The 53817-nt window shown below is 50.9% G+C and carries 57 protein-coding genes; 40 read left to right on the top strand and 17 right to left on the bottom strand.

All coding sequences use genetic code 11. The features are described from left to right. Together MVG27_RS08610 and MVG27_RS08605 are read left to right on the top strand one after the other, a co-directional pair. Nucleotides 1-189: hypothetical protein (locus MVG27_RS08610; protein ID WP_297556505.1), on the top strand; the 189-nt coding region annotated here is incomplete at its 5' end. Continuing rightward, a complete protein-coding gene (locus MVG27_RS08605; protein WP_297548846.1) occupies nt 174-755 on the top strand; it encodes an adenosylcobinamide amidohydrolase in 582 nt (193 codons plus the stop codon). The genes MVG27_RS08610 and MVG27_RS08605, both read left to right, overlap by 16 nt. A gap of 1 nt (nt 756) precedes the next feature. Here MVG27_RS08605 and MVG27_RS08600 read toward each other — a convergent pair whose 3' ends face one another. Then, the gene (locus MVG27_RS08600; protein WP_297548856.1) at nt 757-1992 is read right to left on the bottom strand and encodes a 2,3-bisphosphoglycerate-independent phosphoglycerate mutase; all 1236 of its coding nucleotides are present in this window, start codon (nt 1990-1992) and stop codon (nt 757-759) included. Between the two features lie 91 nt (nt 1993-2083). Here MVG27_RS08600 and MVG27_RS08595 point away from each other — a divergent pair, with 91 nt between their 5' ends. Together MVG27_RS08595 and MVG27_RS08590 are read left to right on the top strand one after the other, a co-directional pair. Continuing rightward, entirely contained in the window at nt 2084-3016 is a 933-nt protein-coding gene (locus MVG27_RS08595) for a sodium:calcium antiporter (RefSeq protein ID WP_297548848.1), read from the top strand. Between the two features lie 40 nt (nt 3017-3056). Then, nucleotides 3057-3548, top strand: coding sequence for an HIT domain-containing protein (locus MVG27_RS08590; protein ID WP_297548858.1), 492 nt, complete (start codon nt 3057-3059; stop codon nt 3546-3548). Here MVG27_RS08590 and MVG27_RS08585 read toward each other — a convergent pair. Continuing rightward, nucleotides 3545-4231 (bottom strand): STK_08120 family protein, encoded by a 687-nt coding sequence (locus tag MVG27_RS08585; RefSeq protein ID WP_297548850.1) that lies wholly within the window; start codon nt 4229-4231, stop codon nt 3545-3547. The genes MVG27_RS08590 and MVG27_RS08585 overlap by 4 nt on opposite strands. Before the next feature lie 63 nt (nt 4232-4294). After that, nucleotides 4295-5032, bottom strand: a complete 738-nt coding sequence (gene thyX / locus MVG27_RS08580; RefSeq protein ID WP_297548860.1) for an FAD-dependent thymidylate synthase — start codon at nt 5030-5032, stop codon at nt 4295-4297. Between the two features lie 210 nt (nt 5033-5242). Between thyX and argF the strand changes: the two genes are divergently transcribed. Further along, nucleotides 5243-6190, top strand: a complete 948-nt coding sequence (gene argF, locus MVG27_RS08575) for an ornithine carbamoyltransferase (protein ID WP_297548862.1) — start codon at nt 5243-5245, stop codon at nt 6188-6190. A gap of 74 nt (nt 6191-6264) precedes the next feature. Here the strand turns inward: argF and MVG27_RS08570 are convergent, their stop codons facing one another. Beyond that, nucleotides 6265-8016 carry a DUF4932 domain-containing protein gene (locus MVG27_RS08570; RefSeq protein WP_297556502.1) on the bottom strand — a complete coding sequence of 584 codons (1752 nt, stop codon included), beginning with the start codon at nt 8014-8016 and terminating at the stop codon, nt 6265-6267. 97 nt (nt 8017-8113) lie between these two features. On the opposite strand from MVG27_RS08570, the gene MVG27_RS08565 reads away from it, so the two are divergent. After that, nucleotides 8114-9043, top strand: a complete 930-nt coding sequence (locus MVG27_RS08565; protein ID WP_297548413.1) for an RsmB/NOP family class I SAM-dependent RNA methyltransferase — start codon at nt 8114-8116, stop codon at nt 9041-9043. 1 nt (nt 9044) lies between these two features. Here the strand turns inward: MVG27_RS08565 and MVG27_RS08560 are convergent, their stop codons facing one another. From MVG27_RS08560 to MVG27_RS08550, 3 genes are read right to left on the bottom strand one after another with little or no spacing between them, the layout of a single operon-like run. Continuing rightward, entirely contained in the window at nt 9045-10016 is a 972-nt protein-coding gene (locus tag MVG27_RS08560; RefSeq protein WP_297548415.1) for a hypothetical protein, read from the bottom strand. Continuing rightward, nucleotides 10016-10588 carry a metallophosphoesterase gene (locus MVG27_RS08555; RefSeq protein ID WP_297548439.1) on the bottom strand — a complete coding sequence of 191 codons (573 nt, stop codon included), beginning with the start codon at nt 10586-10588 and terminating at the stop codon, nt 10016-10018. The genes MVG27_RS08560 and MVG27_RS08555 overlap by 1 nt, the downstream gene beginning before the upstream one ends. Nucleotides 10589-10596: 8 nt before the next feature. Next, nucleotides 10597-11760: a hypothetical protein gene (locus MVG27_RS08550; protein ID WP_297548417.1), complete on the bottom strand. Its 1164-nt coding sequence runs from the start codon at nt 11758-11760 to the stop codon at nt 10597-10599. 68 nt (nt 11761-11828) lie between these two features. Here MVG27_RS08550 and MVG27_RS08545 point away from each other — a divergent pair, with 68 nt between their 5' ends. The 8 genes from MVG27_RS08545 (at nt 11829) to speB (ending at nt 18793) form a co-directional block, all read left to right on the top strand. Next, nucleotides 11829-12938, top strand: a complete 1110-nt coding sequence (locus MVG27_RS08545; protein ID WP_297548441.1) for a saccharopine dehydrogenase family protein — start codon at nt 11829-11831, stop codon at nt 12936-12938. Next, a complete protein-coding gene (locus MVG27_RS08540; protein ID WP_297548419.1) occupies nt 12916-13578 on the top strand; it encodes a 16S rRNA methyltransferase in 663 nt (220 codons plus the stop codon). The genes MVG27_RS08545 and MVG27_RS08540 overlap by 23 nt, the downstream gene beginning before the upstream one ends. Before the next feature lie 97 nt (nt 13579-13675). Continuing rightward, a complete protein-coding gene (locus tag MVG27_RS08535; protein ID WP_297548421.1) occupies nt 13676-15055 on the top strand; it encodes a sodium-dependent transporter in 1380 nt (459 codons plus the stop codon). Between the two features lie 68 nt (nt 15056-15123). Next, nucleotides 15124-15534 carry a translation initiation factor IF-5A gene (locus MVG27_RS08530; protein WP_297548423.1) on the top strand — a complete coding sequence of 137 codons (411 nt, stop codon included), beginning with the start codon at nt 15124-15126 and terminating at the stop codon, nt 15532-15534. 58 nt (nt 15535-15592) lie between these two features. Beyond that, on the top strand, nt 15593-16138 hold the full coding sequence (locus MVG27_RS08525) for a universal stress protein (protein ID WP_297548425.1): 546 nt from the start codon (nt 15593-15595) through the stop codon (nt 16136-16138). Between the two features lie 9 nt (nt 16139-16147). After that, nucleotides 16148-17425 (top strand): ArsB/NhaD family transporter, encoded by a 1278-nt coding sequence (locus tag MVG27_RS08520; RefSeq protein WP_297548427.1) that lies wholly within the window; start codon nt 16148-16150, stop codon nt 17423-17425. 9 nt (nt 17426-17434) lie between these two features. After that, nucleotides 17435-17884 carry a universal stress protein gene (locus MVG27_RS08515; RefSeq protein ID WP_297066476.1) on the top strand — a complete coding sequence of 150 codons (450 nt, stop codon included), beginning with the start codon at nt 17435-17437 and terminating at the stop codon, nt 17882-17884. A 39-nt stretch (nt 17885-17923) separates the two neighbouring features. Next, entirely contained in the window at nt 17924-18793 is an 870-nt protein-coding gene (gene speB / locus MVG27_RS08510; RefSeq protein WP_297548429.1) for an agmatinase, read from the top strand. Here speB and MVG27_RS08505 read toward each other — a convergent pair. After that, nucleotides 18788-20122, bottom strand: a complete 1335-nt coding sequence (locus MVG27_RS08505; RefSeq protein ID WP_297548431.1) for a sodium:proton antiporter — start codon at nt 20120-20122, stop codon at nt 18788-18790. The genes speB and MVG27_RS08505 overlap by 6 nt on opposite strands. 380 nt (nt 20123-20502) lie before the next feature. Between MVG27_RS08505 and MVG27_RS08500 the strand changes: the two genes are divergently transcribed. Beyond that, entirely contained in the window at nt 20503-20997 is a 495-nt protein-coding gene (locus MVG27_RS08500) for a CBS domain-containing protein (RefSeq protein WP_297548433.1), read from the top strand. Further along, the gene (locus MVG27_RS08495; protein ID WP_297548435.1) at nt 20985-22301 is read left to right on the top strand and encodes a cation:proton antiporter; all 1317 of its coding nucleotides are present in this window, start codon (nt 20985-20987) and stop codon (nt 22299-22301) included. Before MVG27_RS08500 ends, MVG27_RS08495 begins: the two co-directional genes overlap by 13 nt. 14 nt (nt 22302-22315) lie before the next feature. Here the strand turns inward: MVG27_RS08495 and MVG27_RS08490 are convergent, their stop codons facing one another. Further along, the gene (locus MVG27_RS08490; RefSeq protein ID WP_297556507.1) at nt 22316-22786 is read right to left on the bottom strand and encodes a hypothetical protein; all 471 of its coding nucleotides are present in this window, start codon (nt 22784-22786) and stop codon (nt 22316-22318) included. A 74-nt stretch (nt 22787-22860) separates the two neighbouring features. Here MVG27_RS08490 and MVG27_RS08485 point away from each other — a divergent pair, with 74 nt between their 5' ends. The 10 genes from MVG27_RS08485 to MVG27_RS08440 all read left to right on the top strand — a co-directional run bounded on the left by MVG27_RS08485 (nt 22861) and on the right by MVG27_RS08440 (nt 34842). Then, nucleotides 22861-24582, top strand: a complete 1722-nt coding sequence (locus MVG27_RS08485) for a chloride channel protein (protein WP_297548881.1) — start codon at nt 22861-22863, stop codon at nt 24580-24582. A gap of 9 nt (nt 24583-24591) precedes the next feature. Beyond that, nucleotides 24592-25848, top strand: coding sequence for a TIGR00375 family protein (locus MVG27_RS08480; protein ID WP_297556499.1), 1257 nt, complete (start codon nt 24592-24594; stop codon nt 25846-25848). Between the two features lie 101 nt (nt 25849-25949). Continuing rightward, the gene (locus MVG27_RS08475; RefSeq protein WP_297556498.1) at nt 25950-27191 is read left to right on the top strand and encodes an ATP-binding protein; all 1242 of its coding nucleotides are present in this window, start codon (nt 25950-25952) and stop codon (nt 27189-27191) included. Then, entirely contained in the window at nt 27188-28147 is a 960-nt protein-coding gene (locus MVG27_RS08470) for a thiamine-phosphate kinase (RefSeq protein WP_297548400.1), read from the top strand. The genes MVG27_RS08475 and MVG27_RS08470 overlap by 4 nt, the downstream gene beginning before the upstream one ends. Before the next feature lie 86 nt (nt 28148-28233). Further along, on the top strand, nt 28234-29379 hold the full coding sequence (locus tag MVG27_RS08465; RefSeq protein WP_297548398.1) for a glycosyltransferase family 4 protein: 1146 nt from the start codon (nt 28234-28236) through the stop codon (nt 29377-29379). After that, entirely contained in the window at nt 29372-30100 is a 729-nt protein-coding gene (locus tag MVG27_RS08460; RefSeq protein ID WP_297548396.1) for a polysaccharide deacetylase family protein, read from the top strand. The genes MVG27_RS08465 and MVG27_RS08460 overlap by 8 nt, the downstream gene beginning before the upstream one ends. Nucleotides 30101-30118: 18 nt before the next feature. Beyond that, the gene (gene amrS, locus MVG27_RS08455; RefSeq protein ID WP_297548408.1) at nt 30119-31168 is read left to right on the top strand and encodes an AmmeMemoRadiSam system radical SAM enzyme; all 1050 of its coding nucleotides are present in this window, start codon (nt 30119-30121) and stop codon (nt 31166-31168) included. A gap of 2 nt (nt 31169-31170) precedes the next feature. Continuing rightward, nucleotides 31171-31968 (top strand): hypothetical protein, encoded by a 798-nt coding sequence (locus MVG27_RS08450; RefSeq protein ID WP_297548394.1) that lies wholly within the window; start codon nt 31171-31173, stop codon nt 31966-31968. Between the two features lie 193 nt (nt 31969-32161). Further along, nucleotides 32162-34015 carry an S-layer protein gene (locus tag MVG27_RS08445; RefSeq protein ID WP_297548392.1) on the top strand — a complete coding sequence of 618 codons (1854 nt, stop codon included), beginning with the start codon at nt 32162-32164 and terminating at the stop codon, nt 34013-34015. Nucleotides 34016-34062: 47 nt separating this feature from the next. After that, nucleotides 34063-34842 carry a hypothetical protein gene (locus MVG27_RS08440; protein WP_297548390.1) on the top strand — a complete coding sequence of 260 codons (780 nt, stop codon included), beginning with the start codon at nt 34063-34065 and terminating at the stop codon, nt 34840-34842. Here MVG27_RS08440 and MVG27_RS08435 read toward each other — a convergent pair. Further along, complete coding sequence (locus MVG27_RS08435) at nt 34832-36577, bottom strand: radical SAM protein (RefSeq protein ID WP_297556497.1); 1746 nt, start codon at nt 36575-36577, stop codon at nt 34832-34834. The genes MVG27_RS08440 and MVG27_RS08435 overlap by 11 nt on opposite strands. A 59-nt stretch (nt 36578-36636) precedes the next feature. Here MVG27_RS08435 and MVG27_RS08430 point away from each other — a divergent pair, with 59 nt between their 5' ends. Next, complete coding sequence (locus MVG27_RS08430; protein WP_297548386.1) at nt 36637-37158, top strand: rubrerythrin; 522 nt, start codon at nt 36637-36639, stop codon at nt 37156-37158. Here the strand turns inward: MVG27_RS08430 and rsmA are convergent. From rsmA to MVG27_RS08405, 5 genes are all read right to left on the bottom strand, one after another. Continuing rightward, nucleotides 37136-37969, bottom strand: a complete 834-nt coding sequence (gene rsmA, locus MVG27_RS08425; RefSeq protein ID WP_297548384.1) for a 16S rRNA (adenine(1518)-N(6)/adenine(1519)-N(6))-dimethyltransferase RsmA — start codon at nt 37967-37969, stop codon at nt 37136-37138. The two genes, MVG27_RS08430 and rsmA, sit on opposite strands and share 23 nt — an antisense overlap. Then, nucleotides 37966-38586: a DUF655 domain-containing protein gene (locus MVG27_RS08420; protein WP_297468160.1), complete on the bottom strand. Its 621-nt coding sequence runs from the start codon at nt 38584-38586 to the stop codon at nt 37966-37968. Before MVG27_RS08420 ends, rsmA begins: the two co-directional genes overlap by 4 nt. Before the next feature lie 70 nt (nt 38587-38656). Further along, a complete protein-coding gene (locus MVG27_RS08415) occupies nt 38657-39025 on the bottom strand; it encodes an RNA polymerase Rpb4 family protein (RefSeq protein ID WP_297548406.1) in 369 nt (122 codons plus the stop codon). Between the two features lie 2 nt (nt 39026-39027). Further along, nucleotides 39028-39324 carry a 50S ribosomal protein L21e gene (locus MVG27_RS08410; RefSeq protein WP_297066524.1) on the bottom strand — a complete coding sequence of 99 codons (297 nt, stop codon included), beginning with the start codon at nt 39322-39324 and terminating at the stop codon, nt 39028-39030. Between the two features lie 155 nt (nt 39325-39479). Continuing rightward, complete coding sequence (locus MVG27_RS08405; RefSeq protein WP_297548382.1) at nt 39480-40637, bottom strand: tRNA pseudouridine(54/55) synthase Pus10; 1158 nt, start codon at nt 40635-40637, stop codon at nt 39480-39482. A gap of 44 nt (nt 40638-40681) precedes the next feature. On the opposite strand from MVG27_RS08405, the gene MVG27_RS08400 reads away from it, so the two are divergent. The 7 genes from MVG27_RS08400 to MVG27_RS08370 all read left to right on the top strand — a co-directional run bounded on the left by MVG27_RS08400 (nt 40682) and on the right by MVG27_RS08370 (nt 46125). Beyond that, nucleotides 40682-40975: a transcriptional regulator gene (locus MVG27_RS08400; protein ID WP_297468168.1), complete on the top strand. Its 294-nt coding sequence runs from the start codon at nt 40682-40684 to the stop codon at nt 40973-40975. A 63-nt stretch (nt 40976-41038) separates the two neighbouring features. Further along, a complete protein-coding gene (gene gatD, locus MVG27_RS08395; RefSeq protein WP_297548379.1) occupies nt 41039-42358 on the top strand; it encodes a Glu-tRNA(Gln) amidotransferase subunit GatD in 1320 nt (439 codons plus the stop codon). Nucleotides 42359-42363: 5 nt separating this feature from the next. Continuing rightward, entirely contained in the window at nt 42364-42576 is a 213-nt protein-coding gene (locus MVG27_RS08390) for an antitoxin family protein (protein WP_297549501.1), read from the top strand. Continuing rightward, nucleotides 42542-43015, top strand: coding sequence for a type II toxin-antitoxin system VapC family toxin (locus MVG27_RS08385; protein WP_297549503.1), 474 nt, complete (start codon nt 42542-42544; stop codon nt 43013-43015). The genes MVG27_RS08390 and MVG27_RS08385 overlap by 35 nt, the downstream gene beginning before the upstream one ends. Beyond that, on the top strand, nt 43012-44904 hold the full coding sequence (gene gatE / locus MVG27_RS08380; RefSeq protein ID WP_297549505.1) for a Glu-tRNA(Gln) amidotransferase subunit GatE: 1893 nt from the start codon (nt 43012-43014) through the stop codon (nt 44902-44904). Before MVG27_RS08385 ends, gatE begins: the two co-directional genes overlap by 4 nt. A 30-nt stretch (nt 44905-44934) precedes the next feature. Further along, nucleotides 44935-45435: a hypothetical protein gene (locus tag MVG27_RS08375; RefSeq protein ID WP_297556495.1), complete on the top strand. Its 501-nt coding sequence runs from the start codon at nt 44935-44937 to the stop codon at nt 45433-45435. A gap of 108 nt (nt 45436-45543) precedes the next feature. Next, nucleotides 45544-46125, top strand: a complete 582-nt coding sequence (locus MVG27_RS08370; RefSeq protein ID WP_297551379.1) for a hypothetical protein — start codon at nt 45544-45546, stop codon at nt 46123-46125. Here the strand turns inward: MVG27_RS08370 and hmgA are convergent. Together hmgA and MVG27_RS08360 are read right to left on the bottom strand one after the other, a co-directional pair. Next, the gene (gene hmgA / locus MVG27_RS08365; protein ID WP_297551381.1) at nt 46122-47342 is read right to left on the bottom strand and encodes a hydroxymethylglutaryl-CoA reductase (NADPH); all 1221 of its coding nucleotides are present in this window, start codon (nt 47340-47342) and stop codon (nt 46122-46124) included. The genes MVG27_RS08370 and hmgA overlap by 4 nt on opposite strands. Before the next feature lie 16 nt (nt 47343-47358). Then, nucleotides 47359-48102, bottom strand: a complete 744-nt coding sequence (locus MVG27_RS08360; protein WP_297551382.1) for a MinD/ParA family protein — start codon at nt 48100-48102, stop codon at nt 47359-47361. Nucleotides 48103-48294: 192 nt separating this feature from the next. On the opposite strand from MVG27_RS08360, the gene tdh reads away from it, so the two are divergent. The 6 genes from tdh to MVG27_RS08330 form a co-directional block, all read left to right on the top strand. After that, entirely contained in the window at nt 48295-49347 is a 1053-nt protein-coding gene (gene tdh, locus MVG27_RS08355; protein ID WP_297551388.1) for an L-threonine 3-dehydrogenase, read from the top strand. Between the two features lie 65 nt (nt 49348-49412). Next, nucleotides 49413-49634 (top strand): HalX domain-containing protein, encoded by a 222-nt coding sequence (locus MVG27_RS08350; RefSeq protein ID WP_297466861.1) that lies wholly within the window; start codon nt 49413-49415, stop codon nt 49632-49634. A 9-nt stretch (nt 49635-49643) separates the two neighbouring features. Next, a complete protein-coding gene (locus MVG27_RS08345) occupies nt 49644-49925 on the top strand; it encodes a type II toxin-antitoxin system RelE/ParE family toxin (RefSeq protein ID WP_297551384.1) in 282 nt (93 codons plus the stop codon). A 77-nt stretch (nt 49926-50002) separates the two neighbouring features. Next, a complete protein-coding gene (locus tag MVG27_RS08340; protein ID WP_297556493.1) occupies nt 50003-51505 on the top strand; it encodes a phenylalanine--tRNA ligase subunit alpha in 1503 nt (500 codons plus the stop codon). A gap of 6 nt (nt 51506-51511) precedes the next feature. Then, complete coding sequence (gene pheT, locus MVG27_RS08335) at nt 51512-53218, top strand: phenylalanine--tRNA ligase subunit beta (RefSeq protein WP_297549592.1); 1707 nt, start codon at nt 51512-51514, stop codon at nt 53216-53218. A gap of 239 nt (nt 53219-53457) precedes the next feature. Next, nucleotides 53458-53817 (top strand): tRNA pseudouridine synthase A (locus tag MVG27_RS08330; protein WP_297556490.1); only part of this gene is annotated, 360 nt, incomplete at its 3' end.

Here is a 53817-nt window from a genome sequence, read left to right as displayed (position 1 = left end):
CCCCCGAGGGTCATTCCTATTAACAGGGCAATCAGCCCCAATCCAAACCACATCTTTCTCATGTTCTCAACCCCCTGCATGTGTAAGTTTAATATTACATATACGCAAGTGGTTTATAAAGTTTACGGTTCTGACAAGGCAAACGTTATTAACTGCAGGGCCAAATCCCAATCATGGGCAACTTCATAATGGCATTCAAAGAGCCCATGCTCGCTTTGAGCAACGCCCCTCATCGCGGAGGCTTAACTGAGGCCAGAGGATTCTTCTTCCTGAAGGTTCCCAAGAACTACTCCGGAGATTACAAGAAGGACTGTCTGGTCTTTGAGCAGGAACACGGCCTTGAAAACTTTGTCGGCTTCATGACGGCCGCGGAGATAAGTAAAGTCCTCTCCATAGCAAAAAGCGGGGAAGTTACGGCCTATGTCACCGCTGGAATAACAAATCCAGCAATAGCCGGCGAGGTTCCGCCCCCCTGGAAGCCGGGAACGATAAACATAGCCCTTCTTATCAACGACGGATTGACAGTCGGTGCGATGGTCAACGCGATAATGACCGCAACCGAGGCAAAGACCTACACACTTTTGAAACTCGGTTACAACGCTACCGGAACGACGAGCGATGGAATCGGCATCTTTGCTTTTGAGGGGAACAAAGAGTGGGCGGGAACCGCCACAAAGCTCGGAATAAACATCGGAAAGGCAGTAAGGCAAGCTTTAGAAGAAAGCCTTAGAAAATGGGAGAGAACGAGGGCGTAATTCAGGCCCCGAACTTCTCAGAGCGGTTCATGAGGTCCATCATTATGGGGACTATGTCGTGGCCCTTTATCCTGCCGAGACCACCGCGCATGCACTCGCGCTCGCCGAAGGCCTCGGTTGAATCGGTTCTGACGCCACCGCCCGCTATGAGGAGCGGAACCGGGTCGCCACTGTGGTTCATAACCTCGCATGGCGTTGAGTGGTCGCCGGTTATCGCTATCACAGTTTCCTCAAGGTCGATGTGGTCAATGATGTAGCCTATCATCCTGTCGGCTTTCTCAATCATCTCGGCCTTCAGCTTTGGATTGTTGTCGTGGCCAGCTGCATCAGTCGGCTTGAAGTGTAGAAACACGAAGTCATACTCCTTGAGAAGCTCGACTGCCTTTTTGGCTTTAGCCATCTCGTCCGTGTCGTATTCGCCGGTCGCTCCTTCTGGAGTGTAAACGTCGAAGCCTATTGCCCTTGCAACGCCCTTAACGAGGGAAACAGCTATAACCGCTCCAGCCTTAACCTTCCACTGCTCGGTGAACTTCATGGGAATGTTCGGATAAGTGCCCGCCCCCCTTATGAGGAGGTAGTTTGCAACCGGTTTTCCTTCCTTTCTGCGCTTCTCGTTGATTGGGTGCCTCTCGAGTACCTCATGGGCCTGTCTAACGAACTCTTCGAGGATTTCAGCTACTTTTCTGCTTTCCTCGTCCTTCCAGGTGAACTTCTTTGGAGGTTTACCTGCCTCATGCGGGTCGTTTTCCCCCACTTTATAGCCCTTAGCCATGCCCTTGAGAACCAGAACGGCTCTGTGACCTGTAGCCCCTACAAAGATGAAGTCAACAGGCAGTTTAACGTTCTCCTGTATTGCCTTCGCAAGTTCATGAGCTTCCTCCGTGCTTATCCTGCCAGCTCTCCTATCTACTATTATCCCATTCTCAATTGTGGCGAAGTTAACCCTGAAGGCCAAATCGTCCTCATCCAAGTCGAGCCCAACGCCGAGGGCCTCGAGGAAGCCCCTTCCGCGGTAGACCTTGTAGGGGTCGTAGCCGAAGATACTGAGGTGAGCCGTGTCACTGCCAGCTGGTTGGCCGGGCTTTATGGGGTCCTGCTGGCCGAGGATTCCCATCTTGGCTAGCTTGTCCATGTTGGGCGTTTTTGCATACTCAAGCGGTGTTTTTCCTCCAAACTCTTTGATCGGTCTGTCTCCGAGGCCGTCGAGAATTATGAGAAGTCCCTTTCTCTGCTTCATACCTATCACCGTGAGTGATTAGCAGGTCCGGTTAATAAGTTTGTTGGGCAACCTTTTAAACTGTCCCAAGAAGGCAATTGAGGGGAGAGAAATGCTTGAGTTCGCAGTATGGTCACTTTCAATCCTCATTGGAATAGCCGTCCTTGTGGTTGCCGGTGACAAGCTTTCCGACAAGATAATTGAGGTTGCAAGAAAGGCCGGAATCTCTCCGCTGGTAATAAGCATCGTCCTTGTTAGTCTCTCAACGACGTTGCCCGAAATAACGACGAGTGCCCTGGCGAGCTATCAGGGGGTCAACGGGATAGCCCTCGGAAACGCCCTCGGGAGTATATTCGCCAACATCGCCCTCATTCTCGGTCTCGCCTCCATGATTAGGCCCCTAAAAGCCGGCCGTTCCGCATATGAGAACTCTCTCGTTATGCTCGCCTCACTCGTCTTTCTCATAGCCCTCTCAATTGACGGGACGTTGAGTAGACTCGACGGGCTTCTGCTACTCCTTGCATACGCGGTCTACCTACGGTGGCTTCTCAAGAAGCATGCGAGGAGTGAAGTGGATTGGGAGCCAAGCGGAGACGTTAAGGCCTTTGATTACGTCCTCCTGATAGTTCTTGGACTCTTCCTCGTCGGCGGTGCCGAGATGGTCGTCTTTGGGGGTAAGAACATAGCGCAGGCCCTCGGCATATCTGATTTCGTCATCGGAGCCACCGTTGTCGCTATTGGAACCTCCCTGCCCGAGATGACCAACGCCCTCTACGGTGCCCTGAGGGAACGGGGAAGCATAAGCGTGGGCAACATAATTGGGGCCAACATAATGAACGCACTCGTTGTCCTCGGTATTGCCTCGCTCATAAGACCAATCCAGACCGGCGCTTCGGTGCTGACGGTAGTCTTGGTTCTCTTCGCGATGATTCCCATGATAGCCTCGCTGAAAAAGACAGGGGGGATAGACAGGCCCGTGGGAGCGTACTTCCTGGTTCTCTACGCGGTCTACCTCGTCCTGATTTTCTCAGGAGTTGAGCTGTAAGGTTTTTAAACTCCCCCTCTTTCCCCCTCTGGTGGTGAGAATGAAGGTCCTGTGGGCGCCGTGGAGAATAGAGTACATACGCTCCCCAAAGCACGAGGGCTGTATCTTCTGCGACTTTCCAAAGGAGAACCGCGACAGGGAGAGGCTCATCCTTTACCGTGGAAAGCACGCCTTTGTCATCATGAACAACTACCCCTACAATCCGGGCCACGTAATGGTCGCTCCCTACAGGCACGTCGCCAACTGGGAGGAACTGACGGACGAAGAATTGCTTGAGATAATGAAGCTCACCCAGCTGATGATTAAGGCCATAAAGAAGGCCATGAACCCAGACGGCTTCAACCTCGGTGTTAACCTCGGTAGGGTTGCTGGAGCTGGAATAGACAGCCACGTTCACCTCCACATAGTCCCGAGGTGGAACGGCGACACGAACTTCATGCCCGTCATAGCGGACACAAAGGTTATCCCAGAATCATTGCAAGAAGCTTACGACGAACTCAAAAGGGCCATAGAAGAAGTTGAAAAAGATTAAAGTTTCTTTGCTCTTATTTTAAACTTCTTATCAAGAGGAAGGCCTTCAAAAAGTTCTTTTCCGAGCTCTATGACCGGTATGTCCGCCTCAATAACGCTCTCTTTCATGCCCTGTCTAACCCTTAGCTCCTTGAGATTGCCGTCCTTAACCGTTATGGCCAGATACGTCCCGTCTTCTGCCTCCCCTTCAAGTATAAAGTCCTTTCCAAATTCCATTGCCACCCTCTTGACCAGCGCCGGGGCCGTTTCGGGTGTTATGTGCTCCACCTCGCCCTCGCTCCCGTGGAATCTCACAACGGGGCATGCCATGGAAGAGCAGAACTCCCGGATTGCCTCCGCTATTCCCTTCGCGAAGTTCTCAAGGGGCTTGCCCATGAAAGTTTCCCCGAAACCCGCCCAGCTGGCCGTAACGCGGAGCTTTCTCCCAATCATTTTGAAAGTGACCGTTAGAATACCCTTGTCCCCTCTGAAAGTATATATAACCTCGTTTCGTCCTATCCCCACGTCAAGCTCGAATTCATAGCCGAAGTTGAATATAAACCGGGGAACCTTGAATTTTACCCTGCCCCTCTCGAATTTTTCGAAATACGGGAAAAACGGCAGTGTCTTTTCGGGCTCACTCAGGATTAATATAAGAGTTTCCCAGTCGTATGGAAGTTCAACCTCCCAGCTCTTGGACTTCATATTATTACCCCCTTTGAATTTCGATGAAAAGAATGCACGTTAGTTTTTAAATCCTCCGCAAAATTACTCAACCTCGGTTAGTTTTATCCAGCGTTCTTTCGTCCGTTTCAAACAGCCCTTTGGCATTAGTTCTCTCTCCGGACAGTATCCGAGTTGTATACAGCGTGGCCCGAGCTTTGCCCACCTTATAATTGGCCTCAGCTCATCGTTCTTCGCTATCTCCTCAAGCATCTTCCAAGCAACTTCTCGAATCTCCCACTGGGCCCTCTCGCAGAGCCTCAGCCCAAAAAAGTGCTTAAGCTCGCGGAGGTTCATCGTAACGACTATCTTCGTTCTGACTGCCTGGGGTAGGATGAAACGGGCATCCTCTTGGTGAACGCCGGCCCTGTGAGTTTCCTCATATAGCTCGATGGCGCTCCTCATGAGCTCTTTCCACTTCTCGTAGAGCTCCGGATTTTCTTTCACGCTCTTCGGAATTACAAAGGTTTCCTCAACATCATTTGGGTTCAATTTTACGTAACGCTGGGACTGCTGGGTATAGCTTGCTATCCTATGTCTCACTAATTGGTGAGAACATACGCGAGAACATCCCTCAATTGCAAAGGTAAGAACCGCATGCTCAAGGATTGACTCGTGGCCGTAGCCGAGAACCCTCGGCAGGTGCATCTCGACGTCCTTCTCGCTCATTCTCTCAAAGGCTTCAGTTTCCCAGTCCTCCCAGTAGCTTATGAGTGCTGACCATGTGACAGTTTCAAGTGGTTTTTTTGTATAATTGACGAGCTTGACCTTGATTTCGCCCATAGTGAGAATCACCAGTGGGCAAAGGTGTTACAACTTATTAGGTTTGCTTTGACGTGGAGAAGTCAACGACTCTTTGCTAATTTCTCAGTCTTTTTGGCCTTACGTTTGGAAAGGAATCTACGGGATTGTTTCAAACAATTTCAGAAACTCCGATGATTTTCCGACGAAAGGATTATTAAATTCAGTAGACAGCTTTAAACGGTGATGCACATGGTGGTTAGTTTGGCCGGAAGGGACGTTCTCTGCCTTCAGGACTTCACAAGGGAGGAGATTGAGACTATTCTCAAGACGGCGGAAATGATGAAGATTTGGAACAAGATTGGGAAGCCCCATCGCGTTCTTGAGGGCAAAACGCTAGCCATGATATTCCAGAAGCCATCAACGAGGACGAGGATTTCCTTCGAGGTCGGAATCTACCAGCTCGGGGGTTATGGCCTCTACCTCAACGCCAATGACCTCCAGCTGAGGAGGGGCGAGACGATAGCCGACACAGCGAGAGTTCTCAGCAGGTACGTTGACGGAATAATGGCTCGCGTCTACGCCCACAAAGATGTGGAAGACCTCGCCAAGTACGCGAGCGTCCCGGTCATAAACGGCCTTAGCGATTTCTCCCACCCGTGCCAGGCTCTGGCCGACTACCAGACCATACTTGAGAAGAAGGGTCGTATAGCCGGTCTTAAGATAGTATACGTTGGAGATGGAAACAACGTGGCCCACTCACTAATGATAGCGGGCACAAAGCTCGGTGCCCACGTTGTGGTTGCAACGCCCGAAGGCTACGAGCCCGACGAGAGGGTTATCAAGTGGGCGGAGCAGAACGCGGCTGAGAGCGGTGGAAGCTTTGAGCTCCTCCATGACCCGGTCAAGGCCGTTAAGGACGCGGACGTCATATACACCGATGTCTGGGCGAGCATGGGACAGGAAGCGGAAGCAGAGCAGAGGAGGAAGATATTCCAGCCGTTCCAGGTCAACAAAGAGCTTGTCAAGCACGCCAAGCCGGATTACATCTTCATGCACTGTCTCCCCGCTCACAGAGGCGAGGAAGTTACTGATGATGTCATAGACAGCCCGAACAGCGTCGTCTTTGACCAGGCCGAGAACAGGCTCCACGCCCAGAAAGCGGTTATGGCCCTCGTCATGGGCGGGATTAAGGTTTGATGTTTTTTCTTTAATCATTCTCCATAAGGCTAGCTCCATAAGGCTAGAAAAAAGGAAAAATGTCAAAACTGCATTCATGCCCACTCGAAGGCATCACCACCCCAATCAGGGATAATTACGTACGTTAGATAGTAAATGCGCGGGAAGTATCCGTTGTAGAAGGGCCACCTACCACTTCCAACTGCTAAATAAACCACTGCACTCTCATTCCACGGGTTTCTGAAAACTTCAAAGACTTTCAGCCCACCTGTGTAGGTTTCTCCGCTTGGTCTGCTGTAAAACTTGTTGCCGTTTACCGTGACGAGGGCGTTCCTGTTGAGTTCTTTGAGCAGGGAGCTGTTGGAGTAAAGAACCAGCATCAGATTACCCTTTAGTTCTTTCTCCGTGAGGTTTGATACAGGTTTCAGGGTTGCGTTGATGCCAAGACTTAACAGCCAGTGGTACTCGTTCTCAGCGACTCTCCGAGAGTAGCCTCCTGAACTGTATGCAACGATTGCACCAGTTGAGTTAGCCCGTTTGAGGAAGTCGTAAACCGTCATCGGAGGTTTAACTTTCTTTCCTCCGTCGGTCTCGTTGTAAACTTTCCCAACAACTTTTGCAAGTTCTGGCATGAAATCGGTGTAGTTCTTATAAACGTCTCTGTGCTTCATGTAGTCGTTGACGTAGGCATTGTAGACGTCCTTTATGAAATAGAAGGGCACGCTGTACATACCGAGTTTTCTTTTGGCATCGTCTTTATTGCCTGTAATGTTGAGATAGTAAACCTCGACGGCCCTGACAAAGGTTTCGTAGAGCATTATCTTGAAGTTGGTGTATGCCATCATGGAGAGCTTTTCCCTTACTGGGTCGTAGAGCGACTCGTAGGGCTGAAAGAGGCTGTAATACTCGTTCACCGCTGGATTCACAAAGCTGTGGGCGAACTCGTGAACAAGGAAAGTTATTCCATATTCCGAGAGATAAACTATTGGAATGCCGTCTTTGACATTACTAAACCCGAGAAACGCGTAGACGTATTTGTCCCCCTTTCTGTTTATGTAAAAACCAAATCCATGTCTGGATATTAATGTGAGAGGAACTATCGTCCATGAAGAAGCTTTTTCGCCAAAGAAGCTCTCCTCGAACCGGGTCACGTTGAGAATTGTTTTACCGTTTCCTTCCTCGAATCTGCGGAGAGTTTCGTTGTAGAACGCTCTGTGCTCGTTGTAGAACTTCCAGAAGTCTGTCTCATTGGCGAACTGGGCAACCGCCCGGGCGAACTTGTCGAGTAAGGTGGTGTTCAGCCACGGCCTGTACTGGAGCATATCGCTCCAGTTCATGGCCTTTGAAAAGTTGACCGGATTCAAATGAAGGGCGAACTCGGGGATTGCATCGTATGCAATGCCCTCCTTTACCATTATTGGGATCATTTTGACCGCGGTGGCGTTTGTATAGTTCTCGAAGTATTCAGCGACGTCTTTCATGTAAGGGTAATTATATGGAGTTGCTCCCGCAAGGTAAGGGCTGACCCTTTCCTGATACCATTTGGGATTGGCTATGAAGTAGATTATCTGAATGAGTTCAACGCGCGGGTCTATCTCAAGGTGAACCCTAGGAGAGAGGTTTACCTCGACTGGAGTGAAGTTTATGCCCTGTGAAGATTGGGAAACGTTTTTTGAAGAGTTTTCAGGAAAGCCTTGGGAATGAGTAACGTTGGGAAGACTCTGGGACTGAGAATACGTCGTTGAGGTTGAGGGTTGGTGTGTAGATGATGTTGTTGGTGCTGATCCAAGGCATCCGCTCACGAGAATAACGAGTCCCATTAACATCAAGGCGAGGAGTTTCCTCATTCTAATCTACCCATATTTTTCTCAACATTGAAGTTAAAAGAGTTTCCACAAAACTTCAAAGCGCAGACGTTTTAAACCCCCCTCCCAACCTCCAACCATGCTCGAAAAGTTGTTTTCCCTCGGCTACTCCAAAACGTTCGCGGAACGCTATTACCAGCTCTGGGGCGAAAGGGCGTTAAAAATAGCCGAGGCCATGGAAAGGCCTCTTCCAAGGTGTTTCCGTGTAAATACGCTCCGCGTTGAGATTCCAAAGCTTACAAAGCTCCTCAACAAGAAGGGCTTCCAGTTTAGAAGAGTGCCATGGGCGAGGGAAGGTTTCTGCCTGACAAAAGAACCCTTCTCGATAACTTCAACGCCCGAATATCTCAGTGGCCTCCTCTACATTCAGGAGGCAAGCTCGATGTATCCCCCCGTTGCCCTTGAGCCGAAGCCGGGAGAGGCGGTTGCTGACATGGCCGCCGCCCCCGGTGGGAAGACAAGCTACCTCGCCCAGCTGATGGAGAACGGGGGAATAATCTACGCCTTCGACGTCGGCGAGGAACGCTTAAAGGAGACGAGACTTAACCTTTCCCGTCTCGGCGTTACAAACACGGTTCTCTTCCATAAATCATCTCTCTACATAGACGAGCTTGGCGTTGAGTTCGATAAAATTCTCCTCGATGCCCCCTGCACAGGTTCCGGGACGATACACAAGAACCCGGAGAGAAAAACCAGCAGAACTATGGAGGACGTTAAGTTCTGCCAGAATCTCCAGATGAGGCTCATCGAGAAAGGTCTAAGCGTCCTTAAAAAAGGCGGAATCCTCGTTTACTCCACATGTTCCCTTGAACCGGAGGAGAACGAGTTCGTAATCCAATGGGTTCTGGATAACTTCGACGTTGAGCTCCTCCCCCTGAGATACGGCGAGCCGGCTTTAACCAATCCCTTTGGAATCGAGCTGAGCGAAGAGATGAAAAAGGCGAGGCGCTTCTATCCGGACAGGCACGACACGAGCGGGTTTTTTGTGGCAAAGATAAGAAAGCGATGAGTCACTCCTTGGATTCAGCGATAAGTCTTTCCTCTATCTCGTGGAGTTTTTTCTTCACGTCATCACTCAGAAGTTTTTCGAGCTCTTCTCTGGCTTTTTGGGCCAGCTCGAACTTCGAGCCGAACTTTCCGAGGCTTATCCACTCTATCTTCTTGTTTCCAACAAAAACATCGATGTCGCAAAGCCTTTTGTAACCCCTATACTCAAGTCCCTTGAGTAGGAACTTAACCTTTTCCGGTTTCTCCCACGTGAGAAGCTTGAGCTTATAAACGGGAACGCGCATGAATGGCCGTGGATAGTCCCAGTCCCAGCCCTCTCCCACTATAAAGCCCAAATCCAGGTCCTCTATAACGAGCAAGAGCCGTTCAATGTTTTCTTCGTAGCGCCTCTCAGTATCATAGAGCTTTATTGTCAGCTCGTTCCATTCAGGCAGGAGCTTGAGGAGAAGCATCGGCGTATCTATGAGAAGCTCCCTGTAAACACTTAGGAAGTCCCTCCTAACCAGAACGGCCCCATCAATGTCCTCGGGCCCTATCGGCGAGCTCAGCTTCTTCCTGGTGACTGAAATTACTGTGTCGCAGGCCTCTCCGAGGTTGAGGGCGTCTATCTGGCTCATTATCTCACCATTGAACTTCTCGGCAAGCAGTTTTAGTGCCTCCTCCACCTTCTCGGGGACACGGAGGATTATTATCGTGCTCTCAATTTCCACCCTCTCAACGGGTAGCTTGCTGTTCACTATCTCCGAGAGGACGACCTTTGCACCCTGCTTTATGTGAAAGCCCGTCTCTGGTGGCACTGTCCCGGTCTCCTCTGGTGGTGTAACAAGGAGTATCGTCTCAAACTCGCTACTTTCCCTTATTGCCTCCTCTGTGGGTATCTCCTCCACATTAAAGAGCTCCTTTACAGCGTCCTTCAACTTTTCCACGTCACCCCTCAGGAAAACAATCGAGGGTCCAAAGCGCATGAGCCTCATCATAACCCCCTCCTGAGTTTGTAACCCCTTGCAGTGTCGGTTCCAACCGGGTAGTCTATCCTTACGACCCTCCCGCTCGGGAGGAAAATGAAGTTAACCCCCAGGACTGCGTTTAATCCCTTTGGGATTACCCTGAAGTTGTGGCCGTAGAGTTTGAAGTCGGCGTTTTTATTGACAACGTCCTCCCAAGTGTGTCCAAGGGCGAGGGTCTTCCCATTTATCTCAATAACACTTCCCGGCTCAACAACGCTCTCTCCAAAGAACCTCTTTACGAGCTCCACGTCATCTTCATTGCCGGGAACGATGTAAAGCTTTGCCTTCGAGCCCTTGAGTATGCGGGCAAGCTTCCTCAGCCCGGCTTCATAGGCCGGCTTTAGCTCAGGTTTTCTCTCAAGCTTAACGTTGTCAACCAAATCGCCCGTGTGAATTATTATCTCCGGACGGTAATCGTCTATTAGCCGTTCAATGAAGCGGTAAACGCTTTCCGGAGTGTCACCTACGTGCATCACAAGGGTCTCTTCCGTGTTTTTCCTTAAGTTCCGGAGCTTTCTTCTCCTGAGAAAGCCGAGCATTGGGAACACTAATAGACGCTGGTCGGTTCGTGTATATTACCCTTTTTCCGATAGTATCTTATTGTTACTAATCCAGCGAGCAGACTGATTCCAAAGAATGCAGTGGCAAAAAGTGTAAACTGTACTGACTTCATGATCCCACCCAGGAACAAGAGGGAAAGGAAGTAACCCACAAACGGTAGTACTCCCAGGGAGTAAGGGTCTATCTCTTCCCCTTTGACCTTGAGTTCGTCTAATCCTCTCTGTATTCCCCTCGTTAGCAGAACCTCAAAAATCACAAGGAGGATTAGTGTCCCAAGAATAAATGCGCTATTTCTCGTCAAGATACTCCAGACAAAGGAGAACACAACTGCTGTAAGATAAAGGGCCATCGCAATGTTCTTGGGAGTTTTCACCGGTTTGGGCAGGACGAGGTACAGTGCGTAGTTTATCGACGAGAACCACACTGCCGTAAAAAGGAGTTGAATGACTACGAGGCCTCCTACCTGGGTTTTCAGACCCGTAGAGGCAACCACTGAAACAACCAGCCAGCCGAACAGAAAGCCCGAGGTCCAGAGCGTATTTTTGAGCCTTTTGCCCTTAACTGCTAGGGAGCCCATAAACCCGAGTATAATCCCTAGGAGAATCGATACCACAATGAGGGTCCCGCTTATAATGCTCACCCAGTCAGCCTTAACAGGGACGAGTCCTTTCCAGTACAGGCCGACTGGTATAATGGAATTCTTTTTTTCTCCCACGGGATGAACCCAGAGGGTTCCTTGAAGGCTCACGTTTGTGGAGTCGTGCCTCAGAATCCAGGGTATTAAATTCACGGGTTGATAAAGGGCTCTAACGTGAAGCTCAATTGGGATCATATCTCCCGGCTTGTATTGACCATTTTTGACAAAGAGAGTGCTTTTGTATTCTCCATAAAACGGACCTGTGGCATTGATGATATAGTATGTTTCATCTATGGGGACTACCGTTGTGTTTTTCGGGTTGAGTACATGCCCCTTGCAAGTTCCTTCGGCTACGAATTCTAAACCGTATTTGGAGTCAACGGCCTTAACAATCAGCGGGCTACATGACAAGGTTACGTTTGTCTTCCCCATGCTATTTGCACTAACTTGGGAAATGGTGGAAATAGTAAAGGCCAGCAATATCAACGCAATCAACGAAGCTTTTATCTTCATTCTGACCGCAGGTGATACTCTTAGTCCCTTTAAAAACTTTAGCACTTAGGGAAGTATTGGGAGACCTTATTAAGGCTCAATCCAAAACTCCATCGGTGTCAGCTATGAAGGTTCTCGTTCTCGGCGCTGGAAACGTTGGTAAAGCTATAGCGTGGGACCTGAAGGACGAGTTCGAGGTTTACGTGGCAGATTTAAGCGAGGAAAGACTGGGAGCCGTTTCCGAGTTTGCTACACCGCTGAAGGTTGACGCATCGCGCTTCGATAAGCTCGTGGAGGTTATGAGGGGATTTGAGCTCGTGGTCGGTGCTTTACCTGGTCGCTTTGGCTATTCATCAATCAAAGCCGCCATAAAGGCCGGAGTGGACATGGTTGATGTCTCATTCATGCCCGAGAACCCTCTCGAACTCCGTGAGGAAGCGGAAAATGCCCAGGTAACTGTTATCTTCGATGCCGGTTTCGCCCCCGGGCTGAGCCACATTCTCATGGGGAGAATCTGGAACGAGCTAGACGACATGAGTGAGGGCTACATCTACGTCGGTGGCCTTCCGAAGGAGCCGAGGCCACCACTTTATTACAGAATTACATGGTCCCCGAAGGATTTAATTGAAGAGTACACGAGACCCGCGAGGCTTATCAGGGACGGGGAGCTCAGTTCTATAGACCCGCTCTCGGAAGTTAAAACGGTGAAAATCGAGGGATTCACTTTCGAGGCCTTTCCGAGCGACGGCCTGAGGAGTCTGCTCGAAAGCGTAAGGGTCGAGAGGCTTGAGGAGTGGACGCTCCGGTGGCCGGGCCACCTTGAGAAGATGAGGGTTTTGAAAGAGCTCGGCTTCTTCAAACCGGAGCACGTTGATAAAACCCTTGAAGTTATAACCCCGCTCATGACCTACGAGAGCCCGGACTTCTCCGTTTTGAAGGTGGTTGGCCGGGAACCGGAGAGGGAGATAAGCTACACCCTCCTAGATGAGGAGAGGGAATTCACGTCAATGGCGAGGGTTACTGGTTACACAGCCTCAGCCATAGCCAGACTGGTTTCAGAGGGTAGCTGTATCTTCGGAGTAATTCCACCGGAGATACTTGGCATGAGGATTGACACCTTTAAGAGAATCCTTGACGAACTCGAGGAGAAGGGAATAAAGCCGAGGAGGGAGGAGTGTGCTCCACCTGGTGATAGCTGATTCCGAGCTGGAACTCGTTCCAAAGTCAATAGTAGAGCATCCGGCCGTTGTGAACTACGCTAGGAGAAGGGGTAAGAAGCCGGAGGAAGTAATCCTTGATAGTAGTTACCACCATTCGGCTCTCAAGAAGCTTGAAGACGGTGATAGGCGCGGCAGGCCGGACATAGTGCACATCTGCCTTCTCAACGCCCTTGAGAGCATAGCCAACAAGGAGGGGAAGCTCAGGGTTTACGTTCACACGAGGAACGACGAGGTAATCTACATAAAGCCCGAGACGAGGCTTCCGAGGAACTACAACCGCTTCCTCGGTTTGATGGAGAGCCTCTTCAAGAATAGGGTTGTTCCGAAGGACCTTGAGCTGTTAAGACTGGAGGAGAAAACGCTGGGTGAGCTCATCGAGGAAATTGGCCCGGATGAAGTCTTCGTTATGCACGAGGAAGGTGAACTGGTAAAGCCAAGGGACTTCGGAAAGAGCCTCGCTGAGCTCGAAAACCCGGTCGTAATCGTCGGTGGCTTTCCCCACGGCGACTTCAGGAGTCCCGTTAAGGGTAGAAAGGTCAGCCTCTACCGTGAGCCTCTTATGGCGTGGACAGTCGTGAACGAAATAATCGTCAATTTTGAAACTTATTTGAACCTTTAAAATCACTTCTTTTGTAATTCCAAATCCTTATGCCATAATGTTTTTATACAGCTTGTTACATACTGCATTGAATGTTCTAGAATACGGGGGGTTCGCAATGAAAAAGGTAAACATACTGATGGCTCTGCTCATTACTGGTTACATCCTTGGAATCTGGAGCTTTCTTGTGGTTCCTAAGTATTACATTGTATTTGGCCTAAAAGGTTTCTTGATTTCCCTCGTTCCGTCAATTGTTGCCCTGTTCTTGGCCTATAACGAGGCTCAGAGCACAAAGAAGACTAGATATCTCATTTATGAGTTTTTCACCAGAGTAGCTAGGACTCCCTCTGTTGTTTTCACACTACTCATGTTTCTTCTCATAATCTTGGGCGTTACGGCATATGCTTCAGGATGGGGACTTGTTTATCTGTTTGGGGGGACAAGTGAATACGTAATACCATTGGCGATTCTGACAATTCTTTTGGCTTCCCTCCTGTTAATGTTGGCGAAAGGTAAAGCTCTGGAGTTTATATCTGGAATATCTGTATTGATGATTCTGTTTACTGTGATCTCAACGATTCTCATCAGAGATAGAGCACTTAAAGTAGTGACGTCGGAACAGGCCAAGTATTATATGGGCAATGCAGTTTCAAGCATAACCTCATTTAACCATCCCCTGACAGTTGAGGGAATTATTATGCTTCTTGTTTCTATTGTAATAGCGTTTGGACTGGGTGCTGGTGTATACTACGTTCTTGGAAGTTTTGCTCCGGAGGATCTCGATTTCAAAAGAGTTTTAGTGGTGGTTTTCTTTTTCCAGATAATCTTGAGCTTTGCAGCTGCTTATACAATTGCATACTCCCTTGGCCCCGCCTTCCAAGCATTTGAGCAAAGTGTTCACAATCCCAACATAAACCCCGAAGAGAGTCTAAAACTTTATTCCCAGTTTATGGCCCTTCAAGCATATGCAACCAACAGTACAACACCTCTTCCCCAGTCTATCACCGTTTTTTACATGATTCCCCAGATTATCAGAGGCAATATCCCTGGAGCAGAGACGATTATTTTTCTGCTCATACTGTCCTTCTACTTTGCTGGTCTAACTACAATTATCGTTCTCATTGAAATGGGGACCCAAGTCCTGTCTGAAGTGATGCAACTCGAGAGAACGAAGGGATTGGCTGGGGTTTCCCTTATTGGAATCGCAATATCGGTCGTAATGACAGCTGGTTTTGCAAGAACAATGTTTTTTGCAGTTCCCTTTAGTGTTGGGGCGATAATAGCATTGGTGGAAGCATACCCAGTTGTTAAGTCAGGAATACTTCGCAGAAGAAGCGCAGTTCTGCTTTCAATGATTCTCTTGGCTTTTGTTGGATTTTTTGCTCTCTATTACTCTTTTAGAAGCCAGAGTGATGCTGTTAAGCTTGGAGCAATACTTGGTCTCGTTCTTCTGGTTCCTCTCTTTATGAACCGAATATTCTTGAGGAGCCGTCGCTAAGCCTTTTTCAAAAATTTTTTAAACGCCTTCTCCAACTCAAACCAGAACTCTTAGAGGAGGTATGAAAGATGGGAGACAAGACTAAGGTTCAGGTCAGCAAGCTCAAGCCCGGAAGGTACATTATTATTGATGGAGAACCCTGCAGGATTGTTAACATAACGGTTTCTTCCCCTGGAAAGCACGGTTCAGCCAAGGCGAGGATTGAGGCCGTTGGAATCTTCGACGGCAAGGTCAGGAGCATCGTTAAGCCGACAAGCGCGGAAGTTGATGTCCCCATCATCGACAAGCGCGTTGGCCAAGTCATAGCTATAACACCGGATACAGTCCAGCTTATGGACATGGAAACCTACGAGCTCTATGACGTTCCCTTCGAAGGAGGCGTCGACGAGGAAGTGAGGGACCAGCTTAAAGAAGGAATAACCGTCGAGTACTGGGAAACCCTTGGGAGAATCCAGATTAAGAGGGTCAGGGGCGAGTGAGCCCCTTCCCTGCACAACCTTTTAAAGTTCCTTTTCTTGAAAACCCCGGGGTGGGCTTATGGTTAATTTCAGCGAGCTCATTCTCCGAAAGTTCAGGAACATCGCAGGCTCTCGCTATGAGGAAATAATGAAAGCCTACCAGGAGTTTTTCCTAACGGAGGAAGAACTTCAGATTCCTACGATAAATTCAATACTCTTTGCTATTGATAGATTTTCTGGTAAGATACCTGATGAAGTTTTTGATGTGGTCTCTGCGTATCCAGGTGCAAAAGTTGAGGTTGTTTATCTTATTGATAGTGTTCTCTGTGGCTTAATACGGGAAACTCTCGGAGAGGATGAAGCTAGAAAATTCCGAGAAAAAGAGGAGGCTCTTGGAAGAGAAATTCTCAAAAAAATAGAAAGCACGCTCTCAGAACTTGGCATGAACTTTACAATGGCGATAATCTTTGATGATAAAGTTGAATTTATTGAAAATGAAACAGAAAGCAGAGACTTACTTGTGATATCAAGGCACTTTGGTTCTGAGAGCGTGAAAACCCACAAGGTTAGCCCCGTCGTTTTCAGGATTGTTCAGGGCATTAAAAAACCCGTAATCGTTTACTGAGGTGGTATCATGAACACGCAGGAGGTCATAGCCCTCGCAGTTTTTCTGGGAGTTTACGCCTTCATAATAACGGAGAAAATCCACAGAACCGTCGCCGCCATGGTCGGTGCCAGCGTTGTTCTGCTTGTGGGTATAGTGCCCTGGGAAAAGGTTCCCGAGTACCTCGACCTTGGAACTATTCTCCTCCTCGCCGGGATGATGGTGGTTGTAAACGTCGCCAGGGAGAGCGGGCTCTTTGAGTACATCGCCATAAAGACCGCAAAGCTGTCGAAAGGTAATCCTATGAAGGTGCTCCTCCTCTTCTCGGTGGTTACTGCCCTTGTGAGCGCTTTCCTCGACAACGTTACGACCGTCCTTTTGCTAACCCCGATGCTTCTATACATAACTAAAAAGATGAACGTCAACCCCGTCCCCTTTCTCCTCTCCGAAATCTTTGCCTCCAACATAGGTGGAACCGCAACGTTGATAGGAGACCCACCGAACATTATGATAGGCTCGGCGGCAAAGCTGAGTTTCAACGAGTTCCTCCTAAACATGGGGCCGATAGCCTTGGCCGACCTCTTCATCACGGTGGCCATAGTTTATTTAGCCTACAGGAGTGCGATTAGGATTAACTCCTCAAGGAGAGCCGAGATTGAAATGCTGATAGTGGAGATGGACGAGAACGACGCCATTCGGGATAGAGAGCTTTTCAAAAAGTCCCTGGTCACAATTCTAGCGATAGTCGTTGGATTCTTCTTCCACGACCAGCTCGGCCTCGAACCCGCGGTTATAGCCCTGACTGGTGCATCGGCGTTGCTCCTTTGGTCTGGTGCTTCCCCTGAGGAAGCCCTTGAGAAGGTGGAGTGGGCAACGCTCTTCTTCTTCGGCGGGCTCTTCCTCATCGTCGGGGCCCTAGTGGAGACGGGTTTCATAGACCTGCTTGCCCAGCGCATAGTCAGTCTCATCCACAGCGAAGCCCAGGCAATATTCGTAATCTCATGGTTCTCCGCTATTTCAAGTGCTGTAGTTGACAACATACCTCTAACGGCCACAATGATTCCGCTGATAAAGGCGATGGGGTCGAGCATGAACACATACCCCCTCTGGTGGGCCCTTTCGCTCGGTGCTTGTCTCGGAGGAAACGGGACGGCGATAGGAGCAAGCGCCAACGTCGTCGTTATAGGAATCGCACACAGGGAGGGCGTTAGAATAACCTTTGGCGAGTTCCTGAAGGTTGGTGCCGTGATAATGTTCTCGACCGTCGCGGTTGGCAGTTTAATGCTATGGGTTAGATACGGACTGTGAGGTGGTCGTATGAGGATACTCGTGCTCGTTGACGGCTCTAAGTGGAGCCAGAAGGCGGCTTTACACGCCTTTGCAATAGCCAAAGTAAAGAGGGCCAAGGTGGTCCTTTTCTCGGTTCTGGACAGGCGTGAGGCGAGGGCCGTCGCCTTCCACGCCAGCGTCAGGAGCGGTTCACTTGAGGAAATCAAGCGCTTTGAGGAGACCCTCTGGGAGGAGAACAAAAGGAACGTAAAGGAACTGCTCACAACCCTGCTCGAACTCGGTCAAAAAGAGGGAGTTAACTGCTCCTTCAAGATAGCGGAGGGGCCCGCGAGGGAAACAATACTAAAGGAGGCCAACTCCGGAAAGTATTCGCTCGTCGTCATGGGCGCCTACGGTAAGAGCGGAAAGACGAGGATAGGGTCCCTCCTTGAGGAAGTAGTTGGTCACATTGAACCGCCCGTGATGATAGTGAGGTAGCTTTAAAACCCCTCCCTCTTTTTTTGCCCCGGTGGTGGCATGGAGTTCCTGTACACCTACGAAACGTTCAGGCTTGAGCTCCCTCTAACCAACCCAGAGAGCGCAAAGTACGTCATCTTGGGCGTTCCATTCGACGGGACGACGAGCTATAAAGCGGGGGCGCGCTTTGGACCTGGTCTTATCAGGCAGGCGACTCTCAACCTCGAGAGCTACATCCTCGATTACGACGTTGATTTGTCGGAACTTCCGATAGCGGACATAGGCGACGTTGCAGTCGTTGCCGGAGACCCGAGAAAAACCGCAGACAGGGTCAGGGAAACCATTGAAGAGCTGAAAAAGGCGAATCCAAAAGCCCTACCAATCCTCCTTGGCGGGGAGCACTCCCAGACGCTTGGAGCAGTTAAGGCCTTGAGGCCCAAGAGCTACGTGGTCTTCGACGCACACCTCGACCTCCGCGATTCCTACGAGGACAACCCCTACAACCACGCGTGCGTTGCGAGAAGGATAGCGGAGCTTGGAGTCAGGGAAGCGATGTTCGGAATCAGGAGCGGAACGAGGGAAGAAGTCGAGTTCGCCGAGAGAAGCGGAATCTCCTGGGTTCACGCGAGGGACTACAGCTTTGACGCATTCGTTGAGCTCGTCAAACCTCTTCCTGAGCCCATCTACCTCTCCGTTGACATAGACGTCTTTGATTTACCTCTCGTCCCGACAACAGGAACGCCGGAGGCCGGTGGCTTGGCTTTCTGGGACGTCGTTGAGGCCATAGAGTGGCTCGTCGAGAACAAAAGGATAGCGGGCTTCGACATAATGGAGGTCGCCGGAGAAACGCTAGGCAACCCGACGGCTTTAACGGGGGCAAAGTTGCTTTTCTACTTCATCGGGGCAATGGAAAAAATGGGAAGGTTATGAAGCCGGTTTGTATCCGGCCTCTTCAAATTCTTTAACTATGTCCCTGACCGTGAGGAGTTTCTCCCTAAGGATTGGAACCCAAAGCGTTTCGACGATAACGGTGGTTAGGACGGTTATTATGGTGACGCCGAGGATTATCTCACCCCAGTGAATGAGCTGAACGTTGTTGTAGGTTATTCCAAGAGTCAATGGAAGGCTCGCGAGGGCAGAGGGGACGACTCCTCTGGGTCCTTCCAAGGATATGAACAGGTACTCCCTAAAGTCGTGCCACTTGAGGATTGGTAGGGCTGAAATCGGTCTGGCCACGAGGATTATGGCAAGGGCTAGGGCGATTCCCCTCCAGAGGTAGTCCTCTATGACCGAGAGGTTGATGCTCGCCCCGAGGAGTGTGAAGATTAGTATCGTCGCAATCGTGGCCAGGCTCTCGTTGAAGTGCACCTCCTTCTCAACAGCCCTGATTATCCAGCGCGCGGTTTTGAGGTCTTCCTTGAAGAATATCTTGTGGTTGCCTAGAACTATCCCCGTCACTGTCGCAACGAGGTAGCCGGAGGCATGGGCGAGTTCGCCGAGGAGGAACCCCCCAAAGGCTAGAGACAGGGAGAATATGACGACGTCGGGAAAATCCATAACCCCTGCCTTTTTGAGAATCCAGTATCCTAAAATGCCCACTCCAATCCCTATAGCTATCGAGACCAGCATTTGGTAGAGGAAAAACACCACCGCGGCTGGGTATATGCCTATATAACCCGCGATTCTCTCAAGAATTTGGGCACTTGGTGCCTGTGGAACCAAGAGGGCTATGGCCACTGAAGTGAGAACGATACCCAGGGGGTCGTTGAATATGGACTCAGTCACTATTATCGTTTCTATGTCCTGTCTGACGCGATGCTGTCTGAAGAGGGGAATGAGCGTTGCCGGGTCCGTAGCCGAGATTATTGCTCCAAAGAGAAAGCCCACAACGAAAGGAGCGTGGAAAACCCACGAGAAGAACGCCCCTGAGAGAAGGGCCGTGACCAAGAGGCCTATGGTATCGAGCGTTAAAACGGTCCCGAGTCTTTTTTTCAGGAGGAAAAGGCTGAGGTTATGGCCCTCCGTAAAGAGTATCATGACGAGACCGAAGACACGCACATAGTCAAAGAGAACGTGAGCGAGGTTCCTGTTAACAATGTTGAGAATCGGTCCAATCAGTATTCCAAAGAATATAAACAGTGGAATGTAAGAGATGTTAGTTTTTTGGCTTATGAGCAGGGATACAAGGCCTATGCTCATGGTTATGAAGAAAACGTAGACCACCGTATCCACACTGGCCAATCCTGATGCCCCAATCATGTGCCTCACCCCGTAACCCCTGTGGCCCATCTGAATGAATCATTCTGTACATGGTTATAGGGCACCCAGGCGACGTCCTTATATCCTTTTTGGTTCATTACTTCTCAGTACGTTCGAATTTTTGCCTAAAATAGTTTTAAATTGTCTTAAATGCCTTAGAGGGTAAAACTAAAGTCCCAAAAATTAAAACTCGAGGATTGGTACCCTGAGGGAGAAAAGTTGTCGTTTTCTAGTGTGCCTTCTCTTGAACCACTGTGAAGCCCAAAATGGTGGAAGGAGTCAGTTTTCTGGTACAATGACCTAAAAATTCCCTCGCTGGCCACGGTTCTTCACAAACCCTTAAATATGACTTTATTTTAATCAAAGTCTGGTGATGACCAATGGAAATAGAGCAGGCACTCAAGACGTTTCACTCCCTTAGGCTTACTGACATTAACCACGGGGTAACGTCCCTTCCGGTAGTTACGGAAGATGCCGACATAATGAGCGTTCTCAAGATACTCAGGACAAGGCATCATGTATGGGTCGTCAAGGACAGGGACAGCATGAATCTCGTCGGGGTTATAAGGTACCTCGACGTCATAGACATCCTCCTTCCGCCAGAAGCGCATCGTTTCAAGCTCGGCATGACCAGCAGAACTATGAAGTCTCTCCTCGGAGGTGCCACTAAGGCGGGAGATGTTGCCGAGAGAAATCCTCTAACCATTGAGGAAGATGCAACTGTCCTTGATGCCCTCATGAAGATGAGGAAGTACAGGGTTCAGGTGCTGGCCGTTGTGGAGGGGGATAAGCTCGTCGGAGAGGTCAGCCTTAGGATACTGATTGATGAACTTCTAAGATTAATGAAGGTGGGTGGTGCCTCATGGAAACAGTGACCTGGCTCCTTGCAACGATTGGAATAGCTCTAATCCTTGCGAAAATAGGGGATAGCATAATAGAGCGCTTTGAACTCCCTGGTGTCTTGGGAGAGCTTGTTATGGGCATGATTCTAGGAAACCTCGTTTACTTCGGTATAGTCTCACCCCAGTACCTTCCGATAGTCAGCGGACAGGGTTTCACGACTGACATTACGGCCATAGCGAATTTTCTGGCCAAACTTGGTATAATATTCCTGCTCTTCCTCGGTGCCCTCGATACGGATATTGACCAGCTTAAGAAGACGGGCGTTACGGCCACGGTTTCCACCGTTTTGGGTGTTTTCGTTCCGTTGATTCTCGGCTGGTTCGCCCTCATGGAGATGGGCTACCCAAGCAGGGAGGCCTTCGCCGGTGGCGTACTTTTGACTGCTACCAGCATCGGCCTGACCGTTCGTGTTATGATGGATTTGGGAGTTCTCAAGAGCGAAGTCGGTGCCGCCTCCCTGAGTGCGAGTGTTATGGATGATTTCTTGGGTATAGCACTCGTTATCTTCGCCGTTGGAACCGGTGGCCTGTTGAATCTAACTCTCAAGATAGTCGCGTTCTTTGTGATAACCGGCGTCATCTGGTGGTATCTCGTCGATTACTACATCAAATTCGCCGAGAGGCTTCACGTCGAGAAGGGAATCCTCGGAATGGCCCTTGGAATGATGTTTCTCTTCGCGGCCCTGGCCGAAGGCTGGTTTGCGGCCGCCATCGAAGGTGCCTTCATGATGGGTTTGACACTCTCCAAGCTCCCCGAAGGAAAGCGCCTAATGGACGACGTGAGGGCCATCGGTTACGGCCTGTTGATTCCGTTCTTCTTCGTTCACACAGGTGCAATGCTTAACCTCACCGTTTTTGAACATGAAAACGCCCTCATCCTAGCGACGGTCCTTACCACAATAGCTGTCGTCGGAAAGATAATAGGCAGGGGCTTCGGAGCCTGGATAACGGCCTGGGGCAGAGGTAGAGACTTCCTGTTCACCAGGGAGAACTTCTGGATGTCCCTTCAGATGGGTATCGGGTCAATTCCAAGAACGGAGGTGGCCCTGGTTGACCTCATGGTGGCAATCCACGGCGGTGCCATACCTCCGAGCGATGCCCCGGACTTCATAGCGGCCACACTGATATTCATAACGGTCTCAGTTTTGATAACACCACCGCTCCTGAAGTGGGCGTTTAAGGCAGAAATAGAGAAAGCAAAAGCCATGAAGGTTGCCCAGAAGGTCGAGAGAATCAACGAGACAAAGGAGAAAATAAGGGAACTCAAGGGACAGTGATTTCCCTTCTTTTTTCAGCCGAAGAAGGCCCCCATCATGTCCATCTGCTCCTCGCTCATGCTCTTTATCTTGAACTCAGGCATCTCCTCCTTGAGCTTCTCGTACTCCTCCTTGGTTATTTCCCGTGCTTTGCCGTTTTCAACAATGTAGAAAATTCCGTAGTCGGGGTCGCGGTAAGCAACTAGGAACTTCTCGACCTCGATGTCGTCGAAGTTGACGAAAATGACGTTTCCTCCTGTGTAAGGTCTCTTGCACTTGAAGGGGAAGCTTGAGGAGTTGAGCATAGCATCGCCCAGGGCCTGGTTGGCCTTCTCGCCGTTTATCTCCGTCCAGAAGGGCCTCCCCTCGAAGTCGCCCTCGACAACTATCAGGAACCTCTGGCCATCGAGCTCCACTACGGGTGCCCCCTTCTCCTGAAGTATCTTGAACAGCTCGCCGATTGTCTCGGCGTTTCTGAGAGACGCCACGAATCCCTCAACCTTCATACCTTTCACCAGGTTTGGTTCGTCGGGACTCTATAAAAGCTTAAGCTTTTTAGTTTAAGGTTCAACTTCAAACGATGAAGTGGGAGACCCTCCAGTACATAAGGAAGTGGACCCTTGTTCTTGGGTTCTCAATAATAGCCGGTCTAGCTGGTGGTCTCGGTGCCGTTGTTTTCAGGCTCGTGATTGGGTTTTTCCACAACCTCTTCTTTGGAAAGCTCCTTCAGTTGATTACGCTTCACTATAGAGGGTTTAATTTGGGTTACATGCTTCTCCCGGCGATTGGTGCCGGAATCGTGGCAATCATAGTTTCTAGATGCCCCGAGATAAAGGGGAATGGAATCCCGGAGGTTATAGAGGCAGTCATATTTCGGGGTGGAGATATACAGGGTAAGTTTGCGGTACTGAAAACCCTGGCAACGGCTGTGACAATTGGTTCCGGAGGGAGCGTTGGAAGGGAAGGCCCAATAGGCTTCATTGGTGCATCTCTAACTTCGATACTCGCCAGGTGGTTCAATCTCTCGCGGGAGATGAAAAAGCTCCTCGTCACCTGTGGTTTAGCTGCGGGAATAGCGGGGACCTTCAACACGCCTCTAGCTGGAGCGATGTTCGCCCTGGAAGTGGTCTACATGGGGGCTTTCTCGATAAACCTCGTCCCGATTTTCCTCTCGGCCATAACAGGAAACGCAGTTACGCTGGCCATACTCAACAGGGCCTTTGAAATAGAAATTCCTGGCGGAATAGGCCATACACTTCCCGAGTTACCGTTCTTTTTCCTTCTAGGTCTTTTTCTTGGAATCCTCGCCGCTTTTTACGCCCGGTTTCTCTACGGGCTTATAGACGGCTTTGATAGGTTGAAGGTTCCCGAGCCTGTAAAACCCGTTATTGGAGGTCTCGGTGTTGGTCTCTTGGGTATGCTCTTCCCGGACTACGGCATCTTCGGTATAGGCTATGAAGGTATGAGGATGGCCTTCTACGGTGAGCTGGCTGTGGGAATGCTCCTAATCCTCGCGGTGATGAAGATGATTGCAACAGCTTTAACTGTGGGCTCTGGAAGTAGCGGAGGTGTCTTTGCTCCTAGCCTCTACATCGGGACGATGTTCGGCGCGGCCTTCGGGCTGACTGTTGGTAGTCTCTTCCCCTCCTTCGGTACTAATCCTACCGTTTACGCCCTGGCTGGAATGGCGGCCTTTTTCAGCGGCATGACGCAGGCACCCCTCACCCAGATACTCATGGTGACCGAGCTAACGAGGAGCTACTCCGTTCTGCCGGCCATCATGACATCGGCAACTATGGGCTTCCTCAGCGCGAGGTTCTTCCTGCGGGGTGAATCCGTTTACACGTTCAAGCTCCTCAGAAAGGGCTACCACATAAAGACCGGAAAGCCGGTTATCCTGGAAACAATCTCCGTCGAGGAAATTATGACTAAAAAGCCAGTTTACGTCACAGAGAACATGACGCTCTTCGAGGTCGAGCATTTAATAGCCGAAACGGGCCACGACTGCTTCCCCGTTGTCAACGAAAACCTGGAAGTGGTTGGGATAATCGGAGTAAAGGACATTCTCAAAAGGTCGAGCTCGATGAAGAGGCTCAGGGTTAAGCGTTTTCTCAGAAGGGCCTACGGTGTAACTTACCCCGGAGAAACGGCCCAGGATGCCTTAGAAAAACTTATGGCCTACGACCAGAACCTCCTGCCTGTGGTAAAGGCTCCGGGAAACAGGAAACTCATCGGCGTCGTCACCAAAAGGGACATATACCGCGCCTACTATCGCGGTCTCGAAGGAATGTACATAGAATGAGGTGGTCCGATGCTCGTCGATGCCGACCTTCACATTCACTCGCGCTATTCAAAGGCCGTCTCAAAGGCAATGACGGTTCCCAACCTCGCTGAAAACGCGCGCTTTAAGGGTTTGGGTATCGTTGGAACCGGCGACATACTTAACCCGATGTGGGAAAGGGAACTCCTTAGATACACCAGAAAAGTTGACGAAGGAACCTATGAGAGGAAGGGGGTAAGGTTTCTTCTGACGACGGAAGTCGAGGACAATAGGAGGGTTCACCACGTCCTGATTTTCCCGAGCATCGAGACCGTAAGGGAGATGCGCGAGAGGCTGAAGCCCTATTCGGGCGACATCGATACGGAAGGGAGGCCCCACTTAAGCCTTTCAGCCTCTGAAATAGCCGACCTGGCAAACGAGCTCGACGTTCTCATAGGCCCGGCCCATGCATTCACTCCTTGGACGAGCCTTTACAAGGAGTACGATTCCCTGAAGGAGGCCTATGGAAGCGCAAGAATCCACTTCCTTGAGCTTGGCCTCTCCGCCAATAGCGAGATGGCCGACATGATAAGGGCCCACCACAGGCTGACCTATCTAAGCAACAGCGACGCTCACTCACCGATGCCCCACCGTCTCGGAAGGGAGTTCAACCGCTTCGATGTTAGGGAGGCGACCTTTGAGGAGATTAGAAAGGCCATCCTCAAACTGGGTGGCAGGAGAATCGTTCTCAACGCCGGTCTCGACCCGAGGCTTGGCAAGTACCACCTCACCGCATGCTCGCGCTGTTACACCCACTATTCCCTCGGGGAGGCCAAAGCTTTGAAATGGAAATGTCCCAGGTGCGGTGGAAGGATAAAGAAGGGCGTGAGGGACAGAATTCTGGAGCTGGCCGATACCAACGAGAGGCCCGAGGACAGGCCCCCGTATCTAAGGCTAGCCCCTCTTGCGGAGATAATAGCGATGGTAATCGGCAAAGGAGTCGAAACAAAGGCAGTAAGGGTAATCTGGGAGCGCTTTTTAAGGGACTTTGGGAGCGAGATTAGAGTTCTCGTTGACGTACCGGTCAGAGAGCTCGCCAGGGTTCATGAGGACGTTGCGAAAGCCATCTGGGCCTACAGGAACGAAAAGCTAATCGTAATTCCCGGCGGGGGAGGAAAATACGGGGAGATAAGACTTCCAGAGGAGATTAGGAGGGCGAAAATAGAGGAACTGGACAGCGTTGACATCGAGCTTCCCGAGGAAAAACCAAAGCAGAGGAGCATAACGGAGTTCCTGAAGCGTAGATGAGATTGCCAAACGTAACTGGCAAGATTTGGAGAAAATTGCTGGCTAAAATTGGCAAGATTTTTAAGAAATTGAAGATTAAAATTGGTAATAAGGTGTAGAAAATGGGCATAGTCAGGGAGGTCGTGGAGGACTACCTTGAGGTTGAGGTAGATGGAGTTGAGAGGGAACTTGAGGTCCCCCTTCCCAGGGTTCCGAGGGCCATAGCTATAACAGGCCCCAGAAGGGCTGGAAAAAGCTTCTACATGCTCCAGAGATTTAAGCGCCTGCTTTCTCAAATCCCTGCCCTCTATTTGCCCTTAGATGACGACAGGCTCTATCCACCAACCCTCGACACTCTAGGGGAGCTCCTTGAGGTATTTCACGAAATTCACGACGAGAGAAGGGGCGTTCTTTTCCTTGATGAGGTTCAGGAAGTCCAAAAATGGGAGTTGTTTGTCAAGAGGGCTGTCTCACTTGGCCATACGGTTTTTGTATCGGGCTCCTCCTCAAAGCTCCTAAGCAGGGAAATCGCGACTCAGCTCAGGGGTAGGGGAGTCTCCTTTGAGCTGTATCCCTTTTCCTTCAGGGAGTTTTTGAGGGCCAAGTCCTTCGAACCAGGGGAATCCCTCCCAAAAAAGGCCAGAATCAAGGCCCTTCTCGAAGAGTATCTCAGATGGGGAGGTTTTCCCGAGGTGGTCCTGGAGAAGTCGGAGCTTTTGAAGAGGAAGACCCTTGAAGGCTACGTTGATCTGATACTGTATCGGGATGTTGTTGAGCGCTTTGGAGTGAAGAACACGAGGGCGCTTAGGCTTTTGCTGAGACTCATCGGCTCGTCCTTTGGCAGGGAGTTCTCAATAAACAGAACGGCCAGGTACATGAGGGGAATTGGGATAGAAGCCAACAGGAACACGCTTTCGGCTTATCTTGAGCACCTTGAGGACGCTTACCTCGTTGTTAGGGTCAAGAAGCTAGCGCCACCCCGGGAGAGCGAGAAGGCCCTGCCCAAAGTCTATCTCATCGACACTGGCCTCGTGAGAGTCTTTAAGGAAAACTTGGAACTGGGAAGACTAATGGAGTCAGTGGTTTTAACTGAGCTTCTTCGCATGGGGATTAGACCGTACTACCTCAAAACCCAGAGGTTCGAGGTTGATTTCGTGATAAGGGAGGGGGATTCGTACAGGTTAATTCAGGTAACGCGCTCTCCCGAAGGGGACACATTAGAGAGGGAAATCAAAGCCCTTGGGGAGGCATCAAAGCTTATTCCCGTTCACGAGAGGACCTTGATAACCTGGGACGATGAGGGGGAAATCGGTCGCGTAAAGCTAGTACCCCTATGGCGGTGGCTCTTGGGGGTGAAACCTTGAGGGAATCCGAAATCATTGAACTCTTCCTCAGACACCTCAAAAGGCAGGGTGATTTACCCCTCGGGGACGATGCAGGGGCAATCAGGTTCGGAAAGGCATGGCTTGTTGCCACAAACGACATGCTCGTCAGAAGGACTGACGTTCCAGATATAATGACTCCCGAGCAGGCCGGCTTTAAGGCGGTAACGATGAACGTGAGCGATGTTTCAGCTATGGGAGCCAGGCCCATAGGCTTCCTCTTCTCGCTTGGAATACCGGGGGATTTGGACGCCGAATACCTCGAAGGGATAGCGAGGGGGATTGAGAAGGCTTTAGAATTCTACGAGGTTCCCGTTTTAAGCGCCGACACAAACGAGGCCGACGATTTGATAATAGATGGCATCGCTCTTGGAATAACTGAGACGCTTCTCACCCGCTCCGGGGCAAAACTGGGTGATTTGGTCTGCGTTACCGGTGATTTGGGGAGGGCCCTTGCCGGCTATCTGGTCTGGAAGAACGAACTCGATTTATCCAAGCGAGTTAAGAAAAAACTCTACGAGAAGTTCCTTGAGCCCAAGGCGAGGGTTAGGGAGGGGTTGGCCCTCTCGAAAGTTGCCAGCTCTGCAATAGACGTAAGCGACGGCCTGGCCAAGGAGCTCCACCTCTTGGCTGGAATGAGCGGAGTAGGGATTGAGGTTTACCCTGAAAAACTGCCAGTTGGGGAAGGCGTGAAGGAAGTGGCGGAGCTTTTGGGCCTTGACCCAGTGGAGCTGGTTATAGCGAGCGGTGAGGAGTTCGAGCTTGTCTTTACCGTGAAGCCGGAACTAGTTGAGGGGCTTGGCATTGAGTTCTCCGTAATCGGAAGGGTTGTTGAGGGGAATGGCGTTTACTTTGTTTCTAATAAAGACAGGAAGCCTCTTCTTCCCTTGGGCTGGGAACATCTAAGTCGGCAGAAGGTTTATAATGGAATTTTCTAACTGTCTGCCGGATTAGGTGGGCTTAACAATACAGAGACAGCGACAAACTCCGTCTCCGTTATCTTGCACATCGGGGGAAGGGAAGTATGGAGAGCCTTAAAATCGCGCTGGTGAGCGACTGGTATTACCCCAAGCTCGGTGGCGTTGCCGTTCATATGCATGACCTCGCGCTTTACCTCAGGAGTCTAGGCCACGAGGTTGCTATAATCACAAACAATCGCATAACCGGAAAGGAAATGGAGTTAAAAGAAAATGGAATATATCTAATAAAGGTTCCTGGTTATACCCTGGGTAAAGTTGGGATAAATATGAGCGTTTTGTCTCACAATGCCTCCAAAATGATTCCCTACATCGAGGGTTACGACGTTGTCCACGGCCAGCACGCTTTTACACCTCTGGCACTGAAAGCCGTCTCCGCCGGCAGGAAGATAGGGAAGGCAACGCTGATAACAACGCACAGCATAAACTACGAGAACTCCTCAGTGATTAGGGCGCTGGCCAGGGTTACGTTTCCCTACTTCAAATACCACCTCAGGAACCCCCACAGGATAATAGCAGTCAGCAAAGCCTCAAAGGACTTCATAAGGCGTTTCACCCGCGTTCCGGTGGAGGTAATCCAGAACGGGGTCAACGTGGGATTTTTTGACATACCCCTTTCGAAGGAGGAAGCCAAGGAAAAGCTGGGTCTCGGGGAGAGGGTAATCCTGTATGTGGGCAGGCTGGAGCCGAGAAAAGGTGTGGGGACCCTTATAAACGCCATGAAACACGTTGATGGGACGCTTCTCGTAGCCGGTCAGGGGAGCATGCTCCCCCTTCTGAGGGAGAGGGCCAAACTGCTTGGGATAAAGGATAAGGTCAGATTTCTTGGACTCGTGGATTACTCTAAGCTTCCACTTCTCTATCGCGCCAGCGACGTCTTCGTTCTGCCAAGCCTCAGCGAGGCCTTTGGAATAGTCCTCCTCGAGGCGATGGCCTCGGGTGTGCCGGTTATAGGAACCCGTGTTGGAGGAATCCCCGAGATAATAGACGGCTGTGGTATTCTTGTTCCGCCGGGAAACGCCGGGGAGCTGGCCAACGCAATAAACCTTGTCCTCAACAACCAGAGCGTTGAGAAGAGACTGAGCCGTCTCGGGAAGAGGCGAGTTGAGAGGGTCTACGACTGGAACGTGGTTGTAAGGAGAATTGTCTCCCTCTACCGCGAGGTTCTCGACGAGGTGGCTGAGAATGGGTAAAATCGTCATGCTCACCTTTGACGTTGAGCAGGACTGTCCTCCCTTCGCGGAGACAAGGAGGGGAATGGAGGAGGGCCTCCCGAGGGTAATGGACCTGCTCGAGGAGTTTGAAATCAGGGGGACTTTCCTCTTCACTGGGAGAATCGCGGAGGAGTTCCCGGAACTGGCAAGACGCGCCGGTAAAAAACACGAGCTCGGCTGTCATGGTCTCGAACACGAGCGCTTTGACAGACTGCCTCAGGGAGAAGCAGAGCGAAGGTTGAGGGAGGCAATGGAAACTCTCTCCCAATTTGGAGAGGTTATTTCTTTTCGAGCACCAAACTTCCAGTTTCCAGACGAATACTACGGAATCCTGGCAAAGCTCGGTTTCAAGGTTGACTCGACAAAGGCCAGGCACAAGGGCTGGAGGAGGGGAGTCATGGAGCTCCACGGCCTTCTTGAGGTTCCAGCGACGACAACTTCGATAGTCACGAGGCTTCCCTGGGCCCTTCAGAGGGGCTTCCACAGGAGGTTTGAGAGTCCGATTGTTTACATCTTCCACCCCTGGGAGTTCGTGGACATGCCTAAAAGGCTCAGACCCGACTGCTGGTTCGGAACAGGGAGGGGAGCCCTTGAAAAGTTGAGAAAGCTGATTGAGTTTCACCTTGGAAACGGCGCCAGATTCATGACCCTCCGGGAGTTCTACGAGGAATACCAAAAGCTTAAACGCACCCGGGGGTAGTTAAAGGGGGTGAGGAAAATGCGCGAGGCGATGTGGTGGGAGCCACTCGATAACAACCGCGTGAGGTGTAAGCTCTGCCCGCTCAACTGTATAATCAGCGAGGGGAAGAGGGGTTCCTGTAGGGTTAGGAAGAACATCGGTGGAAAGCTCTACACCCTTAACTACGGAAAGGTTTCGGCCATCGGAGCGGACCCCGTTGAGAAAAAGCCACTCTTCCACTTCTGGCCGGGTTCGTGTGCCCTCTCGATAAGCTCGGTCGGCTGTAACATGCACTGCAAGCACTGTCAGAACTGGGAGATTAGCCAGGCCGATGAGAGCTTTCCTTACCTTCACGACATGAGTCCTGAGATGGTGGTGGCAATAGCGAAGCGCTACGGCTGTGAGAGCATAGCATACACCTACAACGAGCCGGTCATCTGGTACGAGTTCGTTCTGGACACGGCTAAGCTCGCTAAAGAAGAGGGAATCTACAACCTCCTCATAACCAACGGCTACATAAACGAGGAACCATTCAGGGAGCTGGCCCCTTACATTGACGCTATGAACATAGACATCAAGGCCTTCAGCGACGAGTTCTACATGAAGATAGCTAGCGTTCCAAGCGGTGAACCGAGCAGAAAAACAGCGGTAATAGCGAAGAAGGAGTTTGGAATCCATGTGGAGCTGACCTACCTGATAATCCCGACCCTGAACGATAGGGAGGAGGAAATACGCGCCTTTGCCCGCTGGGTTGTGGAAGAGCTCGGCGACGATACGCCGGTCCACTTCTCACGCTTCTTCCCCCACTACAAGTTAAGGCACCTCCCACCAACACCGCTTGAGACGATGGACATGGCCTACCGCATAGCTAAAGAAGAAGGCTTAAAGTTCGTCTACATCGGTAACGTGCCCGGCCATCCGGGGGAGAACACATACTGCCCGAGGTGTGGAAAGCCTTTAATAGTCCGCTGGGGTTTCGAGATTACCGAGTACAACATCAGCGAGGATGGAAGGTGCAAGTACTGCGGTGAGAGAATTCCCATCGTGGGGACGTACAAAAAGAAGCGTTATCCCGGGATGTGGTGGTGAAAATGGAAAAGATTGAGGCGATTTTCTATATTGAAGGCCTTTCCAACGACAAGAAAGCTTTGGAAAGCGCTATAGAGAATATCGTGAATGAGTTGAAAGGGGAAACTCTGGTCGAGGTTAAGGACGTTCACGTTGAGGACATACTTGAGAACGAGGATGAGCTCCTGAAGTATTCTGGCGTGGTTGAAGCAAAGGTAGCGGGGACTTTTGGCGAACTCGTCAGGGCCGTTCTAAAATACGGACCCGCCATTGTGGAGATTCTCTCCCCTGGAAAATTGGAGCTAGACTCAAAGGAACTTATGAAAGTCCTTGGTGAAGTTGCACTCGTAATGGGGAAGTTAATGAACAGGTTTGGAAGTCTTGCGGCGTATCCTGACCTTAGCGACGTTCCAGAGCCCAGGATTGGCTACTCAAGGGAGGAGATTGAGTCAATGATTCTCGACGACAGGCTTATCCGTTATCGTCTTGTAATCGAAGTTTCAGGCAAAGACAAGGAATCAGTTGAAGAGATCATGAAAAAGGCGCTTTCAATAGAGGGATGCCTGATAAACGTGCTGGCTGTTGAGGGCTCTGAAGAGGCTGGAGAGTTTAAGGGGCTTCTGGCGGTAGAGCTTCTGTCTACTTTCGAGACACTGTTCCAGCTTGTTGGAAAGTATGCACCCGTTGCAATATCCATAATCGAGCCGGAGATAATAGACGTAACCGCAGGAGAGCTTCAGAACGCATTGACTGACATTGGTGGCTTTGTTAATGAGCTTACCAGCAGGCCTGTTAGGCGGGCTCTGATATCGAACCAATGATATTATCGGCAAAAGGCGAATTTGCCATAGGCATTTAGTTAAGCTTTCTTTTATCATTTACGGCAATTGGCGAGCTTTTTTCGGTCAGTGAAAGGGTCTGAAAGCGAAAAGTATATATACCCTTTGAGTCCCAAATGACAGTGACAACACTTAGATGGGGCTTTAGCCCAACAACTTAAGGAGGTGTTGTGAAATGAAGGTGAAGAAGATCGCGGCACTCGCCGTTGGTGCCGCAATGATTGGTGCAACCATAGGCTTTGCCAGTGCTACCACTGTTCCGAACATTCCGAAGAGCTTCTTCGTTAAGTCTGATGGTACTCCGAACGTTAAAATCGTGGTTGGAAGCAATGCCGCTGCTATGGATGTTGCGAGCGCCGCTGACATAGCCGTTGCCCTTGGAAGCCTGCTCTACACAACCCAGCAGGTTGAAGCTCAGAACGCATACGTTAAGGTTAAAGAGGTCATTCCTCCCGCTACCGAGGCTATGTGGACAATTTACGCTTACAACTACACAACTATAACTGTTGACCACGGAATAAGCAACATAACCAGCTGGGCCACCAGCTACGACCAGCTTCCGGCTGACTACTGGTGGAACGGTGCTGCCTTTACCGCAAACTACACCGAGTGGGAGAGCGCCTTTGAGGTTCCCGTTACCCTGACCGGAAAGGACAAGGCTGGCAAGTACAGCGTTGACTGGCACGTTACGATTGCTAACCCCGAGCTCAAGAGCCTTGACCCCACTAAATGGAACATGACCGCTCCGCCGAAGAAGGCTGACCTCGTCGTTGCTCCCGGTAAGCTCAACATACTCGTTGACTACGTCCTCTACAACTACAGCGTTACTACCACAGAGAAAATTACTCTTGGCAAGCCAGAGTGGGGCACTACAGAGATAACCAAAAACGTTACTAAGTACTACATCGGCGATGCCGAGGAAGTTGCAGCAAACGGTGGAACTATAGTCAGCGAGGTCTTCCCGGGAGTTAGCGCTGGAATGGACTTTACAGTGTTTGGTCAGAGCTATCACGTCCTTGAGGTTGGAAACGACACCTTCACCGCTGGCATGATCCCAGCCGACAACCCCATGTGGTATGAAGTTGGCCAGAGCAAGACCATACCAGGAACCAACTGGGTCGTTACTGTCCTCGACATCAACCTCCAGGAGACGAGGGCTCTCGTCATAGTCAAGGACGCTGCCACAGGTGCCCAGACCGGTCAGGTTATCCTCAACAAGGGCGAGTCAGTCTACTTCCTCGAGGAGAACGGCCAGGTCGAGACCTACGACAGCCTTGCTGCCGCTGGCAACAGGGCCGACCTCGTGCTTACCCTCGAGGACACCTTCGTTGGTATCGACAACCACATCATTGCCAGTATTTCCGCTGAATATGACATCCAGGTTCTCGGTCCGGTCTTCCACCCGGCCGAAGGATGGAACGCTACCGTTAAAACAAATGATGGATACATCACCAACATAACACTCGTCAACGACAAGACCCTCGAGGGCAACCCAATTGACGTCTTCGGCGTCTACGACCTCAAGTACAAGTACGTCCAGAAGGGTTACACCGAGTACTACAACCCCGCCAGTGGCGAGTTCGTCACTGCTCCCAAAGGCAAGGAATTCATAGTTGCCTACGCCTACATCTGCCTCAAGGAGAAGGAGGGCAAGGTCATAGAGAAGGAGCTCAAGGTCGGTGACCAGCTTCCTGACAGCGCTTACACCATTGAGGGAATCTACACAACCACAATCGTGCCCAAGCCGGTTACCCAGCCGATAGTCTACATGGACTACGAGATCAACATTAGCGACCCAGGAAGCAACCTTATCCTTGTCGGCGGTCCTGTCGCCAACAGCGTCACCAAGTACCTTGTTGAGCACAACATCAGTAAGGTTGACTGGTACAAGAGCCCCGGTGACGTCGAGTACCTTCCGAAGGCTCTCGGCGGCTACGACGTTGTCATAGTCGCTGGTGCCACCAGGAACGAAACCAGGGTTGCCGCTGAGGCACTCATGAAGTACATTGCGGAGCTCGCGAAGGAGTGAGCTCTCTTCTCTTTTCATTCTCGTTTCTTACTTGGGAGGTTTTCTGAATGAGCAGAAAGATAGTTGCTTTAATCATTGTTCTGCTCGTCGTGTTGACGCCTGTTTCTTATGTTCTCTACGGCTATTCGAAGTTTTCTGCAGTCCTAAATCCAGGAGCTCCCAAGGGAGAGTCTCACTACATAGTGCTGTATTCGGGGGGCCAGTTCTATGTTTTGAGCCCTGCCCAATATGAGAGCGCTCGAAAATCACTCCCACCGGGCTCAAAGGTGTTTAACATAACGCTCAAGAGCTACATAACAGGTAGTCCGGAGGTTGACCTTAACATTACGTTAAGGAGTGTGTATGACAAGTTCGTTATAGTTATTGGAAACCCTAGTGTTCAGGAATGTAAATCAAATCCACAGTTATATCCCGGAAGTTGTCAGTTTAGAACGGCCGCAGTTACGGAAATTTCCGCACTGGTTTCAAGCATATTCTCAATGAACTACTACCTGCTGGCTAAATCCAAGGGTTACAACAACACCAGTGCAAAGGAATATGCCTACGAACAGACCCAGCTCAGGCACGATATCGCTTACCTAAGCTTCTGGACGAAGTTCGACATTGGCAGGGGTGCTCTGGGGAACGACAAAGTCCTGACGGTGCTCCTCATAGGCCCGGCTGAGGGAGCAAAATGCAACTGCGTTTATGCTCCCAGAAAAGGCCTCCTAGTGATAGAGGGCAAAACCGACGAGACCCTTCGTGCTGAGATAGTCCTCATCGAGAACATAATAGGGTTCAAATGGCCTGAGGGGAAGAATCCCCAGATAGTTTCGGCTACAGGCTGATTTTTCCTCCCAGTATTTCCCTTTTGTCATCTCCGATGAGGTTGAAAAACTCGTCCTCGCTCTTGAAGGGCCTCTTTGCGAGGATTTTGATGGCAGTTTTCCTCCCGATTCCCGGAATAAGTTCCAGGGTCTTGGGGCTTTCTCGGTTGATATTTACTGGAACAGGAATTCCGGTAATGCTCCTGAAGCCATGGTCAACTATGAGAACGTCGTAGAACCTGTTTAATTGGATTTGCTTTGGAATCCCAACGATGAGTGGGTAGCTCCCAATCTGCCTCCCATAGGTCAGCCCGTTGTCGAAAACCTCCGCCCGAACGTCCTTCAGGACGGTCCCGACAGGGACGACCCGTTTGAGCATCGGCAAATCAATCTCGTGCCTTATCTTGTGTCTGTAGTGCTGGATTAGCCTTTTGTGCTTCTCAGTTTTAACCTTGCTCCTCATGTGCCACAGGGGTGTTCCGGGAAAGACAACCACCTGCCGGATGTTTATCCTCCTCACCATGAGGCCATCGTCGAGGAGCCTCTTAAGGAACTGGAAGGTTATTTCGTAGCTCTTTTTTGTCTCTCCCGGAAGGCCGAAGATTATGTTTATCCCGGGCAGAAGCCACGGCATCCCATTGTAGCCCCTCCTCGCGCCGACCTCGTTGAGAATCCTAACGGCCTCGTAGGTCTCCTCTGCGGTCGCGTTCAGGTTGTTGAGCTTGGCCACCTTTGGATCAGCGCTCTCGAGGCCAAAAGCCACAACGTTTCCCGGCGTGCCGTATTTTATGAGGGCCTTTGCAATCCGTATGCTCTCCTCGGGATAGTTGGCTATCACTGCTGGGTTGGCGTTGTCGACGTGGAGCGTTTTAACCTCGGGAGCAACGGAGCGTATTCCGGCAAAGAGCTTTTCTATTGCCTCTGGATTTGGAACCGGAACCCTGCCGTTCGGTTTCGCCATGTACGAGAAGATACAGCTCTGCCTTCCAACCCGGAAGTGTCTCACTCCAAGGTCGTAGAGGGCCTTCACCTCGGCAACCACATCCTCAACCGGTCTGTCCTCGACAACTCTATAGCGAACCGGTTCTGTGCAGAAGGAGCAACCGCCTATGCCCATCGCCTTTGGACAGCCACGCTGGGTCTCAATCTCGACTATCACGAAGTCAGGAAAGTCCGGGAACTGCCTGACGACCTCGGCACCGAGGATTGCGTAATCGCGTAGCTCTTCGTAGGTTCGAAACCTTAGGGGGTTGGCGTCCTTTGGATTTCTCAGGTAGTCGAATAGAAAGGCCTCAAGGTCTCCGTAAACCACGTGGTCAAAGACGCTTTCCGCCAGCTGGAGCTCCCTGCTCGTAATTCTGATTCCACCCATCGATGCGGAGCCCATAAATGCCGGCCCGCCGAGGATTTTAACAGCCTTCAAATCCCTTATGAAGCGGGCTATCTCCTCAACGCTCCCCGGAACGGCGGAGAGGTATTTGCCAGGCGTATGAAGACCGCCGATGTAAACAACTACATCGGCCTTTTCAAGTATCTCCCTAACCGCGGGGAAGTTGGGGGTTTTGTTCTTCGTAGCTATACCTTTTTCCCCCAGAAACGTGGCCCTCAGGTCGTCTATTGTGAGGTAAAACACCTGCGCGTCCTTTCGGGCCTTTCTCACGGCCCCGTGGGCGTATCTAGGGTAGATTCCGAGATACGGAGGAACACCCAAGCCTGCCGGTTCATCGGTGTAGCCGTCTATGAGAACAACCTTCATGGCACCAACTCCCCGATGGGTTTTAAAAACCAATCGGCCTATAGCGTTGGGGATTACCTATGGACAGGGGAGCCATGCCCCAGTGGGTTGATGACGTTGTTGATGAGCTTTCCAGACTCGGGCCCGAGGGCGTTCTCTCCCACCTGATTTCCCAGGAGCTAAAACGGGCAGAGCTATACCACGAACTCTACGAACTGAGCATGGAGGTCACCTGGGATGAGAGGGTTCCTAAGCTCTTCAAGATCCTCTACGAGAACTCACTGAAGAGGGCCGAGGAATATGTTAACCTATTCCACGAGCTCTTTCCGGGGAAGCCAATAGAACCGCCGGCCATCAAAGCCCCCGGCCCGAGAATCCTGAAGGATAGGCTCTGGAAGCTTGTCTATTCCAGAAACGTCGGTGAGATTATCGAGTACCTCCTTCAGGTTGAGGAGCTCTTCGACCGAATCCTAGAAAAACTTGAGGGCTCCCTTTCAGGTGATTCCAAGGCAGTCTTGCTCAATATACGGAATTATGAAAACACAAACAGAAACCTCCTAAGGGAACTTTACCGTGAGCTCACCGGGAAGGAGCCCCTATAATTCCCTCCTTCGCTAAATAAGTCTCTATCTCCTTTACATCCCCAGGTGAAAGCTGAAAAACCCTCCTCTCAGCGTGGGGAACCGAGTTAAGAACGTCCTTCATGGCTTTTAGCTTTCTCTTGTCAATCCCGAGCATGTGGGCCGACTTCTTAAGGGCAGAGGCGACGGTGCTCCTCCTGTGCTGGAAGAGGGCCCTCACGAGATTCTCATCGAGCTCTATACGCTCGTCTTTCGGCTTTGGTTCAATCACGACAACGGCTGAATCAACCTTGGGTCTCGGCCAGAAGGCGCCTTTGCCAATCCTCTCGACGAGCTCAACGTTGACCTTTGCCTGCACCATCAGGGAGAGGCGTGAGTAGTTCTTATCGCCAGGCTTGGCAACCATTCTCTCTGCGAACTCAAGCTGGTATATCAAAACCGCCCTCTCAAAGTCGTGTCTCAAAAGCTTGAACGTAACCGGGGAGGAAATCTGATAGGGGAGGTTTGAGACCATCCTGTCAAAGTCGGGCCACTCGACCTTGACGGCGTCACCTTCAATCAGCTCGACGTTGGGCCAGTCGTACTCCTTCCTGAGAATCTCAATAATCCTCCTGTCCTTCTCGATGGCGTAGACCTTTCCGGCCCTTTCGGCGAGTTCCTTTGTGAGAACCCCGAGCCCGGGCCCTATCTCCAAGACCGTGTCTTTCTCACTGATTTCAGCTCTCTCAACGTTTCGCTCTATTATGTCCGGCACGATAAGGAAGTTCTGTCCGAGGTCCCGGTTGGGTCTGAGGTTGTATTTGTAAATAAGGGAGAAGAGCTTGTCCCTCATCCCCTAAAAATCCTCCTGTGGCCGACAAAGAGTTTGTAACGGTCCTTGTCCTGGAGCTCATCAACGATTCTCTTGGCTATCATCTTGACTGGGTCGGGCAGGCCTTTAACCCTTTTTTTAAGGTCTTCAAAGCTCTTAAACGGCTCCCTCTGCCTCTCCTCGATGATTTCCCACATGTGCTTCTTTCCTATTCCCGGTAAAAGCTCCAGGCTGTGGAGCCTGTTGGTTATCGGTGGTGCGACGTTAAAGAACTGGACGAACCTTTCCTCGTTGTTCTTAACAATTTCCTCAACAACGTAGGGAAGCTCGGCCTTGGCTGTATCGGTAAGGTCGTTGTAAGTTATCTTCCTGTTGATGAGCAGGATTTTGTCCCTGTTGCCTTTACCTATGAAAACCCTCTCGTAAAGCATCAAATCCTCCTTCGGGGTGACCTCGAGGAGCGTGAAGGCCTTCTCACCGAGGACCTGGGCAACTGGCTTCCCGCTTCGCCTCCCCGTCGAGAGGTCAAGGTATCCTTCGGGAAGGTAGTCGAGCACGTAAGCGTATTCCTCATATTCAACGTTCCGCCTCTTTTTCTCGAGGCTTTCGCGGTAGGAATGTCTCCTGTACCTATCCATTCTCTCTCCCCCAGAACTTATTTTGGTCAGGAGTTTTTATACTTTCCTCACTCCAAGAAAAGGAGAAAAATCAGTCGAGGGGCCGGTATTCATCGACCAGCTTAACTATTTCCTTGGCCTCCTCGGGCGAGGGCATGTAATCCTCCTTGGCGAAGATTACCCTGATATCGAGGTAATCCTCAGGCAGGATGTCCACTATCTTCGAGGCTATCCTGTCGTCAATCCAGTCGAAGAGCTCCATGAGTTTCTCCTTGAGTTCCCTTGCCTTCTCGGGGCTGAGCTTGGCGAACTTCTCGGCGTGCTCAAGGCTAAGCCTGGCCTCGTAGAACATGGGCTCCTCTGGGTTCTCTTTCATTCCCTCTTCCTTCCTGCGCTCGAGGAGCTCCTTGGTTTCAGCTATGGTCAGATACCGCTCCCCGAGCTTTTTCCTGCCTATCATGCTCATCCCTTCTGCGGCCTGAGGTGAACAGGGTGTATGAAGAAGGTCTTAACCTTGCCCCCGTCCCTTATCTGGACTATGTAGGCGTCGCCACGCTTGCCGACGACGGTTCCGGTCCTTCCGTGGAACCTCGGGTCGGGCATGCCCTTGTGGTAGCTCGGCTCTATGACGATGTGAACCTTCTGCCCGACTTCAAACTCCTGAAGGAACCTCGTGAGCGGGGGAAGGCCCCTCCTTCTCGGCTTCTTGCTGAGCTTTCCGCGGGTCTTCCTCCTAAAACTGTGCGCTTTCTGAACCATTTTCACCACCTCTCAGCTTTTACGGCCCTAACGGGCAAACTCAAGTTTACGATATGGGATTTTTCAAGGGGGAACGCTTTTCGCTCCGTTTAGACTTAGGACTAACCCCCTGGGAATCACTAAAACCCTCGCTCTCAAATTTATAAAACTTGCCCTCAGTCGAGTATATTAAGGACGTCAAGCCTTTCGCACCAGGCTTTCTTTCCGAGCAAATCGCTGACGCTCGGCCTCGTCCTTCCCCTGTCCCCGGAAACCAGCTCTTTTATGTAGAGGCCACCGTCAGTAACTAGGCGTAGCTCAAAGTGTTTCTCATCGAGCCATTTTGCCTCTGCCTCGTAAACCTTTCTAACCCTCACCTTATCGGCCCGAGCTTTTCTGACGCGCCAGGGAGTCCTCTGGTGGATTTCCAGACCCCTGAGCTTCCTTGCAACCTCCTCAGCTTCCTCGGGAGTTACGCCTTCCTCCACAAAGACAAGGGCAAGGTATTCCTTGCGGTGATTCTTTGTGAGGACTTCCTCTGCTTCCTTGGGTGAAACGAAGCGAAGGTTCAGAACCTCGACTTTACCGCTTGAGTTTATTTCCTCCGCTATTTTTTCCAGGTCAACCTTCCTCCGTTTTGGACGCTTCACCTCAACGATGAATGGCCTTCCATTGCCGAGCATGCGAACATCAACGTCCTCTCTTCCCGCCCCTTTGAAGATGCACTTCCCCTCGAAGGCCTTTGAAAAGGCCTTGCAGATTATCGAGGCAACGCTGTCCTCGAAATCTGGTAAGGGAGTCTGGGGAATCCCGCGCACGAGCTTTCTGTAACGGCCGTAGACGTAAACCGGGTTGATTTGAAGCTCAACTTTACCTGAATACGGCTCAACGATGAAGACAACGTCCGGGTTCCTGGATGTCTCCTTACCAGTTGCCAGTCCAAAGGCCTTTCCCAACTCCCTGTTGAACTCCCTGTTAATTGGTTCGGCCGTCTCGATACCAAACTCTTCCCAGACGGAATGCTCTTTCTCCCTGATTTCCTCAGGGAAGCGGGAACCAACCAGAAACGTATCGAACTCTACTCCCTTTGAGATTTCAATCATTCTCTCAACGAGGAATGGAATCCTTTCGAAGACGTTTCCACAAAGCTCGCATTTTTCCGGCTCATCTATTGGAGCCAGACCTCTGGCCGAGCGTTCCATGTTGAGGACGAACCTTATCGCCTTTCCCCTGTCCTCGTTTGTTCCCTTCCCGAGTTTTGCGAAGAGCCTCCCGAGGCAGTGGTTGCAGAGTTCATGGTTTTCAAGGACTTTTTCGGTCTTTTCGATTATCATGTTCCCACCCTAAAGCTTTTTATCTCCCCTTCCAACTTCTCCCGATGGCCACTCGAAGGGAACGGATAATAAGCCTTTTGGAGGAGAGGGACTACTCCGTGAGCGAGCTAGCCCAGGTCCTCGGAATCAGGGGAAAGGGGAGCAAAAAGTTAATCATAGAGGATTTAAAGGCCATTCAAAAAATCTTAAAACGCGAGGGCAAGGTTCTTCTGGTTAAGCCCGCGGAATGCAGGAAGTGTGGCTTCCGCTTTAAGCCTGAAATTAACATTCCATCACGCTGTCCTCGCTGTAAGTCCGAGTGGATTGAGGAGCCGAGGTTCATGATAAAGGCCCGCTGACCTGGGAAAGCCCTATAAAACCCCGTCCCTATTTTCTTTCAGTGACAAAACGAGGGGATGCTTATGAGGAAGGTTGAGGAGTTCATGAAAAAGCATGGTCTCGAGGTTGGAGACCTAATCAGAGTCGTCAAGAGGGAGGGAAACGAGCGGATTACGTTTGAAGGTCTTGTAATGCCCCCCTACGAGCTTTCTCCCGGGGAAACGCTTACCATAAAGCTCGACAACGGCTACAACGTCGGAATCCTTATCGACGCCATTGAGAGCGTTGAGATACTTGAGAAGGCCGTTGAAAAGCCGAAAATGGTCTTCCAAGAAGTCCTTCCTAGGAAGGAGGGCCTTCCCAACGTTACAATCCTTGGAACTGGAGGAACGATAGCGAGTAGAATAGACTACAAGACCGGTGCCGTTCACCCGGCCTTCACCGCTGAAGAACTCGCTAAAGCTGTTCCCGAGATTTTTGAGATGGCCAACGTTACTCCGAAGCTCATAATGAACATCCTCAGCGAGGACATGAAACCGGCCTATTGGATTAAGATAGCAGAGGAAGTGGCTAAGGCCCTCAACTCCGGCGAGGATGGAGTTGTTATTGCCCACGGAACGGACACTATGGGCTATACCGCCTCTGCATTGAGCTTCATGCTCAGGAACCTCACAAAGCCGGTCGTTCTCGTTGGAGCGCAGAGGAGCTCCGACAGGCCGAGCAGTGACTCCGCCATGAACCTTACCTGTGCCGTGAGGATGGCAACCAGCGAAGTTGCTGAGGTTATGGTGGTTATGCATGGAGAAACGAGCGACACCTACTGCTTGGCTCATCGCGGAACTAAGGTAAGGAAGATGCACACGAGCAGGAGAGATGCATTCAGGAGTATAAACGACGTCCCAATAGCCAGGGTATGGCCTAAGGATGAGATAGAGTTCCTTAGGAGCGATTACAGAAAGAGGAGCGAAGGGGAAGTCGAAGTGGACGGCAAGATGGAGGAAAAAGTTGCAATCCTCAAAATCTACCCGGGAATAAGCGGTGAGATACTAGATTTCCTCGTTGATAGGGGTTATAAGGGAGTTGTCATCGAGGGAACGGGCCTCGGTCACGTTCCTCAGGATTTCATACCCCACGTCCAGCGCGCCGTTGAGGAGGGTGTAGCGGTCTGCGTAACGAGCCAGTGCCTCTACGGAAGGGTGAACCTGAACGTCTACTCCAACGGGAGAAAGCTCCTTAAGGCTGGAGCGATTCCCTGCGAGGACATGTTGCCTGAGACTGCCTACGTCAAGCTGATGTGGGTTCTCGGCCACACCAATGACCTCGATGAAGTGAGAAAGATGATGCTCACCAACTACGCCGGCGAGATAACGCCCTACACGAGGTTTGACACCTTCCTGAGGTGATTGTAATGGGAATCCGGGCCGTTTACAAAAACGGCGTCTTTAAGCCCCTCGATGACGTTAACCTGCCCGAGGGGACCGAAGTGGAGGTAGTGGTAACAAACCCTAGGGAGATTATAAAGAAATACGCGGGAATCCTTAGAGAGCTCAGAGAAGCCCAAGAAATTGATTGGGAGGAGGCCTACCATGAGTACGTTCTCAAGAGAGCCAGTAATGGTTGACTCAAACGTCTGGATAGACTACTTGCTTGGTGAAGAGCGTGGAATCAAGCTAATGGAACGCCTGGTTAGTGAGTATCACCTTGCAATAACCCCTACAATATACGGTGAGGTCGTCTTTCAGCTACTTGCGAGGAACTACGCAAAGCTAAGGGGAAGCTACAAGTTCTACTCCCTGAGAAAAGAGCTTACCAAGAGTCCAGAGCTGTACAAACCAGTGGCTACCTTTGATGAACTCTTGGATTTACTCCTAGCGTCAAACGCATTGACTTTCCTCGATGAGACATGGGAAGTCGTACGTCTCTCCCGTGAAATACGGGTTAAGTTTGGTCTCCTACCAAACGACTCTCTGATTGCCTCTGCCTGTGAGTATTACGGGATAAGAAAGATTGCGACATTTGACGATGACTTTTTGAGAACCAATCTGGAGGTGTTGAGATGACCGAGAAGTTCGATTACGAAAAGCTCGGCCTAAAGGTCGGCCTTGAGATTCACAGGCAACTCGATACTAAAAAGCTGTTTTCACCCGTTCCGAGCGAGCTGACCGAGAAGGTTGACTTCACCTTTGAAAGACGCTTAAGGCCCACTATGAGCGAGCTAGGGGAAATTGACCCCGCTGCTCTGGAGGAATTCAAGAAGGGAAGAAAATACATCTACGAGGGCAACTACGAGCTAAGCGATTTGGTTTACATGGATGAGGAACCGCCGAGGGGACCCGACAGGGAAGCCCTTGAAGTTTCGCTTCAGATTGCCTACCTCCTCAACGCAAAGCCCGTTGATGAAGTTCACTTCATGCGTAAAATAGTCATAGACGGCTCGAACGTTTCAGGTTTTCAAAGAACGGCGATAATAGCGCTCGACGGTAGGGTTGATACTCCCTGGGGGAGCGTTGGAATCCCGACGATATGCCTTGAGGAGGATGCCTGTAGGATAGTCGAGAGGAAGGAGAAGGAGGTAATCTACCGCCTCGACCGCCTCGGAATCCCGCTGGTTGAGATAAGCACAACCCCTGACATACACCACCCAGAGCAGGCTAAAGTAGTCGCGAAGTACATAGGCGATGCTCTAAGGGCAACGAGAAAGGTCAAGCGCGGTCTCGGAACGATAAGGCAGGATTTGAACGTCTCAATTAAAGGTGGCGCTCGCGTCGAGATTAAAGGCGTCCAGGAGCTGGACATGATTCCCCTCATCATCGAGCGCGAGGTTGAAAGACAGCTCAACCTTCTCAAAATCCGCGACGAGCTTCACGCGAGGGGCGTTAAGCCAGATGACATCAAGGAGGAATTCTACGACGTTACCGACGTCTTTAGGAACACTGAATCAAAGATAATAGCCCGGATGATAAAGAAAGGCGGGAAGGTTCTTGCCGTTAAGTTGCCGAAGTTCCGCGGGCTTATAGGCAGGGAAATCCAGCCGGGCAGGAGACTTGGGACTGAGATGGCAGACAGGGCCAAAAAGTACGTGAGGGGAATCTTCCACATTGATGAACTACCGAACTATGGAATTACAGAAAAAGAGGTTAATGCAATCATCGAAAAACTTAACCTTGACGAAGAAGACGCGTTCGTTCTTGTCGCCGCGGAGGAGGAAACCGCCAAGAAAGCCCTTCGCGAGGTAATCAAGCGCGCTAGAGAAGCGATAGAGGGCGTTCCAGAGGAGACGAGGAGGGCTTTGCCGGACGGCAATACTCAGTACATGCGTCCCCTCCCGGGTAAAGCGAGAATGTATCCTGAAACGGACATACCCTCGATTTTCATCCCGCCGGAGGAGAAGGAGAGGATTAGGGCGAACCTTCCGGAGTTGCCACAGGAAAGGGTTGAGCGCTTCGTGAAGGAGTACAAGATTGACAGGAGCCTGGCTGAAACCCTCGTCAACGACGAGCGCGATGAGCTCTTTGAGGAGCTCGTGAAAAAGGGCATAAAGCCATCGCTGGTTGCTTCAATCCTCGTGGTTGTTCTCAAGGGGCTTAAGAAGGAGGTTCCGATAGAGAAGATAACCGAGGAGCACATCAGGGAGGCCTTTGAGCTCTACCTCAACGGCAGGATTGCAAAGGAGGCCTTTGAGGAGATTTTCAAGGAACTCGCCAGGCACCCGGAGAAGACGGCCGAGCAGGTTGCAGAGGAAAAGGGTCTAACGCTCCTGAGTGAAGACGAGGTCGAGAAAATCATCGACGAGGTCGTCAAAGCCGACATCGACGTCATAAAGGCCAAGGGGATGGGAGCGATGGGCATGATAATGGGAAGGGCAATGGCGAAGCTACGTGGCAGGGCGGACGGTAAGCTCGTCAGCCAGCTCGTCAGGAAGAAGATTCAGGAGGCGAGCAAAGGTTAATCTTTTAAGGTCTCTTTCTTACTCCTTATCATGGTCAAAGCGAAGTTTGTGGTCTATTACCACGAGCTCGACAAAGACAATGTGAAAGGAACCCTCAGGAATTACATTGCCCTTTTTTCACCCGATGTTGAAGCACTAAAGGATGCCCTTCTTCAGGTGGCGTATTCGAGTCCAAAAATAACCGTCGTGAAAACCCCCAAGGCCGTGTATGTTGCCCCGGGGGAATACGAACTTGGTGGGAAGGTTTACGAGTTCCTCGTTTCTCGGGAGGGCGGACTTAAGAACGTGGCGGAGGAAATCCTGGGCGTGAAGAAATCCCGGTTCAATACTGTTATAAACGTTGTCCAGGCCGTCCTCTGGGGCGTGGCAATTCTTCTCGGCTATTTTGGCTACAAAAACGATGCCCTCAATGAGGTCTTCTCATATGTGGCCCTTCTTTTCTTGCTCTCGGGGGTTATTGAGAACTTTAAGAGAGGCTACAAAAAGAGGAAGCGGGTCAGAGCATCGGCTCCTCGTCACACCTCGGAGTGAGGGAAATTGGTCATCATCCCCTCCCTGATGTTCGTGTGTCTTCTTTAAAAACCTGTTTTACCAGCCTGATGCGAAAGTCATTTAAAGCGTGAAGTTGTTTTCTCTTCGATGAGGTTCATAAACGCCGTGCCTATCCTGTACTACGAGCTGAACGTTTTCCCCGAGATGGTTAGGGAGGTTTTTCCCTCAGCTTTCGAGTTCAAGAACCCTTCACCCGAGAGCTTTTCAATAGTCCCAGTTCCCGGAAAGAACGAGGGTTTGCTGGTGGTTGATGTCAGGGGGAGCAATCGTTACGTCTTCGTCCTCCCCGTCAAGGGAGACCTAATCCTAATTAACGAAACCCTGCCCAGAGTTTTCGTCGTTCCTAAGAGGGGACTTGGAGAGTTTTTCAGGGCCCTTGCCGAGAACGACCTTGAAAGGCTGAGCGATAGAGGATGGAAGCGAAAAGCCCGAAAATGGCGTCTGCTGATAGACGGCGTTGCCACACTGGTCGTAGGTTCCCTTTCGGCCTACTTCCATGCGGGCCTGTGGGGAGCCCTTCTCCTTGGTGTCATTTTCACGACGGTTGAGCAGTTTTTGGGGGAAGAATCCAAAGGCAGGCACATGATGACCGAACTGAGCGAAAAAATGGTCAGAAAGATGTACGAGGTCTCGGAAAAGAAGGGTAAGGTGGTAAGGGTTTCCCTTTAGCGTCCGAGCTCCTTGTGGGCCTTCGCGAGGTGTTTCGCCGCTATCGCCGCGAGGAGCGAAAGTTCTCCCGCCAGAACAGCACCCGCCACAATCTCGGCGAACTTCTTGGCGTTTGTTCCCGCCGGCTCTCCACCACCGGCCACGCCCATAATCGAGAGCGCTTCCCTCTGTGTTGGAACCCTCGTTCCCCCGCCGACGGTTCCGATTTCGAGGCTCGGCATGGTTATGCTTATGTAGAGGTCTCCCTCGGGGGTGACCTCGGCTAAAGTTATGCCATGCGAACCTTCAGTTATCTGGGCCTCGTCCTGTCCAGTGGCGAGGAAGATTGCACCGACGATGTTGCCGAAGTGCGCGTTGAAGCCGTAGGAACCCGCCTGAGCCGAACCGACGAGGTTTTTGCGGTAGTTGACCTCGGCTATTAGTTCCGGCGTTGTCTTCAGCTTTCTCTCGACTATCTCCCTAGGTATTATCGCCTCCGCTATGACCGTCTTGCCCCTTCCAAGGATGAAGTTGGTCGCGTTCGGCTTCTTGTCAACGCAGAGGTTGCCAGAGAGGGCCAGATACCTCACATCGGGGAACTTCTCTTCGATGACCTTCATTATCTCCTCGCTCGCTATCGTTACCATGTTCATGCCCATCGCGTCGCCGGTTTCGAACTCGAAGCGCAGATAAAGGTTGTTGCCGACTATGAAGGGCTTAACACTCCGGAGCTTCCCGTGTCTGGTAACCTTGCTTACCGCATTCTCCTGGAGGTAGTCGATGTTGTTCTTGACCCATTCCGCGACTTCCCTCGCTCTCCTCGCGTCGGGACACTTGAGGAGCGGAGCGCGCGTCATCTTGTCGTCTATGAGCGTTGTTTTTACACCTCCAGCTTCCGTTAAAGCGGAGCAACCGCGGTTGACGCTGGCAACGAGTGCCCCTTCAGTCGTCGCGAGTGGGATGTAGAACTCGCCTTTTGCGTACTCTCCGTTGATTTTGAGCGGTCCAGCAACACCCATAGGTATCTGGACGACGCCAATCATGTTTTCAATGTTCCTGCCGATAACCTGCTCGGGGTCTATCGAGTAGTGACCGATGTGCTCAAGCTTTACTCCGAGCTTCCTCTCGAGGGCCTTCCTCCTTACCTCCGTTGCGGTTCTCTTGTCGGTGTACTTCTCGACCTGATGGAGCTTTATCTCTCCATTAACGACCTTCTCAACGAGCTCCTCAAACTTCATTTTAACACCCCCAGAATCAGCCAAAAATCCATTCCTCAAGAACTTCACCTATCTCTTTAAAGGCAATCGCGGCATCGCTGTTAGGGAGATATTTGATTATTGGAATTCCGACGTTGATTGACTCAGGAACGTTGTAGTCGAAGGGAACCCATCCAAGAACCGGGACGTCCAGATCCTCTTCTATGGCCTCAATTATCTTGTCAACCACGTCGGCGCTCTCGCGAACCTTGTTCAGAACGACGCCGATGTTGAGGTTGTACTTCTCGCCAAGGGCCTTGAGCTTTTCAATTTCGTTTTTCACCATCGTCTCGAAGGAGTAAATTGGAGAGCGCTCTATTTCGACGACTATGAGCTGGTAATTAGCGACCTGAAAAGTTGGGAGCGTGTCGAAGGGAACTCCTGTTGGAGAGTCAACAAAAACGACTCCAAACTTGTATTTCACCCGCTCAAGAATATCAACGAGCCTTCTGGGAGAAATTCCGAGAACGTCCTGAAGCTGTGTGCTTCCCGGCATCACGTAAACGCCGGTTTCTTTGTGCCGGTATATTGCCCATTCCGGGTCAATATCGGGATTCTTCAGGAGGGTGTGGACGGTATATTTGACCGTGTCAAGGGCGAAATGAAAACCGAGGTTAGGAAGATAGAGGTCACCGTCAACGGCCAGAACTCGATACTCTTTCATGGCAAGATAAGAGCTGAGGTTAGCTGTTGTGGTAGTTTTGCCAGCTCCCCCTCGTCCCGTTACGACTATCACTGCCATTGCTACCCCTCTAAGCTTTTTTGTCAGAATAGTAGATATAAGGTTTCCGATTAGTATTTTCTATGTGCACTTGTTTGTGCATATGTAGCTACACAATCATGTTCAACAACGTCCTTTAAATTTCCAGTGAGCACAAAAGGTTTATATCGCTCCCGTTTAGATTTCCATTGTAAGGTTAAGGAGATGATTGCCATGGGCGAAAAGATGCCTGCTATCATGAAGACAAAACCCTCTTATGGTGCTGAGCTTGTTGAAGTTGACGTTCCAAAGCCCGGCCCGGGGGAGGTTCTCATAAAGGTTCTCGCAACGAGCATCTGTGGAACCGATTTACACATCTACGAGTGGAACGAGTGGGCGCAGAGCAGAATAAAGCCGCCCCAGATTATGGGTCATGAAGTGGCTGGAGAAGTTGTTGAGGTCGGCCCCGGAGTTGATACGCTGGAAGTAGGTGATTATATAAGTGCTGAAACCCACATCGTTTGTGGCAAGTGCTATGCCTGTAGGCACAACCGCTACCACGTCTGTCAAAACACGAAGATTTTTGGCGTCGATACCGATGGTGTCTTTGCAACTTATGCAATAGTTCCAGCTAGAAACGCTTGGAAAAATCCAAAGGGCATGAAACCGGAATATGCCACTCTACAAGAACCCCTTGGAAACGCCGTTGATACCGTTTTAGCTGGTCCGATAGCGGGGAGGAGCACCCTCATAACCGGAGCCGGTCCTCTGGGACTTCTCGGAATAGCCGTGGCGAAGGCAAGTGGCGCCTATCCAGTCATCGTGAGCGAGCCGAGCGAATACAGGAGGAAGCTGGCCAAGAAAGTTGGAGCAGATTACGTCGTCAACCCCTTTGAGGAGGACCCGGTTGAGGTTGTCATGAGCATAACAGACGGCGCTGGAGTTGAGGTCTTCCTTGAGTTCAGCGGAGCACCGAAGGCTCTTGAGCAGGGTCTTAAGGCCGTAACTCCGGGTGGAAGGGTTTCTCTTCTCGGCCTCTTCCCGCGGGACGTTACGCTGGACTTCAACAACCTCATAATCTTCAAGGCACTTGAAATCCACGGCATAACGGGAAGGCACCTCTGGGAGACCTGGTACACCGTTTCAAGCCTCATCCAGAGCGGAAAGCTCAATCTCGACCCGATAATCACCCACAAGTACAAGGGCTTCGATAAGTTCGAGGAAGCCTTTGAGCTTATGCGCGCTGGCAAGACCGGAAAGGTCGTCTTCTTCCCGCATGAGGGATGAAGTTTCCCTATTTTTTCCTCGCAACCTTTTTAGTAGGAAGAGCGAATAAATCAAGCGGTGGGAATATGGCAGAGAGCGTTCACATACTCGTCAGTCGCATTGAGAAGATAGAGAAAGAGCTCGAAGCGCTAAAACTGGAGCTCCTTAAACTTCAGGCCGAAAAAGATGAAGCTGAAATCATCCCAGAACAGGAGTATCAGGAACTGAAAAAGAGAGCTGAACGCCTTAAAAATAATCCCTCGGAAGGACTGAGCGCAGACGATGCCATCAAGGAACTTTTGAGTTAGGTGAGTAGGGTGTACACGGTCATTGTGGATAAGGATGTCATTAAAAAGGCCAAGAAATACCTCAAGCCAGCCCACAGACAAAAACTGGCCGAATTCATTGAGACTCTAAAAACGAACCCTTACCCAAAGCCTTCCTATGATTTAAAACCCGTAAAAGGTGAGAAAACAAAACAAACCAACACCTATCGCCTTAGAATTGGGAACTACAGGCTCTTCTACACCGTGTACTGGGACGAAAAGATTATCATCATAACCGATTTGAAACCACGAGAAACTGCGTACGATAGATAAACTGGCCCGGTAGAGATAGTTTCCGTCACCGCAATTCTCTTAAGTTCTCCCGCACACCCAAACGGGGAGGTGGCACCATGGAGCTGAGCTACCAGGAGAAGCTCACGCTTATCAAGCTTGGTGAGCTTAAAAGGGCTAAATTCGAGGAGTTAGTGGAAAAAACCGGCCTCGAACAGGTAGCCGTGATGAGGGCCGTCCTAGGTCTTCAGGCAAAAGGTTTAGCCAAGCTCCATGAGAGGAGCGAAAAGGTTGTAAAACTCACCGAGACCGGGGAGAAGTACGCTGACATAGGCCTTCCGGAATGGAGGGCTCTAAAGGTTCTGAGAGAGAAAAGAAAGGTCACACTCGATGACCTGAGAGATGTTCTCAGCGAAGACGAGCTGAAGCCGATAGTCGGCCTTCTCAGGAAGGAGGGCTGGGCAAACGTGAGAAAGGAGGACGGAAAGCTGGTCCTTGAAATCACTGAAAAGGGCCTCAACGCCGAAGAGAGGCCCATTGACAGGGCCCTAAAACTTCTCGCCGAGAAGAAAGTTGTCCCACTCAAAGAAATCGAGAAGCTGGTCCCCGTTAAAGAGCTCAAGAGAAGGAAGGTAGCCGAGGAAGAGACGGTAACCGAGAGGAGGGTTGAGATAACCCCAGCCGGAGATGAGCTCGTGAAAAAGGGCATCGAGCTGAAGAGGGAGGTTTCCATTTTAACACCCGAGCTCATAAAGTCCGGCAAATGGCGCGAAGTCGAGTTCAGGCGCTTTGATATAAAAGCTCCCGTCAGGAGGATTTATCCCGGCAAGAAACAGCCATACAGGGCCTTCCTTGATAAAATAAGGAGAAGGCTCATAGAGATGGGCTTCATAGAGATGACCGTTGAAAGCCTCATAGAGACCCAGTTCTGGAACTTCGATGCCCTCTTCCAACCGCAGAACCACCCCGCCAGAGAATGGACGGACACATACCAGCTTAAGTACCCCAAGAGCGGTTACCTGCCCGAGAATGAGCTCGTTGAGAGGGTTAAAGAGGCACACGAACGCGGTTTGGCCGGTTCCCGTGGCTGGGGTTATACCTGGAGTCCAGAGAGGGCGATGTTGCTGATGCCTAGGGCACACGGAACCGCTCTCGATGCCAGACAGCTTGCCAAAGGCGTCGAAATACCCGGGAAATACTTCACGATACAGCGCGTTTTCAGACCGGACGTCCTTGATAGAACCCATCTCATTGAGTTCAACCAGATAGACGGCTTCGTCGTTGGTGAGGATTTAAACTTCAGGCACCTCCTTGGAATCCTCAAGCGCTTCGCCGTTGAGATAGCCGGAGCGAAAAAGGTCAAGTTCCTGCCGGATTACTACCCATTCACGGAGCCGAGCGTCCAGATGAGCGCCTACCATCCCGAGCTCGGCTGGGTTGAGTTCGGTGGAGCGGGAATATTCCGCGAGGAGATGACCAAGGCTTTGGGCATAGACGCTCCGGTAATAGCGTGGGGTATAGGCATTGACAGATTGGCCATGTTCAAGCTCGGAATAGACGACATCCGCTACCTGTTCAGCTACGACTTAAGGTGGCTCAGGGAAGCGAAGCTGGTGTGGTGATGAAAGATGCCGAAGTTTGACGTCTCAAAGTCCGACCTTGAGAGGCTCATCGGGAGGAGCTTCACGGTCGAGGAGTGGGAGGACCTCTTCCTCTACGCGAAATGCGAGCTCGACGACGTCTGGGAGGAGAACGGGGAAATATACTTCAAGGCCGACTCAAAGGACACCAACAGGCCAGACCTGTGGAGTGCAGAGGGAATAGCGAGGCAGATAAAGTGGGCGCTCGGAATGGAAAAGGGCCTGCCAAAGTATGAAGTTGAAAAAAGCGACGTTGTGGTTTACGTGGACGAGAAGCTGAGGGACATAAGGCCCTACGGTGTCTATGCCATAGTTGAAGGCCTTCACCTCGATGAAGAGGCGTTAAAGCAGATGATAAACCTTCAGGAGAAGGTGGCACTGACCTTTGGAAGGCGTAGAAGGGAGGTAGCGATTGGCATCTTCGACTTTGACAAGGTGAAGCCACCGATTTATTACAGAGCAGCGAACAAGACCGAAAAATTCATACCCCTCGGCTTCACCGAGGAGCTTACCCTTGAGGAAATCCTTGAGAAGCACGAGAAAGGAAAGGAGTACGGGCACCTCATCAGAGACAAGCCGTATTACCCGCTCCTCGTTGACAGCGAAGGTAAAGTCCTATCCATGCCACCCATTATCAACTCCGAGGTGACTGGCAGGGTAACGACCGAAACCCGGAATGTTTTCGTTGACGTCACGGGATGGGATTTGAACAAGGTCATGCTGGCTCTAAATGTTGTCGTTACTGCTTTAGCTGAGCGCGGTGGAAAGATAAAGAGCGTGAAGGTCGTTTATCCGGACTTTGAAATTGAAACACCGAACCTAACTCCAAAGCCCTTCGAGGTTGAGCTGGACTACATAAGAAAGCTTTCTGGTCTTGAGCTGAGCGACGAAGAAATCAGGGACCTCCTTGAGAGGATGATGTACGAGGTCAAGCTTGAAGGCGGAAAGGCAGAGCTCCTCTATCCAGCCTTCCGCGACGACATAATGCACGCGAGGGACGTTTTGGAGGATGTCCTGATAGCATACGGCTACAACGAGATTGAACCTGAGGAGCCGAAGCTTGCAGTCCAAGGAAAGGGCGACAAGTTCGTCGAGTTTGAAGATGCTGTGAGAGAACTCATGGTGGGCTTCGGCCTTCAGGAGGTCATGACCTTTAACCTGACCAACAGGGAGGCGCAATACGAAAAGATGAACCTTGAATACGGAAAGGACTACTTCAACAATCCTCCAGCCGAGCTTGTCGAGATTGAAAACCCGATAAGCCCGAAGTGGTCTGCCCTCAGGAACTGGCTCCTCCCGAGCCTCCTCGACTTCCTGAGTCAGAACACCCATGAGGAATACCCGCAGAGGCTCTTTGAGGTTGGAAAGGCGACGCTCATAGATGAGAGCAGGGAAACCAAGACCGTAAGCGAAAGCAAGCTTGCCGTTGTTCTGGCCCAGGCGAGGGTCACCTTCACCGATGCGAAGGAAATCCTTGACAGCGTGATGCGCCACCTTGGCTTCACTTACGAGCTGGAGGAAATCGAGCACCCGAGCTTCATTCCAGGAAGGGCTGGGAGGATAATCGTGAACGGAGAAACCATCGGCGTCATCGGTGAAGTGCACCCAGCTGTCCTGGAAAAGTGGGGAATCGAGATGCCCGTTGCGGGCTTTGAGGTGTTTTTAAGGCCACTCTACACCGAGCCGTACCTTTAATCCTCCTTTGCCCTTTTCTCCAAACCGATGCACATAAGCTCAAAGTTCACGATGCTTATGAGCACCTCCGCGTCGAACACTCCCTCCATTCTCTCACCTCCGTGTTCATGTTTCCGGCGGTGTTTATCAACCTTTTGCAAAATGTTTTGTACTCTGTTCGATTTTTGACTTTACAAAGGCCAAAAAAGTTGGCGAATATTCGGGGAAGGCTTTTTATACTTCACATCAAAGCGCCAACCATGAAGCTTGCCCTCAGGATAGCGTACGATGGAACCGCCTTCTATGGGTTTCAGAGGCAACCGGACGTGAGAACGGTTGAAGGTGAGCTGATTCGCGTTTTGAAGAAGCTCAAAATAGTTGAAAGCCCCGAGGAGAACGACTTCAAGGGGGCCTCCCGAACCGACAGGGGGGTTTCGGCTTTCTTCAACGTTGTCTCGTTTATTCCAAGTGAGCGGGCCGATTTGGCCAGACCGGAGGTTTTAAACCATCACCTACGGGATGTATGGGTTCTCGGTGTTTCCGAAGTCCCCGAGGAGTTCCATCCCCGGTTCTGGGCGAGGTCAAAGACCTACCGCTACTACCTTGTGAACGAGGGCTTT

It is taken from the genome of Thermococcus sp. (genome assembly GCF_027011145.1).
Classification (GTDB): domain Archaea; phylum Methanobacteriota_B; class Thermococci; order Thermococcales; family Thermococcaceae; genus Thermococcus.
The sequence above is the reverse complement of the archived record's forward strand: the minus strand, read 5'-3'. Positions and strand labels throughout refer to the sequence as shown.

Excerpts from the sequence above, each read along its gene's own strand:
- MVG27_RS08605 (WP_297548846.1), top strand. The coding sequence starts at position 174 with ATGGGCAACTTCATAATGGCATTCAAAGAGCCCATGCTCGCTTTGAGC.
- MVG27_RS08600 (WP_297548856.1), bottom strand. The coding sequence starts at position 1,992 with ATGAAGCAGAGAAAGGGACTTCTCATAATTCTCGACGGCCTCGGAGAC.
- MVG27_RS08595 (WP_297548848.1), top strand. The coding sequence starts at position 2,084 with ATGCTTGAGTTCGCAGTATGGTCACTTTCAATCCTCATTGGAATAGCC.
- MVG27_RS08590 (WP_297548858.1), top strand. The coding sequence starts at position 3,057 with ATGAAGGTCCTGTGGGCGCCGTGGAGAATAGAGTACATACGCTCCCCA.
- MVG27_RS08585 (WP_297548850.1), bottom strand. The coding sequence starts at position 4,231 with ATGAAGTCCAAGAGCTGGGAGGTTGAACTTCCATACGACTGGGAAACT.
- thyX (WP_297548860.1), bottom strand. The coding sequence starts at position 5,032 with ATGGGCGAAATCAAGGTCAAGCTCGTCAATTATACAAAAAAACCACTT.
- argF (WP_297548862.1), top strand. The coding sequence starts at position 5,243 with ATGGTGGTTAGTTTGGCCGGAAGGGACGTTCTCTGCCTTCAGGACTTC.
- MVG27_RS08570 (WP_297556502.1), bottom strand. The coding sequence starts at position 8,016 with ATGAGGAAACTCCTCGCCTTGATGTTAATGGGACTCGTTATTCTCGTG.
- MVG27_RS08565 (WP_297548413.1), top strand. The coding sequence starts at position 8,114 with ATGCTCGAAAAGTTGTTTTCCCTCGGCTACTCCAAAACGTTCGCGGAA.
- MVG27_RS08560 (WP_297548415.1), bottom strand. The coding sequence starts at position 10,016 with ATGAGGCTCATGCGCTTTGGACCCTCGATTGTTTTCCTGAGGGGTGAC.
- MVG27_RS08555 (WP_297548439.1), bottom strand. The coding sequence starts at position 10,588 with ATGCTCGGCTTTCTCAGGAGAAGAAAGCTCCGGAACTTAAGGAAAAAC.
- MVG27_RS08550 (WP_297548417.1), bottom strand. The coding sequence starts at position 11,760 with ATGAAGATAAAAGCTTCGTTGATTGCGTTGATATTGCTGGCCTTTACT.
- MVG27_RS08535 (WP_297548421.1), top strand. The coding sequence starts at position 13,676 with ATGAAAAAGGTAAACATACTGATGGCTCTGCTCATTACTGGTTACATC.
- MVG27_RS08530 (WP_297548423.1), top strand. The coding sequence starts at position 15,124 with ATGGGAGACAAGACTAAGGTTCAGGTCAGCAAGCTCAAGCCCGGAAGG.
- MVG27_RS08525 (WP_297548425.1), top strand. The coding sequence starts at position 15,593 with ATGGTTAATTTCAGCGAGCTCATTCTCCGAAAGTTCAGGAACATCGCA.
- MVG27_RS08520 (WP_297548427.1), top strand. The coding sequence starts at position 16,148 with ATGAACACGCAGGAGGTCATAGCCCTCGCAGTTTTTCTGGGAGTTTAC.
- MVG27_RS08515 (WP_297066476.1), top strand. The coding sequence starts at position 17,435 with ATGAGGATACTCGTGCTCGTTGACGGCTCTAAGTGGAGCCAGAAGGCG.
- speB (WP_297548429.1), top strand. The coding sequence starts at position 17,924 with ATGGAGTTCCTGTACACCTACGAAACGTTCAGGCTTGAGCTCCCTCTA.
- MVG27_RS08505 (WP_297548431.1), bottom strand. The coding sequence starts at position 20,122 with ATGATTGGGGCATCAGGATTGGCCAGTGTGGATACGGTGGTCTACGTT.
- MVG27_RS08500 (WP_297548433.1), top strand. The coding sequence starts at position 20,503 with ATGGAAATAGAGCAGGCACTCAAGACGTTTCACTCCCTTAGGCTTACT.
- MVG27_RS08495 (WP_297548435.1), top strand. The coding sequence starts at position 20,985 with ATGGAAACAGTGACCTGGCTCCTTGCAACGATTGGAATAGCTCTAATC.
- MVG27_RS08490 (WP_297556507.1), bottom strand. The coding sequence starts at position 22,786 with ATGAAGGTTGAGGGATTCGTGGCGTCTCTCAGAAACGCCGAGACAATC.
- MVG27_RS08485 (WP_297548881.1), top strand. The coding sequence starts at position 22,861 with ATGAAGTGGGAGACCCTCCAGTACATAAGGAAGTGGACCCTTGTTCTT.
- MVG27_RS08480 (WP_297556499.1), top strand. The coding sequence starts at position 24,592 with ATGCTCGTCGATGCCGACCTTCACATTCACTCGCGCTATTCAAAGGCC.
- MVG27_RS08475 (WP_297556498.1), top strand. The coding sequence starts at position 25,950 with ATGGGCATAGTCAGGGAGGTCGTGGAGGACTACCTTGAGGTTGAGGTA.
- MVG27_RS08465 (WP_297548398.1), top strand. The coding sequence starts at position 28,234 with ATGGAGAGCCTTAAAATCGCGCTGGTGAGCGACTGGTATTACCCCAAG.
- MVG27_RS08460 (WP_297548396.1), top strand. The coding sequence starts at position 29,372 with ATGGGTAAAATCGTCATGCTCACCTTTGACGTTGAGCAGGACTGTCCT.
- amrS (WP_297548408.1), top strand. The coding sequence starts at position 30,119 with ATGCGCGAGGCGATGTGGTGGGAGCCACTCGATAACAACCGCGTGAGG.
- MVG27_RS08450 (WP_297548394.1), top strand. The coding sequence starts at position 31,171 with ATGGAAAAGATTGAGGCGATTTTCTATATTGAAGGCCTTTCCAACGAC.
- MVG27_RS08445 (WP_297548392.1), top strand. The coding sequence starts at position 32,162 with ATGAAGGTGAAGAAGATCGCGGCACTCGCCGTTGGTGCCGCAATGATT.
- MVG27_RS08440 (WP_297548390.1), top strand. The coding sequence starts at position 34,063 with ATGAGCAGAAAGATAGTTGCTTTAATCATTGTTCTGCTCGTCGTGTTG.
- MVG27_RS08435 (WP_297556497.1), bottom strand. The coding sequence starts at position 36,577 with ATGAAGGTTGTTCTCATAGACGGCTACACCGATGAACCGGCAGGCTTG.
- MVG27_RS08430 (WP_297548386.1), top strand. The coding sequence starts at position 36,637 with ATGGACAGGGGAGCCATGCCCCAGTGGGTTGATGACGTTGTTGATGAG.
- rsmA (WP_297548384.1), bottom strand. The coding sequence starts at position 37,969 with ATGAGGGACAAGCTCTTCTCCCTTATTTACAAATACAACCTCAGACCC.
- MVG27_RS08420 (WP_297468160.1), bottom strand. The coding sequence starts at position 38,586 with ATGGATAGGTACAGGAGACATTCCTACCGCGAAAGCCTCGAGAAAAAG.
- MVG27_RS08415 (WP_297548406.1), bottom strand. The coding sequence starts at position 39,025 with ATGATAGGCAGGAAAAAGCTCGGGGAGCGGTATCTGACCATAGCTGAA.
- MVG27_RS08410 (WP_297066524.1), bottom strand. The coding sequence starts at position 39,324 with ATGGTTCAGAAAGCGCACAGTTTTAGGAGGAAGACCCGCGGAAAGCTC.
- MVG27_RS08405 (WP_297548382.1), bottom strand. The coding sequence starts at position 40,637 with ATGATAATCGAAAAGACCGAAAAAGTCCTTGAAAACCATGAACTCTGC.
- MVG27_RS08400 (WP_297468168.1), top strand. The coding sequence starts at position 40,682 with ATGGCCACTCGAAGGGAACGGATAATAAGCCTTTTGGAGGAGAGGGAC.
- gatD (WP_297548379.1), top strand. The coding sequence starts at position 41,039 with ATGAGGAAGGTTGAGGAGTTCATGAAAAAGCATGGTCTCGAGGTTGGA.
- MVG27_RS08390 (WP_297549501.1), top strand. The coding sequence starts at position 42,364 with ATGGGAATCCGGGCCGTTTACAAAAACGGCGTCTTTAAGCCCCTCGAT.
- MVG27_RS08385 (WP_297549503.1), top strand. The coding sequence starts at position 42,542 with ATGAGTACGTTCTCAAGAGAGCCAGTAATGGTTGACTCAAACGTCTGG.
- gatE (WP_297549505.1), top strand. The coding sequence starts at position 43,012 with ATGACCGAGAAGTTCGATTACGAAAAGCTCGGCCTAAAGGTCGGCCTT.
- MVG27_RS08375 (WP_297556495.1), top strand. The coding sequence starts at position 44,935 with ATGGTCAAAGCGAAGTTTGTGGTCTATTACCACGAGCTCGACAAAGAC.
- MVG27_RS08370 (WP_297551379.1), top strand. The coding sequence starts at position 45,544 with ATGAGGTTCATAAACGCCGTGCCTATCCTGTACTACGAGCTGAACGTT.
- hmgA (WP_297551381.1), bottom strand. The coding sequence starts at position 47,342 with ATGAAGTTTGAGGAGCTCGTTGAGAAGGTCGTTAATGGAGAGATAAAG.
- MVG27_RS08360 (WP_297551382.1), bottom strand. The coding sequence starts at position 48,102 with ATGGCAGTGATAGTCGTAACGGGACGAGGGGGAGCTGGCAAAACTACC.
- tdh (WP_297551388.1), top strand. The coding sequence starts at position 48,295 with ATGGGCGAAAAGATGCCTGCTATCATGAAGACAAAACCCTCTTATGGT.
- MVG27_RS08350 (WP_297466861.1), top strand. The coding sequence starts at position 49,413 with ATGGCAGAGAGCGTTCACATACTCGTCAGTCGCATTGAGAAGATAGAG.
- MVG27_RS08340 (WP_297556493.1), top strand. The coding sequence starts at position 50,003 with ATGGAGCTGAGCTACCAGGAGAAGCTCACGCTTATCAAGCTTGGTGAG.
- pheT (WP_297549592.1), top strand. The coding sequence starts at position 51,512 with ATGCCGAAGTTTGACGTCTCAAAGTCCGACCTTGAGAGGCTCATCGGG.